Source organism: Limnobacter litoralis (genome assembly GCF_030160455.1).
Classification (GTDB): domain Bacteria; phylum Pseudomonadota; class Gammaproteobacteria; order Burkholderiales; family Burkholderiaceae_B; genus Limnobacter; species Limnobacter litoralis.
The window spans coordinates 166,510-212,630 of the sequence record NZ_BSOJ01000032.1; the positions used below are offsets into that span (position 1 = coordinate 166,510).

Genomic DNA, 46,121 nt, shown 5'->3' on the forward strand with positions numbered 1-46,121 from the left:
GCCCATGTGATTTTGCCCACCTCGGCGCCGCTGGAGCACGACCATTACGACCTGATTTTCAATGTGTTTGGTGTTCGCAACCAGGCCAAGTACAGCGAAGCCACCTTGCCACGCCCCAAAGACGTCAAGCACGACTGGGAATTGATGGGTGAGCTTGCCAGTTTGTACGCCAAGCGCACTGGGCAGGCTGTCAAGCCCATCCCACCGCCGCAAACCCTGCTCGATTTCGGCTTGCAAATGGGGCCTTACGGTGCCGCCTCTGAGCATCGGCTTTCTCTGGAAAAACTCAAGATGTATCCGGAGGGTGTTGACCTTGGTCCCTTGTCCCCCAGCTTTCCCGAGCGATTGATGACAGACACCAAGCGGATACAGGCTTGCCCAGCCGAGGTGCGCATGGCGGCGCTGCATTATTGCGCATCGCTGTTGGAACAACTGGAGGATGCAAAGCCCGAGCCGGGCTATTTGTTGTTCGGTCGAAGGCAGGTGCGCAGCAACAATTCATGGATGCACAACTACGAAAGGCTGGTAAAGGGGCAGGAACGATGCACTCTGCTGATTCACCCGGAAGACGCCAGGCGAGAGAATTTGACCGATGGGCAGCGCACCACACTGAAGGGCCGCGTGGGTGAAATTCAGGTTGACATTGAGGTGTCAGATGAAGTGATGCGCGGCACTTTGAGCCTGCCGCATGGCTGGGGGCACAACCGGCAGGGCATTCGGCAAAAAATAGCCCAGGCCCATCCGGGTGTCAGCGCCAATGACCTGACCGATGAACAATTGCTGGACGCTGTCTCCGGCAACGCCGCCATCAATGGCGTGCGCGTTCATTTTTAGCCCCTTCAGGTCTTACGGACAATCACGCTGCCAATCGAGTAACCTGCACCGAAGGAGCAGATTACGCCAACGTCGCCTTGCTGCAGGTCGGCGTTGTGGCGGTGAAAGGCGATGATTGAACCCGCAGACGCCGTGTTGGCAAATTCATCGAGAATGACCGGGGCTTTGTCGCTGGTCACCTCGTGTGCACCCAACAGCTTTTTGGCAATCAGCTGGTTCATGCTGAGGTTGGCCTGGTGCAGCCAGTAGCGGCGCACATCATTGGCTGAATTCAAACCGAGGCTTTCCAGGTGGGTGGCCATGTGCTCAGCCGCCATGGGGCAAACTTCCTTGAACACTTTGCGACCTTCCTGTTTGAACAGTTTGTCGCGCGCATCGGGGTCTGCGTCTTCCGAGCGGTTCATGAAGCCAAAGTTGTTGCGGATGTTGTTCGAAAACACGGTGGCCAGCTTGGTGCCCAGTACTTCCCAACTGCCAGGTTTGGCGTCTTCAAGTCTTTCAACCAGAATGGCCGTGCACACATCACCAAAGATGAAATGGCAGTCGCGGTCGCGCCAGGCGTGGTGTGCGGATGTAATTTCCGGATTGACCACCAGTACAGCCCTTGCACAGCCTGTGCGCACAGCATTCACTGCCTGTTCAATGCCGAATGTGGCGGATGAACAGGCCACGTTCATGTCATACCCAAAGCCCTTGATGCCCAGTGCTTCCTGAATTTCAATTGACATGGCCGGGTAGGCGCGCTGCATATTGGCTGCTGAGCAGATGACCGCATCAATGTCTTCCGGTTTTTTACCGGCTTTGTTCATGGCGTCCTGGCAGGCTTTGACCGAGATTTCAGCCATCAGCGACAATTCTTCATTGCTGCGCTCATGAAAGATCGGGTGCATTCTTTCCGGGTCCAGAATGCCGGTCTTTTCCAGTACGTAGCGTTGCTTGATGCCGGACGCCTGTTCAATAAAGCCCACACTGGATTCCGCCAGCGCAGTCAGTTCACCTTTGGCGATTGCGTCCGCATTGTGTTGGTTGTAACGCGCAACGTAGGTGTTGAATGACTCAACCAGTTCTTCGTTGGTGATGGTGAAAGGGGGAATGTACAGGCCAGTGGCACTGATGGCGACCTTGATCATGCTGTCTCGCTGTTGTTGTTCGGCGTTGTTCCAAATTATTGCACGCCTTGAACTGGGCTGTAACATCCAGACAGCAAAAAGCCCGGTTGCTCACCGGGCCTTGCTTCAATCCGCTGGGTGTATTCAGGCTTTGATCGCAGGGGTGCTGCGCTTTTGCTGAATGCGTTTAACCTGGTACACCGCAACAAGCATGGCTTGAGCCACAACCAGGGCCGCAGCCGCTAACAGATTGGGGCCTTCGTTGCCGGTGTAGTTGATGTATTCAACACCTGCGTTGGTCAGAAAGCCCAAAGTCATGATGGCCATGAACAACACGCCGGGGGTACGAACGATAGAGCGAATGATTGATTGCATGATATTTCCCTTCAGTCAGTTTTTGTGGGTTCGGATATTCTTGGTTCCGAATTACCTGGTGCATTCACGTTGTGTGTTTGCGTGAATTAATTGTGTACATTTGTGCACTGAAAGTCAAATTGTTTTCAAAAAATTGCTCGAATATTCGCTCTAAAAATTTTTAACCTTTTGTTTTAAAAAAGAAAAATTAAAATTAATTCCGGTGTGTTTCTGTTTCATTTTTTCTCAAAGTAGGGGTCAACTTAAAAAATCGGCCAATTGGCCGGCAATGCCGATCTTTTCAGCCAGCTTTTTCGCCTTGTCCCGATAGGCCTTGTTCACTTGGTCCGTCAGTTTGGCCATGCGTGCCTGTTCTTTCGCACTCATTTCAGCGGTAATCAACATGATTTCCTGAATGAATTCAGGCGTGGCGTAGGCTGCAGCAATCAACTCCAGCAGTTTTTCTTCGGTCAGCATGTTGGCCAGTTTGGCGATGCGGTCTTTGCGCTGGGCAAAACAGGACACATGCAGGTTGACCGCAGGGTCCTCAATCACTTCCATGATCTCGATGGTTTTCTTTTCCGGCATGAAGTCGGTGAAACCGCCCAGCACATGAAATTCACCATCGTGAATCAGTTTGACGGTGACTTTCTTGAGCAAGTCAACGGGCAGTTCTGCCAGCATTTGCTGCGCGCGTTCGGGTATCTGGTTGCGGGCCACGTCGGCCATGAACTCCGCGTCGAAGTGTTTGCACAAGCCGACTGCCTTGCTGATCGGCGTGAAGTAGGACATGTTGGCCGTAATGGCCGGGCCAAACACCTTGGTGCACAGTGTGGCGCTGATGCCATCGGGGGCCAACTTGCCCGCGCCTGCGATTCGTTCAAACACCGGGCCGAACTTGTTCAGCAGGCTGTTCTGAAAGGTGGTGCGCAGCTTCTGCAGGCTGACTGCATCCAGCTTGTCGAGGTAGGCCAGGTCAGCAGGCTCTTTGTGAAGGGCCTGGGCCAGGCGACGTAATTCAGTGTTTCTGTCCATGATTCAAAGCCCCAGTATTTTTTTGACGGCACCACGCAGCAGGCGTGGAATGTGTTCAAGCGCGTTGTCCATGCTTTCCTTCAGGAAGGCATCGTGCTTTTGATGGGCCTGTTCAAGATCTTGGGCAAGTTGCTTTTGCTGGGCAGCGGTCAAGGCTTCCAGTTCGGGCAGCGCATTGCCTACAATGGCTTGCAGGCTGGCGTCGAGTTTGGCCATGGTTGTCTCCTGTTTGTCATTGAAACATCATAAACGTTGTCGATGACTGTTCGTGCGGGTTTGCCTGCAAAACTCTGGAAGATGCGCTCTATACTTGGCTGATCTTGAAAAAGAACAACCCGGAGCAGTCCTCATGAGCAAAGTTCAGCCAATTCAAGGCAATCGCAGCCGCCAATACAAATATTACGATTTCATTCTGGCCGCCTTTGTGGTGGTGCTCTTGTGCTCAAACCTGATTGGCCCCGCCAAAATTGCGCAGCTTGATTTGCCCCTGGTTGGCAGCGTCACGTTTGGCGCGGGTGTGCTGTTTTTCCCCATTTCCTATTTGTACGGCGATATTTTGACGGAGGTGTATGGCTATGGGCTGGACCGCAGAGCTGTGTGGGCCGGGTTTGGCGGCTTGATTTTTGCTTCTTTCATGGCCTGGGTGGTGGTGCACTTGCCCGCCGCACCGTTTTGGCAGGACAGGCAAGCCGCCATTGAAAGCGTATTCGGCAACACCTGGCGCATTGTGCTGGCCTCGCTGGTGGCCTTCTGGAGTGGCAGCTTTGCCAACAGCTTTGTGCTGGCCAAAATGAAAATCCTGACGAAAGGCAAGCACCTGTGGACCCGCACCATTGGTTCAACCTTGGTGGGCGAACTGGTCGACTCCAGTCTGTTTTACACCATCGCCTTCTGGGGCATCATGACCAAAGAGCAGCTCATCACGGTTACGTTGACCCAATACGTGCTCAAAACCGGTTGGGAAGTGGTGGCCACTCCACTGACTTACTGGATCGTGGCCAGCCTGAAACGCGCTGAAAACGAAGACTATTACGACACAAACACCTCATTTAACCCCTTTACCCTGAAAGCCTGATGAATCAAATGCCCGGCAGCCAGCCTTCCATGGCGGCTTACCAACCCGTTCAAAAGCCGGTTTCCAGCTTCGTCAAGCTGCGTGGCTTGAACACCCATTTGCACACCTGGGGCGAGCCCGATTGGCCTTTGGTGCTGATGTTGCACGGCTGGATGGATGTCGGCGCCAGTTTTCAGTTTGTGGTGGACTGCATGGCCAACCAATGGCGCGTGGTTGCCCCTGATCTGCGCGGCTTTGGCCTGACAGACTGGCCCGTGGGCAAAGGCGATGGCACAGCCAGGTCGTACTGGTTTGGCGATTACCTGGCCGACCTGGATGCCTTGATTGATCATCTAAGCCCCACTCAGCCTGTCAACCTGGTGGGGCACAGCATGGGTGGCAACATCGTGATGCTGTACGCGGGTGTCAGGCCCCAGCGCATTCGCAGCCTTGTCAACCTGGAGGGTTTCGGTTTGCTGGACGCAAATCCCGCCAAGGCGGGCAAGCGTTACGCCCGCTGGCTGGATGAGCTGAAAGAGCCGCCCACACTGCGCACCTATGGCAGCCTTGAGGCCGTGGCGCAACGCCTCCAGAAAACCAATCCCAGATTAACCACCGACAAAGCCTTGTATCTGGCGGCGCACTGGGCTGAAAGCACCGAGAGCGGTTATCGCATTCTTGGCGATGCAGCGCACCGTATTTCAAACCCGATTGGCTATCGATTGAACGAGGCGCAGGCCATTTGGGTCAGTATTGAGGCGCCTGTTCTACACGTAGAGGCTGCGCAAACCGAGGCGGGCTTGTGGATGGCGCGTCAGGGTGAGCAGGCTGATTTCGATGCCCTGCGGACCCGGTTTGAATGCGTACCCGATTGGCGTTTTGCCCGCATTGACGATGCCGGCCATATGTTGCATCACGACCAACCGGCTGAACTGGCCCGGCTGATTGAATCTCATCTGGCAGAACACAGGTAAAAAAAAGCCGACCTTTTGAGGGGTCGGCTAAACCTTTCTCGCTTGCGGAGAAGAGGAGACATTGGTTGGAGAACTGTAACAGTCCTCGATGTCAGTATTTTGCGTCTGTCTAACCTTTTGTTCAAGCTGATTTGTAGGTGATTCCTACTAGTTTTGGAGTAATAAATGCCCCATGTCACCGTGGAATACAGTTCGAACCTGTCCACCCTGGATGTGCCCTGGGTGTTGTACAAACTCAATCAATGCCTGGTTGACCTAGACATCTTTCAAGAAAGTGACATCAAAACGCGCGCTTATCGCGCTGATCCATTTCTGATCGGCTTGCAAGACGAGGCAGTTGAGCACGCTTTTTTTGCCGTCCGGGTAGAAATGTTGAGTGGTCGCGAACGGGCCGTGAAGGTGCAGGTGGGGCAAGCTTTGCTGCGCACGCTGGAAGTGCTGCGCATCGGATTGCCCGAGGTTACGACCCAACTGACCGTGCAGGTTCAGGAAATTGAGCCTGAAATTTACTTCAAGAGCTACACCACTGGGGATTAGGGCTCTCTGCTACGCGCCCAAGTGCGGATAAATCTCCGCTTTCAAGTGATTGAACAGTCTGGCATCGTCCAGCAGCGCCATGTGCCCGCTGCGTTCAAGCAAGGTGTGTCGTGCGCCGTCCAGTTTGGCGGCCTTGGTGCGCAACAGCAAAGCGTCGGGTGTGGCTATGACGCTGGTCATTTTGTGGCGGTAAGCGCGATCCGCCTTGTTCAGTTCACTTAAAAAGCGGCTGCCCGGCAACATGTCTACGACGCAATCGCCAAGACCCAGGTGCGCCATGTGAGTGCCTTGGTGGGGTGTGGCCAGGGTAAACAGGTGCTGGACCTGTTGGCGCATTTGCCAGTGTTTGAGCATGGCCTGACGGCAAATCAAACCGCCCATGGAATGCCCCACCAAAAATACGGGTGAATTCTCACATTCTTCACGACTCAGGGTCAGGTTCATGAACGTGGCGAAATCGCTGGCCATTTCACGCACGCTGGCCAATGTGTAACGGGGTTTGTACAGGGCCAGGCGAACACCGCTCCACAGCAATTCCTCGTACAGCGTGGAAAAGCAACCGTGGTTTTCAAGGTAACCCGGCACGAGGAAAACAATCGGGAGTCGGTGATCCTGAAAGTTGGGGCTGAACTGGGGAATGGCGTTGGGTACGCGTTGGCGAAACAGGAAGCTCAAACCCAGCAGATAACCCTCTCGGGCGGCTGCCCGTGCATGCCCAACCAGACCTTCGGCGGGTTTGTGCAAAATGGGTGGCAATGCGGCCATGCTGTCTCCTGCTGCTTTTGATGCTTTTAAGTTACGCCAGCTGTTTCTTTTGTTTCATTTTGATTAACGGAAAAATTACGCGCAGATTGAGCTTTTGGGGGCGCGATTTCGTGGTTTTCAGCGTAAACCCCTACGGAATCGCCTAAGTTTCAGCTAAGTTTTTTAAAGAAGTGTCAAAAAGCCGACACAAGTCCCCATCCAGACCGTCAGACCCTCAGTAACACCCTGAGATGTACCTGCAGCACAACACACCAATCAAATACACAACAAGGACAGGCAGAGGTCATCATGGGGACACGCAACATTGCAGCGGTGCTGCTGGGCGCAGCGTTGGTCACACTGGGGGGGTGTTGGTCATCCGGCAACGATTCAGGAGGTGGCAGCGCATCCGTCAGCCCGTCTGGCAGTGGTGGTTCCACGGTCACCCCCTCTGAGGCAAATGGGCGGGTGTTTTTGATCAAACCAGGCCCCAACGCCACCACCGACATGGTCAAGGCCATGGTTCAACTCAAACCCAAGGACGTGCTGCGGTTCGACTGCGGGTTTTTCAACCTGACGACCGGCATTCAAATCACCGCCACAGAAGATGTCACGATCGAAGGCTGCGGCAAAGACAACACGTTCCTGTCCTTTCGGGACAGCAATTCCCAGGAAGGCTTTCTGGCGTCCAACGTGGTGGGCGTAACCCTGCAAGACCTCACGATTGGCGATTCTCCCGGTGACGCCATCAAGATGAAGGGCGTCAACCATGGCAACATTTTGCGCGCGCGGGCCATTTGGAGCAGTGGTCGCAAAACAGCGGCCGAGGTGCCCATCACCGCTCAAAACTTCAAACAACAGGTGAAGGTGGGTTGCACCGACCCTGCCCGACACGACCCCAACAACCCCAATCCACTGGAGACCGATCACAGTTCGCCCGATTACACCGTCAGCACCGCATCGGGCCGATATGGCATTTACCCGGTGCAGTCGCGCAACATCTTGGTGGAAGACACGGAATCAATCGGTGCATCGGATGCAGGCATTTACGTGGGCCAAACCAATATCGCCAAGATCCGCAAAAGCAGGGCGGCCTTTAACGTGTTCGGGTTTGAAATTGAAAACGTTCAGAATGGCGAATATTCAGAGAACGTGGCTGAATGCAATTCTGGTGGCTTTTTGGTGTACGACCTGGACAACCTGACGCAATACGGATCCAAGTCGCGGGTGTACAACAACATTGCACGCAACAACAACACGTACAACTTCGCGGTGCCCGGTTCAATCGTTTCCAACGTGCCACGCGGTTCGGGCCTGATCACGCTGGCCTACGACAAAATCGACATTTTCGGCAACACGTTTGAAAACAACGGCACAGCGGGCATCATTTTGACCAGCTATGACCTGTTGGGTGAAAACGGCGACCGTCGAATGGACGTGTATTCCGAAGCGGTGAATATTTACGGCAACACCTTTAAAAACAACGGCAATGACCTGCCTTCACCCGACTTTGCCACCATTGTGGCCACCCAGGGGTCCCAGATCAGCACGGCTTTTCCGGCGGTGGTAGGCATTAAAAATGCTGCGGCGGGTGGCGGTTACCGGGGTGCCCACATTGTGTGGGACGGCTACATGGACAGCCTGAACAAAGACTGTGCTGCCCCCACCGACAAGGACGGCAAACCGGTGCCGGTGGACGCTGAGGGCAAGCCCATTCAGGGCAACCAGTACCCCAACCCCAGTTGCCGGTACAACAAGTACAAGTTCGATACACAAGGCAAGCGGATTGTGCCCAAATGGTGGTTCAGTTGCATCAACCCCGACAACAATTTTTCATCGGACAGTCTCGCCTTCTCCAATTTCCATGGCACGCGCGGTCTGGATGCCGTGGTCAACCTCAATACCAATGACCCCACCAAAAACCTGTCGGTGGAATACATCAACAGCATTGCAAGCGGCATTCCGCTGCTGGCGGCCGATCTGGATGTCAGCAAGCACAACTGCATGGCGCGTTTTGGCGCGGGTTTGCCCCATTTGCCAGACTTCGCTTTTGAGCCCTACACACCCACAGGTGCCTACGCGCCAGAACCCGTGCAAGCCAGGGTGGATGCACTGTGCAACGCCCCGCAAAAAGCGGGTGAGGTCAACGAAGCCGCGTATGAGGTGAACTGTCCTGATTTGGCCCAGTACAACCTGTTTGCCGATGCCCAGGACCCACGAAGCATGCCCAATGGACAAGGCATGCCGTATGTGTTGAACACCAAGCTGTTCAGTGACTATGCGCTCAAGCACCGGGTGATGTTTATTCCGCGTGGCAAGAAGGCGGTGTTTCTGGCCGATGAAGACAAGCGCATCAACTCCACCATTGACTTCCCGGTGGGCACCATCATTGCCAAAACCTTTGCCTTCGTAGACCAGCCCAAGGGCACCGAAATGCCTTACGAAACCCGTTTGTTGATCAAACGTCAGCGTGAAGACGGTCAAAAATACTGGGAAGGGTTGGAGTACGTGTGGCAAACCGGTGAAGGCGGTGCCCGCAAAGCCCTGTTGACCCAATACGGGGGCACCGCAAGCGCCAGTTGGGACTATGTGGACAATGACACCGGTGTGCGTCACCAGGGCAGCACCAATGAATACCTGCTGCCCAATGCCAGCCAGTGTTCGGTTTGCCACAGCAACAACGATGTGGACCCGGGTACTGCGCCCATTGGCCCCAAACCACGTAACCTGAACCGGGCCTACCACACCGAGTCGCCTTTGGCTGTCGGCCAAAGTCAGCATGCAGTCAATGGCAAGAACCAGCTGAAATTCATGTGTGACAACGGGTTGATGACGGGCTGCCCAAGCAGCTTCAATCTGGATTCCCGTGGTGTGGCCACCAATGTTCGGCACAATCCGAGGTTCAACATGGCGGGTGACTCCGGTTTGCCTGCAAACTCAAAAGGGGACATTGAGGCCCGTGCCCGATCCTATCTGGAGGCCAATTGCGCCCACTGTCACAACGAAAACGGCCAGGCCTCCAACACCGGCTTTTATCTGGATGTGTTCCGCAGGGTTGACGGCAACATGGGTGTGTGCAAAAAGCCAACCGCCAGCGGCACAGAAGGGCGGGGCGGCCGAATTTACGACATCACGCCTGCGCACTCAGATCAGTCGATTTTGACTTATCGCATCGGGCCTGATGCCACAGCCATTGCGGCGCGCATGCCACAACTGGGTCGCAGTGTGGTGGACACCGAGGCGGTGGCATTGATCTCCAAATGGATCGACACCGTGGTGGACAACACCTACGACAACGCCGACGCTTGCCAGGCCAGCAACAATCAACAACAAGGCACCTCACTTCCTGTGGTGGGCACAGTGCCAATTCCGTAGCCTGAGTCTCTGTCAGAGGCTGCGTTTTCAGGGGGTGTTTCGCAAGGAACGTCCCCTTTTTCCATTTTGGGGCTGAAAGTTTTGTATCCTTGGGGCTATGGCTTTTTTACACGACCCCACCACACTGTTTCTTTTCAAGCTGTTGGCTACGCTGTTGCTGTTGGCCAGTGGCTTTTTCGTCAACCGGGCACTGTCTTGGTCATTGCGCAGGCTTCACCCCAATCGGCCAGACAAGGCCCGTTCGCAGCTGGTGTTTGTGAAAAACCTGGTGCGGCTGGTGGTGTTCGTGTGTCTGGTGATCGTGTGGGCCTCTCAGATTTCGGGGGCCCTGCTGTCGGTGGCTGCCATCGCCGGTGCGCTGATCATCACCGGCAAGGAGTTTGTTCTCAGTCTGTTTGGTTATGTGAACATTTCGTTGGCGAAACCCTTTCGCATTGGCGACTACATTGAAATTGGCGTGCAAAACGGGCGAGTGATTGACATCGACCTGCTGACCACCAAGTTGTTTGAAATTGGCCCCTCGGGCAAATACACCGGGCGGCGTCTGGCGGTGCCCAATTCGATGGTATTTACCCACACGGTGAAGCATTCTTCCATGTTGGGGCATTTCAGCCTGTATCAAATTGAAATCATCTTGCCGTTCACTGCAGACACCAAGCGGGCCGAGGAAGTGGCCTTGAAGGTGGCCAAGGCAGTGGCCGATGAATGGGTAGAGGCCGCAGACCGCTACTTCGACATGATCGAGGTGGCTGATTTTGTGGATTTGCCCAGCGCGCACCCTGCCGTGTTCTGGCAGGCCTACAACGAGTTGGCGCACAAAATGATTATTCGCATGGCCTGCCCACTCGACAAGCGGGGCGACGCCGAGCAGGCGGTTTATCGTGGCTTTTGGCAGGAATTCGGGCCCGTGCGCTAAAGCGATCTAATCGGGACGGGCTTATTGGCCCTTTTCGCGATATTTCATCAACTCGCGGGTCAGCCACGCATTGCTGGTCTGCTCGGGCTGGTTGGGGCACTTGACGGTGTACACCCGGCCGCTCAATTCGCTTTTGGTGGCGGCCAGTTTGATGAAGTCCTCTGTTGTCAGAATGTCGTCCCAGTAGTAATTCAACTTGCGTTCAATGTGCTTTCGCGCTTCCGGGCCTTTGTGCGCGCTTCCATTCCTGTTGTAGGTGCAGTCGCTTTGTTGAACAAAATCAAGAAGGTGGTTGATTTCAGCCTGGGTGGATTTGGCGGGCGATGCTTCTGCAGCCAGGGCTGTAAACACCATGAAAAGCCCCAGAATGGCGATCATCAAAAAGCGGGTAACGGCGTTGTTTTTCACATTCATGTCCTTTTTTTGCGAATGCACATTCTACTTTGTGCATTGACAGTGGGGTTATCCCCACTTACCTTTACATCAGTCAATGTTACATTTGAAATAACAAACAAACGTTTGACTGAATAAAAAAGCAGTCCACCTGCACCAAGCCCACCGTTGGAGAACACGACAGATGGTTAAAGAAGTCGCCGCCGCACAGACTGGCATGCATCAGCTTGAATTGGCCTTTCTGAAAGATGTTGGACCGAAATACCTCACCCTGGCCCGCGCGCCCCATGGACTGAAGATCCGCCAATGGAAAAGCCGTTCTACCGTGCCCCTGCTGAACAAGCTGCATGCCGGTTTTTCGGGTTTGAAGCGCAAGCAGGCCTTGGTGGATGATCATCGGCTGGTCTGGCTGGAAGGTGGTTTGCCCGAGGGCACGCCCGTTGTCCTGCTTCATGGTTTTGCATCCAACAAGGAAAACTGGCTGTCGCTGGTGCCTTTTTTGTTGCGCCACTATCGCGTGTTTGTGCTGGACCTGCCCGGCTGGGGTGAAAGCACCTTCAACGCCAACTTGCCTTACGGCCTCGACGACCAGGTGGCCCGTGTGGCCAGTTGGATGCAGGCACACGTGTCAGGCAAGGCGCATGTGGTTGGCAACTCCGTAGGGGGCATTGTGGCGGGCTTGTTGGCAGGCCGCCACCCCGAACTGACCAAAACCGTGTGTTTGATGAATCCGGCAGGGGCCAAGGGAAGCAACGCCACACGATTTGAAGATGGCTTGCGCAAAGGGCAAAACCCGATGATTGTCGAGAGCCTGGCCGGTGCCCACACCCTGCTGAGTCTCGCCATTCACAGCAAGCCGATTGCATTGGCCCTGGCCCCATTGATGGCGCAAGACCTGATCAACCGTCGGCACGTGAACCGCCACCTGTTTCATCAGATGTTTGTGAATGCCCCCGATGAAAGCAAGCGCGGCATGTGCAACATCGAGTCACCTGCCTTGATCATGTGGGGCAAAGAGGACAAGTTGGTGCATTACACCGGCGCGTTTCTGTATCAGGAAGTCATTCCCGGTTCAGAGCTTGTTTTGTTTGATCAGGTTGGCCACCTGCCCATGGTCGAGATCCCAATGAAAACCACCAAAACCCTCCAGAACTTCTGGAAATCGGTCGAATCCGAATAAACTTGGGTCAGGAATAACTGACAACAAGGGGTTTGCATGAAATTTCGTTCAGGAGCAGTGGCCGTATTGTGTCTGGCAGCATTGGCATTGACTGCGTGCAGCAAGAAACTGGAAGGCACCTACAAAGACGATTTGGGTTTGCAAAAGTACGAGTTCAAGTCGGATGGCAATGTGTACGTGTCTACCATGGGCATCACCAAAGAAAGCAAGTACACCGTTGAAGACAAAAAGGTGAAGATCAAAAACGGCGACGACGTCACCATTTATGACCTTCAGGACGACGGTACCATCAAAGGGCCCTTGGGCATGTTGCTCAAGCCCCAGCCCGGCAAATAATTACTTCTTTCTGGCGGCCGCCAGTTGCGCCTGCAAGGCATCAATGCGCTGGTGGTTGTCTTCTGAACCGATGTAAGTTCTGAACAGCCACTCCTGGGTGCGCATGGACGTGTCCAGGTCTTGGTTCAGCACCACATTTGACAGGCGTTTGGTTTCAGCCAGTGCGGCCCGGTCGTAGCCTGCCATGTCTTTTGCAATTTGCGCCACGCTGCTCAACAGTTCGCCTTCTGCAAACACTTTGCTGACATATCCCATGCGTTCGGCTTCAGCCGCGTCATAGATTCGGCCTGTCAGGGCCACTTCCTTGGCTCGGCCCAGGCCGATGATGCGCCACAGGGGGTCCATGATGGGGGTCAGTGACAGCACAATTTCACGCTGCCCGAACTTTGCGCGTGTGGAGGCATAGCGAATGTCACACATCATCGTCAGGTCGAAACCTCCGGCAATGGCTGCACCGCCAACCGCGCAAATCACGGGCTGTTCTGCAAACAGGATGGCGCGGTATGCCCTGTGAAACAGCGCGGTGTAGGCCTCGTTGCTGACTTTCTCCAGCTTTCGAATTTCATTGAGGTCAAAGCCAGCCGAAAAATAGCGCTCTCCACCGGTCAACACAATCACATTCACGTCCTGGCGATGCCCCAGGTTTTTGAACATGTTCTCAATTTCCAGCAGCACGTCGGGTGCCAGCGCGTTGCCTTTGTCCGGGCGATGAATGGTGACCGTGGCCACTTTGTGTTCAATGTGAAGCTGTAGGTACTGGAATTCCATGAAATGCTCTCTGTCTCTCATTGTTGTGATGGGGAAATCCCGAATTGCCTTGTAACGTTTTGTAACAACTTGTCGCGACGTTTGACCTGATTTACCACTTCTTTTCGTGGTTTTGAAAAACAGGGTCGGGTACACAATAACTCAAATGGGCTATCCCCTGATGCAGGTTGTGCGCCCAGACCCCGATCAAAATTCTGCGGAAAAAGACCCCATGGCAAATCAGGACAATTTAAAAGGGACCTTGGAAAAAATCGTACCACTGCTGGCCCTTGTGTTTTCTTTGGCACTGGCGTCTGCGGGTGCATTTGTCGGTCAGGCCTGGATTGGACTGGCCTTTGGCCTGGTGGCCGTGGTAATTGGTTTTGTGGCAGGGCGGCTTGGGCAGTCAAAGTCCGACCCCGTCGAGCAGACCCGGCAGGCCGAAGAAGACCTCCGCATAGAGCAACAAAACACCCATGATCAGCACGAGTTTCATGAACTCGGTGAGCGCTGGGTTCCGACATTGAGCAATCAGTTGAAAACGGCCAACCAGCAGATGGAGCAGGGCATCGTTCAATTGACCGATTCATTTGGTGAAATTCACCAAAAGCTGAATGAAACCGTAAAACTGGCCACCGAGGCTGCTGGCGTGTTGGGCCAGAGCACTGGCGGTGGCAGCGGTCTGTCTGAAAGTGTGCAGCACACTTTGACAGGCATGTTGAGCGACATCAAAAAGTCATTGGATGAAAAAGCCGTGATTTTTCAGGAAGTACGCGGATTTGTGACCTCCACCGATGAACTTGCCAAAATGGCCACTTCGGTAGAGGAACTGGCAGGCAAGACGAATTTGCTGGCCTTGAATGCGGCCATCGAAGCCGCTCGCGCAGGTGAGGAAGGCCGAGGCTTTTCAATCGTGGCCGATGAGGTGCGCAAACTGTCCATGTTGTCGGCAGACACAGGGTTGAAAATCCGCCAGCGTGTGGAGCAGATCGCTCAGGCTGCGCGCCGTGCAGGCGAGGGCGCCAAAAAAATGGAAGCGTCTGACCAGCACATGCTGGCAAGCGCCAATGAGGTGCTTCACGAGGTGGTCAGCCGCTTTGATGAAGTGACTGTGCCCTTGCATCACGCCAGTGAAAACATCATTCACAACACACGTCAGGTGTCATCCAGCCTGAACAGCGCAGTTGTGCATTTTCAGTTTCAAGATCGGGTGTCTCAAATTCTTGGGCATGTGGACGACAGTCTTCAAATGGTTCGGCAGCAGGTCAGCATGGGTTACAGCGGCCTGAATACGGCTGAGTTGATGCATGAACTTGAAAAGAATTACACCATGGCCGAAGAGCGCCACAATCACGGCGGCGCAGCCACAGCGGTGAAAAAGGCAGCAACCCCTGTGGCCAAGCCAGCAGACGACGACATTACATTTTTCTGAGAAAGAGTCGCTATGAGCAAGACTATTCTGATTGTGGACGATTCAACCTCCTTGAGGCAGGTGGTTTCGATGACCTTGAAAAGTCAGGGGTTTGATGTCGTCGAAGGCTGCGATGGCAAGGACGCGCTGACCAAGCTGGATGGCCGCAAAATCCATTTGATTGTGAGCGACTTGAACATGCCGAACATGGACGGCTTGAGCTTTGTTCGGGAAGTCAAAAAACTGCCGAACTACAAATTTGTACCCATCATCATGCTGACCACTGAGTCGGATGAAAAATTGAAATCCGAAGGCCAGCAGGCGGGGCTGAAAGCCTGGATGGTCAAGCCGTTCAAGCCCGAGCAAATGATTGCAGCAGTGAACAAGCTGGTTGCCTGATGCAACCCTTGAACCCTTTGAGGAGCTGAACATGGAGACCCTGAACGACACCGTGGCTGCAACGCAGGCCTATGCGCTGGAATGTCTCACAATTGCCGATTGTGGGCCCTTGTATGAGCGCATCAAGCAGGGTTTGGCACAGGGTGAATCCATCGTGCTGAACTTGAGTGATTGCCAGGAAGTGGACACCGCAGGTTTGCAATTTCTGGTGGCCATCCAAAATGACCCCGAAGTGAATTTGAAAGTGCATTGGACCAAACCCTCAGACACGGTGTCTCAAAAGGCGGCTCGCCTGGGCCTGACCTCGTGGATACACGCCGGCGCACTGGAGGTTTAAGCACATGGCTTTTGAATTTGATCTTGAATCGTCACGCGGTGTGTTTTACACCGAGGCCCGTCAGCTATTGGGTGAAGTGGAATCGTATGTGTTGCAGTTGGAACAAGACCCGCATGACACAGAAACGCTGAATGCCGCATTTCGCGCAGCACACACCATCAAGGGCAGTGCCGGGGTGTTTGGCTTGTCTGTGATTACGCATTTTGTACACGATCTTGAAACCGTGCTTGATCGGGTACGCAACGGTGAAATCGCCTTTGACGGGGCCATGAGCACGCTGGTGCTGGAGTGCCGAGACCACATTTCCAACCTAGTGGACGCCATTGAAGGGGGTGGAAACGCTGAACACGTCGGCGAGGATCTTGCACCTGTTCAATCGCAGTTGACCAAGCGCCTGCAATCCTATTTGCTGGACGCTGACCGGTCGTCTGATTCAGGCGGCGCAACCTTGCAAGATCAAGCGGCCAGCCCGGCTGTTGCCACCGATGCCTTGTGGCACATCTCCGTTCGCCTCGGAAAATCCACCCTGTGCGATGGCTTCGACCCTGCACCGATTTTTGGCTATTTGTCCACCTACGGTGCCATTGAGGCAATTATTCCCGTACTCGACAAGTTGCCCGCCTTTTCTGATCTGGATCCCGAAGGCTGTTACCTCGGCTTTGAACTGCGCTTTCGCACGGACAAAAGCAAGAAAGACATCGAAGAGGCCTTTGAGTTTCTGACGCAGGAAAGCCAACTGAGGATATTGCCTCACCAATGCAGCGTCGATGAATTTGACGCCCTGGTGGCCAGCTTGCCTGAAGAGGAGGGCCGAGCCCTGGAATTGCTGGAGCAGGCTGGTTTTACGCGGCCAGCTCCCCAGGTGCAGCTGGATCAATCCAGTGCCGTGGCAGAGCGACCTGCCGATGCCGTGGTCAATATTCCTGTTAGCCAGAAGAAGAAGGCCCCTGCAAAGGCATCTGCCTCTAGCCAGTTGATTCGTGTGCCTTCTGACAAGCTCGACGCTTTGATCAATCTGGTCGGTGAATTGGTGATTGCCAACGCCGGCACGGTTGAACAGGCCAAGCAAATGAACAACGTCAGCATGCTGGAGGCCACCAGTGCCGTGGCAGGGTTGATTGAAGAAATTCGCGATGGTGCGCTCGGTTTGCGCATGGTTCAAATTGGTGAAACCTTCCAGCGATTCCAGCGCGTGGTGCGCGACATCTCCATGGGCATGGGCAAGCAGATCAGCCTGGACATACGTGGTGAAGAAACCGAACTGGACAAAAGTGTGGTCGAAAAAATTGGCGACCCATTGATGCACCTGGTGCGCAATGCGCTGGATCACGGGCTTGAAACCCCTGCTGAGCGCGAAGCTGCCGGCAAGCCTTTGAATGGCCGACTCGGCCTGCACGCCTATCACGACAGCGGTCACATTGTGATTGAAGTGTCGGACGATGGCCGTGGCCTGGTGCGTGACAAAATTCTGAAGAAGGCCCTTGAAAAGGGCATCGTGACGCCGGAGCAAACGCTGAGCGATGCCGAGGTCAACATGCTGATTTTTGCCCCTGGGTTTTCGACGGCAGACCAGGTCACCGACATTTCGGGCCGCGGGGTAGGCATGGACGTGGTCAAACGCAACATTGAAGCGCTTCGTGGCTCTGTGCAGGTTCGTTCTGAGGCCGGCAAAGGCACCACGTTCGAAATTCGCCTGCCTTTGACACTGGCGATTATCGACGGCTTTACCATCGGCGTGGGCAATTCGGTTTATGTGATCCCGCTCGGCTTTGTGCGGGAGTGTCTGGAGTTGCCCAGCTCGGCCCTGGTTGAAGACGACCGCATGGACATTCACTACGATTTGCGCGGTGAGTTCCTGCCCTGTGTGCGCCTTCGCAAGGTGTTTGATGTCAAGGGTCCGCGACCCAAACGCGAGAACATCATCGTGGTCAGCTTTGGTGGCGTGAAGGCAGGCATTGTGACCGACCAACTGCACGGTGAAAGCCAGACCGTGATCAAGCCCCTAGGCACCCTGTTTGAACAGAACAAGGCCATCAGCGGCGCAACAATACTGGGCTCGGGCGATGTGGCATTGATCATCGACGTGCCCAAGCTGATCGGGGAAGTGGCCCACATCACCGCGCGCCAGAGCGACCGCTTGCGCCTTGTCAGCTGATCGAACTCAACGAATTTTTGAAGGAACACCACCATGGACGACTTGAACAAACAGATTGCCCGCAGCGCACAGGGAGATGCCGCATTGGACCAGTACCTGACTTTTCAGGTGAATCAGCAAAAACTGGCCGTGGACATTTTGCGCATCAAGGAAATCATTGAATTTGACCGCATCACCGTGGTGCCCATGATGCAGCAGTGCATTGACGGCGTCATCAACTTGCGCGGCTCCGTGGTGCCGGTGGTTAACTTGAGTGCGCGTTTTGGACAGGGCAAAACCCAGCCGGGCAGACGCACTTGCATTGTGATTCTGGAAAGCCAGTTGGCCGATGAAACGCAAGTGGTCGGCTTCTTGGTGGACGCTGTCAATGCTGTGGTCGATGTTCCTGTGGACCAGATTGCGCCACCTCCACAATTTGGCGCGGGCATCAAGACCGATTTTTTGCGCGGCATTGGCAAAGTGGACGACGAGTTTGTCATGCTGCTGAACGTGGAAAAGCTGCTGGACTTTCACATTCCTTCCGATCTGGAGGAGGCCGCTGCTGCAGCCCATGCCGCTGCGGCCGTCACAGCCGGTTCAGGCGCGGCTCAAACCCAGGTTGAAACGGCTGAATTCTAGCCCCTCGAACGGAATTAAGGCCGGGTGCGCAATTCGATCACCCGGTCGCGCAATGCTTCCATGTCGACGTCTGTTGCGTCAATTGCCGGGCCAATCTGAAGATCGATTGGTCGGCCCCATTCCTTTTCCTTGAAGCGCGTTTTGCGCGTAAACACCGAGCCCCACAAGCCACCCAAAGCCATGGGTATTACAGGCACCGGGCTGTGCTCCAGAATTTTCAGCAATCCGGGTTTGAATTCACCAATTTCACCGTCGCTGGTCAGTTTGCCTTCCGGAAAGAGGCACACCACCTCGCCGTCGTCCAGAGCGGCTTTGACCTGCCTGAACGCCGCTTCAAACACAGCAGGGTCTTCTTGCCGGCCGGCTATTGGAATGGCTTTGGCGGTGCGAAAAAACCAACCCAATGCCCTCATCTGGAAGATCTTGTAATACATGATGAAGCGCAGTGGCCGTCGAATGGCGGCAGCCAATACGACCGCATCGCTGAAGCCGATGTGGTTGCACACCACAATGCAAGGCCCTGTGTCGGGGATGTGTTGCAAACCCTTCACCTTGAAGCGGTACACCGTGTGAACCAGCGCCCACACAATAAAACGCCACAGAAACTCGGGCACCAAACTGTAGATGTAAGCCGCCACCACCAGGTTGAACAGGCCGGCAAACAGTACCAGCGCCGGGGTCTGAAAACCGAGGCCGTGACAAAGCAAGCCCAGGCCAGCAGCAAGCACCATGAAAATCGCGTTCAAAACATTGTTGGTGCCGATTACGCTGGCCACATGCGCCTTGTCGGCGCGGGTCTGGATCAAGGCGTACAAGGGGACAGTGTAAAAGCCGCCGAACAGACCTGCCAGTGCGAGATTGATCCCGAAACGGATGGCCTGTTCGTTGTGCCAGAAAGGCAAAGGTGTGTTGATGAGAACCTGATCAGGCAGGTGACGCCAGGCCAGCAATAAAAACAGGCTGAGCCCAGCAGAGCCCAGCGGTACCAGGCCAATTTCGACCTGTTTGCCCGACAGCTTTTCACTGAACAGGGAGCCCAGGCCCACTCCGACCGAAAAAAGGCCCATCAGCCAGGTCAGGCCAGCAGAATCGAGTCTGAGGTGATGTTGGGCAAGGTCAGGCAATTGTGCCAGCACCATGGCACCGATGAACCAGAACCAGCTGATGCCGAGAATGCTGAGCCAGACCGATCGGGTTTGACGGGCCTGTTTGAATCCTGTCACGTTGGATCGCCACAGGTTGTTCAGTTCAAAGCTGGAAGGGTGCTTGGTTGGAATGCCCGGAATCCAGAAAGTGACCCCCAACCCGATCAGCGCAACCAGGCAAGGAATGAGGGCCAACAGCAGGGTAGAGCCTTTGATTGAGACCAGCACGCCTGCGGTGAGTGTGCCCAGCAGGATCATGATGAATGTCACGCTTTCAATGAGGGCGTTGCCGGCCATGATCTCTGTTGTGGCCAGTGTGGCAGGGAGATACGCGTACTTCACTGGTCCGAAAAACGCCGATTGCGTGCCGATCAGGAAAACGCAGCCCATCAGCAGCCAGAAATTGGCTTGAACCAAACCATACGCCGCCAGCAGCATGATCAACAATTCGGTGGCTTTCAGAACTTGAATAAGACGCGCCTTGTTGAAATGGTCAGCCAGGTGCCCCCCAAGCCCGGAAAACAGTGCAAAGGGTGCGATGAAGAGACCAGAGGCCAGGTTCGTGACCGTGGCCAGGCTGAGTTGGGTGTCAAACCGGGCGGCTTGATAAGTGAATAGCAAGACCAGCAGTTGCTTGAAAAGATTGTCGTTGAATGCGCCCAGCGCCTGGGCAGTGAAGTAGGGTAGAAACTTGCGGGTGGTCAGCAGCATGCGGCGCAGTCGACAGCCAAAAGCCGCAGTTTAACTTCAATGTTGAATAGTTGTGAGTCACGCGCGGGTGGTATCACCCTTCGGGACTAGGATTTGACGCAGCGCTCAATCCGGATCTGAGACCGGTTCAGTGGTTTGCTCACGGCGTCTGGTGCCTGGTAGGTGCTGCATTGACCGATGAAACTGTACTGGGCCGTGTCCGAGTTGATGTTTTTATCGATCTGGACCACACCGAGAACCAGCACGAAAAAAGCGCCCATGAACCAGAACAATTTTTCGTTTCGACGGAAGAACGCGTTGATGTCAAACATTTCAAATAAATAAACAATATTCAGTTTTTGTAACTTTGCCCGCGCAATTTTTATCAATTGAAAACAAAAAGTCAAGTGAAATCAATTGCTTTGCCGGGTAATCGGGCCCACGTCAAGAATCGGCGATGCGTCCAGTGTGTCAGCACCCATCAGATGAGTGACTTTGCCCAGCGTTGCTGCAATCTGGTGTTGCTCCCATTCGGGCAGTTGGGCAAAGTTGTGTGCAAAACGCGCTTGAAGGCTCGAAGGCGCCGCTTTGGCCTCGTGTTCGCCTTTTTCCGTCAGGATGACTTCCAGTCGACGCCGATCCTCACTGCTGCGGCGCTTTTCAATCAGCCCACGCTGTTCCAGTTTTTGCAATATTACAGTCGAGGTGACAGGCGACAAGGTAAGTGCTTTTGCCAGATCGCCGGGTGAAATGCCAGGGTTGTCTGCAACCAGTTGCAGGGTCAACAATTCAGACGTGGCCATGTCTGCAAGCTTGGCCAATTCCTTGGCGCTTGCCTCTGTGGCGCGAATGATGCGTCGCAAAGAAACCAGGCTGTTTTCCAGCGTGTTTTTCATGAAAATTGCCTGCGGAAATGCGTTTATTTTCAAAAGAGCCACTATTGTAATGTGCCGCTGTGTATTGCAATTGTTACAGCCTCGCGATTTTGCACACTCTACAAACTATTTTTTCCGCAATTTGATTTAATTTACAAAGTAAACTATTATTGTGTTTGTCCTTTCATAAAACAGCGATTTTCAACGAATTTCGCTGCTTTTACGAAAGGGTGATCAAAAAAATACTTTTATAAATAAACTGTTTGTGCCGAAAGGCTTCAAGCGATCATCCACATGTCAATGCAGAACCTCGTTTTGCGTCAGCCCGTTTTGGCCGACGCCACGGCAGTGTTCGACCTGGTGTCAGAATGCAAGCCACTGGACCTCAATTCTCACTACTTGTATTTGTTGCAATGCAGTCATTTTGCTGACACTTGCGTACTTGCGGAGTTGGATGGGCAGCTTGTCGGTTGGGTGTCCGCTTATTGCCCGCCGGGCATGCCAGACGTTTTGTTTGTCTGGCAGGTGGCTGTGGGTCCAACGGCCCGTGGATCTGGCCTGGCCCGCAAAATGATTCAAGCCTTAATCGACAAAACACCGTCAGCCCGACAACTTCACACCTCCATCACGCCAGACAACAAGGCCTCTTGGGCACTGTTTGAGGGACTGTCGCGTCGCTGGAACGCCACGCTGACGCAGGCAGACTGGTTCGAAAAACACGCGCATTTTGGCGGACGCCACGACACCGAAGTTTTGGTGCGTATCGCGCTGCCAGCCACATTGCCTTGATGGCAATTCAACGATTTTTACACAAGGAGTTCTTAGCATGAGTCATGAAACCAAATCCGTCGATTTTCAGACCCTGAGCAAGATTCGAACATTTCAAAAGCACGAGTCTGAAGCGCGCAGCTATTGCCGTAGCTTCCCCGCCGTGTTCACCAAGGCCCGTGGCAGCTTCATGACGGACATGCACGGCCAGGAATATCTCGACTTTCTGTCGGGCGCAGGTTCATTGAATTATGGTCACAACGATCCGGAAATGAAGTCCGCACTGGTGGACTATCTGATGGAAGACGGCATTGGCCACAGCCTGGACATGCACAGCGCAGCCAAGGCGAAATTCATTGACGCGTTTAACCGCTACATCCTCAAACCGCGCGGTTTGCAATATCGAATCCAGTTCACCGGGCCCACAGGCACCAACTCAGTAGAGTCTGCCATCAAGCTGGCCCGCAAAATCACCGGTCGGAAGCAGGTGATTGCATTTACCAATGGCTTTCATGGTGTCACTCAAGGGGCGCTGGCTTGTACGGCCAACACGCACCACCGCAGCGCATCTGCCAGCACGCTGTGTGGCGTTGACCGCTACCCCTATGACGGCTACATGGGTGAGGGTGTAGACACCTCGGAATACCTCGAAAAAATGCTGACTGACAAGTCCAGTGGCCAAGACGCCCCTGCTGCCATTTTGGTCGAAGGTGTTCAGGGTGAAGGTGGTTTGAATGTGGCCTCCATGGCCTGGCTGAAAAACATCGCACGCATTGCCCGCAAGGCCGGCGCCATGTTGATTCTGGATGAAATTCAGGCGGGTGTGGGTCGTGCTGGTCAGTTTTTCAGTTTCGAGAATGCCGGCATCGAACCCGACCTGATTTGCCTGTCCAAATCCCTCTCCGGCATGGGCCTGCCCATGGCGGTCACACTGATTCGCCCTGATCTGGATTTCTGGAAGCCGGGCGAACACAACGGCACATTCCGCGGCAATTGCCACGCCTTCATCACCGCTGCCACGGCCATTGAAAAATACTGGTCCAACCCAGCGTTTGAGCGTGGCATCGCCAAACGCGCAGAAATCGTGACCGACGCCTTGCAAACCATTTTTGAGCGAAATGACAACGTGTCCATCGGTTTGAAAGGCCGCGGCATGATGCAGGGCATCGAAATGGCCAGCGGTGAGTTGGCCGACCAGGTGGTGGCTGAGTGTTTTAAAGAACACCTGATCATCGAAACGTGTGGCAACGAAGGGCAGGTCGTGAAGGTGTTTGCGGCATTGAACATTGAACTGGAAGACCTGCGCAATGGCTTGAACACGCTGGCCCGGGCTGTGGCCAAGGTGAGTGCGCAGGCCGACAAGGCTGAATTGAACAAGCAAGGAGTTAAAGCATGATTGTAAAAACACTGAAATCACTGACCAACACCGAGAAGCACATTCATTCCGAAGGCTGGGACAGCGTGCGACTGCTGCTGCGTGACGACAAAATGGGGTTTTCGTTTCACATCACCACCATTCTCGCCAACGCCGAGTTGCACATGCATTACAAAAACCATTTGGAGTGCGTGTATTGCATCAGCGGCAGCGGTGAAATTCTGGACAAAGCCACAGGGCAAACGCACCCCATTGCCCCAGGCACTATGTATGCCCTGAATTTGCACGATCAGCACTGTCTGAAGGCCTATGACGAACCCATGGTGATGGCCTGCGTGTTCAACCCACCCGTCACCGGTGCCGAAGTGCACGATGAAAGTGGTGCGTACCCAGCCATGGCGGAATAAACCCAAAACATTGAGGAGAAGGACAACCATGATTCTTTCAGCGGTTAGAGACCCTTACCCGACCAGAGACAAAAACGAAGGCGCCTTGGTGCGCCGGGTTGAGCCAGTGGTTCACAGCCCGTGGCATGACAATGCACCTTTGACCGAGGCGCAGCACCAACAATTCGAGCAACTCGGGTATTTGGTGTTAACAGACGTGTTTTCCAGTTTCGAACTGGACACACTGCGGGCAGAGGCCGAGCGCACCGCCCAGCAATGGAAAGCCCGCCCGGATTGTGAACGGGTTGTGCTAGAGCCTGATTCCGAGCAAATGCGCAGCCTGTTTGGTGTGCATCAGCATGAGGGTTTGTTGGGTGAAACAGCCAGCCAGCCACGCGTGCTGGAGGCGGTGGAGTATTTGCTCAATGACTCGGTGTACATTCACCAGTCACGCCTGAATTTCAAAAACCCGGTGTACGGCAGCGGCTTTGAGTGGCACAGCGACTTTGAGACCTGGCACGCCGAAGATGGTATGCCCGGCATGCGGGCAATCAGCGCCACGGTGCTGCTGACCGATGAGGTGTCTGCCGATGGTTCTCTGAAGTTCATCCCCGGCTCCCATCGCACCTTCGTGGCCTGTCCGGGTGAAACACCTGACACCGGACATCAGCAGGCCCTGCGCCGTCAAATGGCAGGCAAGCCGCCTTCACTGTTCCTCGATTTGCTGGAAGAGAATGGGGGCGTTCAGGAACTGGTTGCTCCAGCAGGTTCTGTCGTGCTGATGGACTGCAATCTGATGCACGGTGCCGGCAAAAACACCAGTGATTTTTTACGGGCCAACCTGTTTTATGTCTACAACGCGGTCAGCAATGCATTGTGTAAACCCTTTGCAGCCGATGCACCGCGCCCCGACTTCATTGCCAGCCGTGACATCAAGCCGCTGACTGCTTTAAGTGAGGTTTGAGTGAACGGCACCCTGGGATTGGCCATTGCATTTTTCGGGTGTCTGTTGGTGGTTTTGCTGATCGGCCTGAGTTCGTCGCGGCTTGCTCAGGATTCTGCAGCCGATTACTTTGTGGCCAGCCGCAGCATGCCGCCCTGGCTCGTGGGTCTTTCGGCTGTGGCCACCAACAACTCCGGGTACATGTTCATCGGCCTGATCGGTTACACCTACACGGTAGGCCTGCAGTCGATCTGGTTGATGGTGGGCTGGATCACTGGCGACTTGATTGCCTCCCTGATTGCACATGAACGTTTGCGTGATGAGGCCCATGCGCAGGACGCCAAGGGCATCATCAGCGTATTGACCCGTTGGGGTGGACAGAACCGACGCGCATGGCAGGTGGTGGCCAGCGTGGTCAGTGTGCTTTTCCTGTCGGTGTATTCGGCGTCGCAAATTGCAGCGGGCGGCAAGGCCTTGCAGGGTTTGCTCGACATTCCAAGCGTTTACGGCATGGTGATGGTGGCCGCAGTGGTACTGGCTTACAGCATTGCAGGGGGTATTCGCGCCTCCATCTGGACTGACGCCGCCCAGTCGGTTCTGATGGTCATTTCCATGCTGTTTTTGCTCGTTGCTGCGGTGGAGCATCTGGGCGGGCTGGGGCCTGTCATTGACCAGGCTCAGGCCATCGACGGATTCATGAGCCTGTCGCCCACCGGTCTGGATGTGCCTGGCTGGTATGGCATTGTGGCCTTCATTGTAGGCTGGATGTTTGCGGGCTCGGCGGCTTTGGGGCAGCCTCACATTGTGAGTCGCTTTTTGGCGCTGAAAGAGACCCGCCAGATGAACAGGGTGCGCATGTGGTACTACGCCTATTACATTCTGTTTTACAGTTTCGCCACCTGTGTCGGCTTGCTCAGTCGACTTTACTTCACCCACGGGGCCGATTTCGACGCTGAAATGGCATTGCCCGACATGGCCCGTGACCTGCTGCCTGGCTGGTTGGCCGGTTTGATGTTGGCGGGCATTTTTTCGGCCACCATGTCCACGGCGGATTCCTTGGTGCTGTCCTGCTCGTCAGCGCTAACCCAAGACTTGCCCAAGAAGCCGATTGAAACCAAAGGTTTGATTAAACTGGCCACCGCGTTCACGACTGTGCTTGCCCTTGTGATTGCGGTCAGCAGCAATCAAAGCGTGTTTTCGCTGGTGGTTTGGGCTTGGGGTACGCTGGGTGCGGCTTTTGTACCGGTAATGATGATGCAGATTATGGGTCGCCGTCTGTCAGCCATTCAAATGCTGGTGGTGTCTGTGCTCGGCGTTTTGGCCACCGTGGTCTGGAAGTTCCAGGGCTACCCCGGTTCGTTCTATGAAGGCGCCTTCGGCATGGTGGTTGGCTTGTCCACGGGCCTTGTTCTGAGTGGGTTTTCGCGACAGAACCACCTCAATGGGGGGGGTTAACTCGGGGAGGGTGTGTATATTAGAGTTTTGACCAGTAAACATTGAGGAAAGCCCGTCAACAGGGCTTTTCACGAAGGTGTGTGTGAATGTCCTGGATTCCAGTGGGGTTTGAACAGCCAATTCACAGTTTGGCGCAAGCTCAGGTTTCTGTCCTGATTTTCGGATTCTTTGCCGCCATGCTTTCTATGCTGGTTGGGGTTGAAATGCGGGTGGCGCAGACCAAGCGTCCGTCCAGCAAACCCTGGTTCTGGCGACGCTTCCCTTTGTCCGCCTGCTATCTGGTGTCCATGTGGTTTACTTCCGTGTTCACCAGCTTGGCCTTGCCTCTTGCAAAAATCAGCAGTTTCTCGGTCACTGCCTCGGTGATCACGTTCATTGTCTGGATCAGCGTCATCATGGGGCAAGACTATGTGGCGCAAAATCTAAAGCACAAGGCCGGTTTATTCCAGTTTTTGTATTCTGTGTTTGCGACGGTTTCTTTCTTTGGCGCCCATTCCTGTTTCCTCTTTTTACCCAGTTCCCTCAAGATCAAGGCGGTGTACTGGCCTGGGTTGGTCGTTTCGTTTCTGACGGTGTACCTGTTTATTGGTCTGTTAAGTAAATTTGCGCAACAAACCTCAGTGGGTAAAAGCAAGGCCGTCAGAGACCGGCTGATTTACATCACCAGCCTGGTGTTGATCAATCAGCTGATCGTGTTCAGTTTGATCGCCTTTGTCGAATTGAATACCTTCAGCAAGACGTTTTCACCGTTTTGGCTTGCGATGGATTGGGGCTCTTTTGAGGTCTTCGTCAGCGTGCTCGGGCTGATGATGATTATGGCTTTGATCTATCGCGTCTATCTGTCACTAGACGCTTCGATGGACGCGTTGCGCGCTGACAGTGAAAACCTGAAAAAAATGAACAGAATCGCCCTGCAAGAGGTGGCCAGTGCGTCTGACAGTCTGCGCGTAAAACAGGACAAAATTGCGCAATTGGAAAAGGTGATTGTGTCTGCAAAAACCGAGCACTTGCTGTCGGTGGAGGGGTTGCTGGCTGCACTTTCAACGCTAGAGGAGGGCATGTTTGAGTGGGATATCGAAGAAGACAGCATTGAGATGAGCAAACAGTGGGTGGCTCTGTTTGGTTTGCTGAATCCCGGCAGCACGCGCCAAAAGGTATCCGAATGGAAGTCGGGTTTTATTCCTGACGATCTTGCTTTGCTGGAGGAGGCCACTGAAAAGCTGTTGATGTCTGAAGACCAGGCGATTTCTTTGCAGGCGCGCTACAGAACGCCCACGGGAGCATTGTTGAAGCTCGAAATTCGAATGGCTTCGGTGCAGAATCCTTATGGCATGTCCAGCAGGGTGGTGGGGGTGTTTCACGACAGAACGGAAGAGATGGATCTCGAGTTGTCCATTCGTCAGGAGTTGAGTGAGGAATCCATTTTGTCGACGCGAAAGACCCAGTTCGTCAGTTATCTGGCGCATGAAATTCGCACGCCAATGACGATTATCACCTCGGCCAAAGCATTGCTGGAATCCACGCTCAAGCGTGATCCGGATGTGTCGGAAAGGGTTTTTCAATACATTGATCAAATTGGCACCGCTTTGGGCGCGCTCAGGGGCTTGGTGGATGAAACCTTGATGTTCATGGGTACTACCTATCCCAAAAGCCAGCTTTCCATCGAAAGGCTTGATTTGAACAGCTTGTTAAACCGGTTCTCAGAGGTGGAGCAAAAGCGGCGTTTCTTGGGCCGACCCATTCAGATCACTTGCGCAAATGACTTGGTAGACACTGGATTTTATTCAGATGAAACCATCATTTCGCAGGCCATTCGTCATCTTGCCAATTTTGCGATGGAACATGTGTCCGAACGCCCGGTTATCGAGGTGTCGCTTGAACAAGATGTACTGGCCCTGAGTTATCACATGAGTGCCTGGCCTCACTGGATGATCCGAACCGGTGAACTGGAGCCGATGACAGATCAGGAAGTGATGGTCCCATTCAGTGATGAGTATTTGCCTTTTTCATTGCTGATCACCAAACGGGTGATACGTCTGGTCAATGGACGGATTATGATCAAAAGCTTGAAAGGCAAGCATCGATTGATTGCAGAAATGCCTTCGCTGAGGGAGGGCTCATGGCTCGAATCATGATCGTAGAGGATGACTCCATTATTTTAAGTAACCTGTCACAGTTGCTTGGAATGACAGGGCTTGACGTACTCGAGGCTTCAGACGGACAGGAGGCATGGACCCTGCTGGAAGCGGGTCGAGGCAATTCGCGTCTCGTTCCCAACGTGATTTTGAGCGATTTGATGATGCCTAATTTGGATGGCTTTCAGTTGTTGAGCGCAGTCCGCGCTGATCGCGATTTCTCGCACATTCCGTTTGTCCTGCTAACGGCGAGAAGCGATTCAAGCGATGTGAAGACAGCCTTTGATCTCGGTGCAAGTGATTATCTGGTGAAGCCTTTCGAACTGGATGAGCTGATTTTGGTGGTCAAGCGTCAACTTGGCAATGCCGGTGTTGGCGTGGGTGCAGATGACCCATTGGGCCAGTCTCTGGAGGGACTCAGTTCCCTGTTTGATTGATTGCTTACTTGATGTTCAGTACCGATATTTCCAGAAGCCGGTTGATGGCGCCTTCAAATCCGTTGACGAAAAATGGCAGTGTAATCCAGAGTACCCACAAGCCTGCGGCAATTGTGATCGAAAAGCCGATTGACATCACGTTGAGTTGGGGTGCTGCCCGGGCCAGAATGCCCATGACCAGGTTGGCGATCAGCACTGCAGTCAGCACTGGCAGCGAAATTTGCAAGGCCAGCATAAACATGATGGACCCCGACGCTGCGATATTCTGGTAGTTGACCACGTCCACCACAGCGCTGATGGGAATCATCTCGAAGCTTTTGACCACGGCTGTGATGACCAGTAAATGCCCATCCAGCGCGAGAAAAACCAGCGACGCCAACATGCTGAGAAAACTGCCGATCAAGGGCGTTTGCCCCCCTCGCGCAGGATCGACAAACTGCGAGAATGCCAGCCCCATTTGAAGACCCAGAATGTCGCCTGCCATGTCGAAGGCGGAAAACACCAGTTGCATGGAAAAGCCCATGCTGACCCCGATCAGGATTTGTTGAAGCAGAATCCCCATGGCACCTGGGCTTTGAAGCGTGGGAGGTACAGGAATGACCGGCACGACCAACACGGTGATGGCAGCTGCAAGCGCAACGCGCACACGCCTCGGGATTGATCGGTTGTTGAACACGGGGGCCGTGGCCAGCATGGCCAGAATTCGGATGAATGGCCACACAAAAGTGGCCACCCAAAGTTCCAGCTGCGCGCCAGAAATAGGGATCATGGGCGCTGCACCTACCCGATGACGTTTGGAATGCTTGAAATAAGGCGTGTGGTGTAATCCACCAGAGTGGACAGCATCCACGGCCCGAGTAGCAGCAGGGTTCCAAAAATGGCCAGTACTTTCGGAATGAAGGACAGGGTCATTTCATTGATTTGCGTGGCGGCTTGCAAAATACTGATCAAAAGGCCCACGATCAGCGCCACCAGCAAAAGGGGGCCCGCAATCATGAGCATGACTTCAAGGCTGTCTTGTCCCAAGGTCAGTACGGTTTGGCTGTTCATGGTGTTGTCCTGTCAAATTGCGTAAGCGTCAGGTGGAGAAGCTGCTGACCAGTGAGCCAATCAGCAGGGTCCAGCCATCGACCAACACGAATAGCATGATCTTGAATGGCAGCGAGATCAACATCGGCGAGAGCATCATCATGCCCATGGACATGAGCACGCTAGACACGATCAGGTCGATGACCAGAAAGGGCAGGAAAATCATGAAACCGATTTGAAAGGCGGTTTTGAGCTCGCTGGTGACGAATGCAGGGATTACCACTCGCATGGGCAACTCAGCCGGCGTTTTAACGTCGGGCAGGTTGCTCAGGCGCATGAAGAGGGCCAGATCCGGTTCGCGGGTCTGCTTGAGCATGAACCCTTTCAAGGGCGCTGAGCCTTTGTCGATCATTTCCTGAAACTGGATTTTGTTTTGGCTGTATGGCAAATAGGCGTCGTCATAGACCTTTTGAAACACGGGCGCCATGATGAAGAATGTCAGAAAAAGACTTAAGCCGATGACCACTTGGTTGGGGGGTGAGTTTTGCGTACCCAGCGCCATGCGCAGCAGCGACAGCACAATGACGATGCGGGTGAAGCCCGTCATCATGAGCAACATGGCTGGCAGGAAACTCAGGAACGTAAAAAACAACAGCGTTTGAATGGGAACGCTGTAATTGACGGTGCCACCGGGCCCGGGCGTTGAGGTTAAACCGGGCAACATTTGCTGTGCGTGTGCACTGGTGGCCATCAGGCCTGCAACTGCAAGGGTGATAAGCCAGAAAATTGGCTTGCGTGTCATGATTTAACCTGTGGGCTCTTTATTCGTTCCAGTAGCTTAGCAAATGTGACAGCCGGGTTTGTGTTGTTGGTGTGTAAATCGAGGCTGTCTTTGGGCATGCTGTGCAGGGTGTTGATGCTGTGCGGTGTGATCCCGAGAACAAGCCAGGTGTCGCCCAGTTCAACCAGGGCGATTTTTTCCTTGGGACCGAGGTGTTGAACCGCGATGAATTTGTAAAACGATTGACGTTTGCCGGATGGAGTGACGCCGATGCGCTTTAAAGCCCAGGCCAGGCCGATAATCAGACAGAGAACGAGGAGTAAAGCCAGCGTGGTTTGAAGCAGGTGCCCGGAATAGCTGGTTGTGTCTGTTGCCAGCGGGGTGGTGGCTGCTTGCGCGAATGCCATTGCAGGCAGGGCACTGGCCATGAATAACAGGGTTGCTGAAAGCGACTTGCTGCGTGTGTTCTTGGCCATACCACCCATCGAGATGAAAAAGGTTATCGGTTCAGCTTTCTGAGCCGCTCGGAAGGTGTGATGATATCAGTCAGTCGAATGCCGAAACGGTCATTGACCACAACCACTTCACCTTGGGCAATCAGGTAGCCGTTGACAAGCACATCCATCGGTTCACCAGCCAAGCCATCGAGTTCAATAACCGAGCCCTGCGCCAGTTGCAGAATGTGCTTGATGGGTATCTTGGTCCTGCCTAGCTCCACAGTCAACTGCACCGGAATGTCCAGAATCATGTCAATGTCGTTCTGGGTGCCAGACGCAACACTGCCGGAAAAAGGTTGGAACAGTCCGCTGGCTGGTTTGGCCTGACTGGCTTGTGCAAACAAGTCGTCTGCGTCGCTGGCCGCACCGGTTTTGCCGGTTGTTTGTGCCTGTTCGGCCAGGGCGGCTGCCCAATCGTCTGCTGGATCTGTGGCGAGTTCTTCGTTGTGTTCAGACATGATGTGCTGTCCTCATGAGTTTGCGGCAGCGCCGCTGTGTTCGTCGGTGGCGTGCTTGTGCAGAAGCGCTTCCAGTGCTTTTTTGTCATCGGTGGCTTCACCGCCGCCCACGCTCAATACCTCTTCAACCCGAAGTGCGTATTGTCCGTCGCTGGTGCCGTAGCTGCAGTTAAACAGGGGCACTGCATCCACCTTGGCTTCAATGGTTTTTTCAATTTCAACGGGGATGACGTCACCCACTCGCAGTTCAAGAATGTCTTTGATGGTCAGGTTGGTTTGAGCCAACTCGGCGATCATTTCGACTTCGGCCAGTTGCACCTGCTTTTTCAGCATGGTGACCCAGCGTTTGTCGGGCTCGGCCTGATCGCCTTGCATGCTGGAGTACAGCAGGTCACGAATGGGTTCAAGCGTGGCGTAGGGAATGCAAATGTGCAGCGAGCCGCCACCGGCACCCATTTCGATCGAGAAGGTGCTGGTCACCACAATTTCAGAAGGTGTGGCTATGTTGGCAAACTGGGTGTGCATCTCAGAGCGCAGGTATTCCGGTTTCAGCGGAAACACTGGGGCCCAGGCCTTCACGAATTCTTGTTGAATGACTTCCAGCATGCGCGCAATGATGCGCTGTTCAGTGACGGTGAAGTCACGGCCTTCCACTCGGGTGTGAAAACGGCCGTCTCCACCAAACAGATTGTCAATGACAGCAAATACCAGGCTGGGGTCGAAAATGAACAGGGCATTGCCACGCAATGGGCGCATGGCCATGATGTTCAGGTTCGTTGGCACCACCAGGTTGCGAATGAATTCGTTGTACTTCAGCACTTTGACCGAACCGACCGAAATTTCGGGGCTGCGGCGCATGAAATTGAACAGGCCGATGCGGATCAGACGTGCAAAACGCTCGTTGATGATCTCCAGCGTTGGCATGCGGCCGCGTACGATCCTTTCCTGGGTGGCCAGGTTGTAAGGGCGCACGCCATCGTGGCTGTCCTGTGCTTCTTTGGTTTCTTCTTCGCCGTTTACGCCGCGTAGCAGTGCATCTACTTCGTCTTGTGAGAGAAAATCGCCTGGCATGGTGAAGTCCCCCCTTATTGAATCACGAAGCTGGAGAAGTGAACGTCGCGGATGCCTTTGCTGGCGTCCTTGTCTTCACGCTCTTTCAGGGTCACCCGGGCGAGATCGACCAATTCATCCATCAGCTTTTGTTTGCCTTCGATGTGGCTCAGATCGGCCACATTTTTGCTGGACAGCACCATCAAAATGCGACTGCGAATGATCGGGGTCAATTGCTTCATTTCTTCTGCGGCAGCAGCGTCCTTCACCTCGTAGGTGATGCCGACCTGCAGGTATCGGGAATTGTCGGGTTCAGCCAGGTTCACGACAAACGGGTCCATAACAACAAACACGGGGGGACCAGCGGGTTCTTTGGCTTTGTGCTCAGTGGCTTTGCCTTCTTCGCCTTTGTGGCCCAGCAGAAAAAAGGCTGCGCCTGCCCCGCCCAGGGCTAAAACAAGGACTGCGACCAGAATGATGATGAGCTTCTTTTTGCTCTTCTTCGGTGGCGCTTCGTCGGTGTTGCTGACTGCTGCAATCGGTGCGGCTTTCGCCATGGCTGACTCCCGGTTTAAAACACAAGCAATTTGTTATGAATTTCTTTTTTTCTATTGTTGCAAATGTTCAATTTTGTAAAGGCCTGAAAAGCCGTGAAGTTCGTAGCCAATTCGATCTTCAAGGCCTTGTGTGCGAGGCCTTTAGGCGAAAAGATCAAGCCCGTTGTTGCCGATTTTTGGCGCAACTGCCTTGGGTGCTGAATCCATGTCAGCGGACTCGCCATCGGACTGGCCCTGGCCTCCCTGTCTCTGCCCCTTTCCACCATTGGCCTGTTGTTGGCCCTGGGCCTGCTGTTGCAGGTTGGCAAAGGCATTTTGGGCGTCGGCTGCGCTGCCATGAATTTGAACCTGACCGAGTTGCAGGCCGCTCTGGGCCAGCGCTTCCTTCAGGCCGTGTACGGCTTGGGTCATTATGGCGGCGGATTGATCGTCCTGTGTGCGAATGACCAGGTGAATTTCCTGGCCTTTTTGCACCAGTCGCATGTTCATGGGGCCAAAGCTTTCAGGATTGACCCGGATGTCCACGGTGGACATGTTTTTGCCAAGCGTCCAGTTGACCTGTTGGGCCAGTTCTTTCACGAAACCAGGTTGATTGACCGGTGTTTTGATCAGTGCTTCACCGGCAAGACCGGTGCGGGTGGTGCCCAAGCCCATCAGCCCTGCAGCAGGATTGCCCGTGGCCGAAGCGGCGGCGCTTGCGCCGGTGGCCAGAATCTTGTCGCCTGCCTGAAGGCCTTTGACGTCCGCCTCGGTCCCTTGCCCTGTTTTGCTCATGGCTTGTGCCTGTTGGGCAACTTGCATCGCCTGCACGGCGGCACTTCGCACAATCTGCGTGGTATGGGTAGTATGCGTGTTGAGCGGCTGTTGGGCCGCACTTGTCGGCCCTTTCAGGTCCACGTCTGGGGCTGACTTGCTCTTGCTGAGTGGGTCAGCATCGTTTGAGCCGCCTGCAGCGGTGTCGGCCTTCAATGCCACTGCGTTTTGACCAAGTCCGTTGGTGGTGTCAGTCTGGGGCGTGGCTTGGTCTTGCAGGGTCTGTGTGGCTGCGCTGGCGACCACTGTGTTGGCGGTCTGCGTGCCAGTGTCTTTGACGTTGGCAGGCTCGCTGTCCTGCTGGTTGTCGCTGGCCTTGGCCTGGGTGTGGTCGTCGGTCTGCGCTGCGGTGCTGTCCTTGACCTTTTCGCCCTCGGCAGGTTTGTCTTTGTTGGCAGCGGTTTGCTCACTGCCCGATTTTTCAGTCTGGGTGTTGCTTGTGTCCGCCAGCTTGCTTTGAGCCGATTGCACAGGGAGGCTGCTCGTTGAGGCGTTTGCGCTTTGAGCAGGTGTTGCGGTCATCCAGCTGCGCTGGGCCCATACCGCGGCTTCGCTGGCTTGCTGTTGTCCGGCCAAAGCCAGGTTGTCGCTGTTGTTCTGGCTTTTTTTAATGCTGTTCTGATTCAAGGCTTCGCGCATTTCTTCCTGAATGGTTGAAAGCTTGGCCTGGGGCGTCAAGCTGGACAGGGCTGACGCAAACAGGTTGTCAAAGCCCCCCGCTTTGGAGTTGGACGACACCTTGGATTGTTGGGTGGCCTGCGCTGCCTGACTGGCGGCTGCATTATTTCTGGTCTGGATGGACTGGGCAGATGCGCTCATCGTGATTCTCCAGCAGTTTGCGTTCTGTAGATTCGGGCTGCAAATTCGTCGTTCATTTTCTGTTCGCGCTTGTTTTGAATGACGGCTTTTTTCTGGGCTTCCCGCTGCAGCAGCGTTTCATATTTCTTCTGCTCTGCGAGCACGTTTTGCCAGGTGGCCAGCTGCTTTTCAACGGCGGTTTGCAAGAAGCGGATTTCGTCGCTTTGTTGCTTCAGGGCGGTGTCAATTTTGCTGTTGTACAGCAGTTGACCTTGCAACTGCATACCCGTGATGCCCGTTTGCGAACGGTTCAGCAGTGCGGCCTGGCATTCGTCGCGGTAACTTTCAAGCATGGCCAGTTTGTCCTGGCTTTGTGCCAGTTGCTGGCGCGTGTTGGCCAGGGCTTTGGCGCATTCGTCGGCTTTTTCTTTGGCTTGTTCAACCAGAATTTGCAAAACGTTGCTCATAAAACCTCAAGTTAATGCTTGGTGCTGCCGTTAAAGTCATCGGGGAAAAGTGCTTTCAGGCCATCTATGGCCTCTTCAAAATGCGCACTCTCTAACATTGACTGCTGAAGCAGCTTTTCAATCTGTGGATAAAGGGCCAAAGCATGGTCCAATTGTGGGTCTGCCCCCGCCGCGTAAGCGCCCACGGTGATCAAGTCGCGATTTCGCTGCACCTTTGAGAAGCTGGCTTTCAGATGCCGGGCAGCATTCAGGTGTTGCGCCGATACAATGTTGTGCATGGCCCTTGAGATGGATTGCTCGATGTCAATGGCCGGGTAATGGCCTGATTCTGCGAGTGAACGCGACAGCACAATGTGACCGTCCAGAATGGCGCGCGCCGCGTCAGCAATCGGGTCCTGTTGATCGTCACCTTCAGTCAACACCGTGTAAAACGCCGTGATGGAGCCACCGCCTGGGCGACCATTGCCGGCGCGTTCAACCAGTGCGGGCAGTTTTGCAAACACGCTGGGCGGGTAACCCTTGGTGGCGGGTGGTTCTCCAATCGCCAGTGCGATTTCACGCTGGGCCATGGCGTAGCGGGTCAGTGAGTCCATGATCATCAGCACATTGTGGCCCTGGTCGCGGAAATGTTCAGCCACCACTTGGGTGTAGGCCGCACCCTGCATGCGAAGCAGGGGGCTGACGTCGGCGGGTGCTGCAATCACGACGCTGCGTTTGAGTCCTTCTTCGCCGAGGATCTGTTCAATGAATTCTTTCACTTCGCGACCGCGTTCACCGATAAGGCCCACCACCACACGGTCGGCTTTGGTGTAACGGGCCATCATGCCCAGCAGGACTGATTTACCCACGCCTGAACCCGCCATCAGACCGATCCGCTGACCACGCCCAACAGTAAGCAGGGCATTGATGGCTTTGACGCCGACATCCAGTGGTTCGTGAATGGGTTCGCGTTCCAGCGGATTGATGGGGCGTGCAGCCAGTGGGCAGCGCTTCTCGAATTTCAATTCACCCAGGTTGTCCAGCGGTTTGCCATTGCTGTCCACCACCCGGCCCAGCAGGCTGTCGCCCACGGGCAAGTGTTTGGTTTTGTCCTCTGGCCTGCGCCAGGGGTGGGCTTTTTGTCCCAGTTTGGGGGCTTGGGCTGGCGGTTCTTGCGGAATGACGCGCGCGCCTGGGGTCATGCCATGCACGTCGGTGGATGGCATCAAAAACAGCCGTTCACCACTGAATCCAACCACCTCGGCTTCCAGATCAGGGGTGCCTTTTTGCACCACTGTGCACACGCTGCCCACAGGCAGCTTCAGGCCCACCGCTTCCATCACCAGGCCGGCCACGCGAACCAGTTTGCCCGTTTGGGCCACCGGCTGGGCAAACTTGACGAGCGCCTGGCAATCATCCAGCCAATTCAGCAGATCGGTGCTCATGGGTTTAAACCTCGTCTGGGGAAAGGGGTTCGTGTTTGCCAAGCTGTTCGATGACGCGCAGCCAACGGGTTTGCATGCTGGCGTCTATTTCACCTTCTGGGTGGTGAAGAATGAACCCACCATTGAGTTGGCGCGGGTCTTCCATCAGCTTGATCTTGCCCAGTTCGCGAGTGTCGCCAATCTGGGCCTCAAGAACTTTCAAGGTCTCTGGGTGTGCGCTCAGTGACACTTCCTCCGCATTCAGTCGCATGGAGTGAATCATGTCTTCCAGCAAACGTGCGGCGTAATCGGGCTGCAGGGCCACGGTGTCGCCAACCACCTTTTTACTGACTTCAATTGCCAAGTCCAGCACCTTGTCGGCCAGGCTGGTCTTAAAGGCGTCAAACTGCTGTGTCAGAGATTCAGCCATGGCGACCAGTGCCTGCCTCTCTTGATGCGCCGCCTCCCAACCTGCCTCATAGCCCCGTTGCAGGCCTTTTTCTTCAGCCTCTCGCAGTGTTTTTTGTTCAAGCGCTTCAATGTTGGCTTCACGCTCGTCCAACTCACGCTTGCGATCGAGCAAAACCTGTTGCTCGGGGGTCAGCACCACTGGCTTGCGGTTTGGGTGATCGCCAAAATGGCCTGACAATTCCTGCAACAGGCGATCCACTTTGTTGTTGAACTCGGAACCGACCGGGTTGATTGACCAACTGGGCAAATCAGCCGCTGCCATGCCCCGAATGATCTTGGAATTAGACGAAGGCATCGTCGCCTCCGCTGCTCAACTGCACCTGACCCTCGTCGGCCAACCTGCGAACGGTCTTGAGAATTTCTTTCTGTGCTGCTTCAACCTCTGAAAGTCGAACAGGACCACGGGATTCCAGATCGTCGCGCAGTGCTTCTGAAGCGCGGGTGGCCATGTTTTTGAATACTTTCTCGCGAATGGATTCGTCTGCACCCTTGAGCGCGATTACCAGTTGATCGCTCTGCACCTCGCGCAGAATGGTCTGAATGCCGCGATCGTCGACGTCCAGCAGGTTGTCGAAGGTGAACATTTCGTCCTGGATACGCTGGCACAGGTCGTTGTCGTAATCACGAATGTTGTCGAGTACGTTTTTCTCGGAACTGGTGCCGACATAGTTCAGAATTTCTGCCGCTGCGCGCACGCCACCGAGGGTGGTTTTCTTCAGCTTTTCACCGGCAGTCAAAACTTTGGCCAATACGTCATTCAGCTCGATCAATGCATTGGGCTGAATGCCGTCGATGGTGGCTATTCGCAAAATGACGTCTGAACGCAGCCGCTCGACAAACAGGTTCAAAATGGCTGCAGCAAAATCGCGCTCCAAATGAACCAGGATGGTGGCAATAATCTGGGGGTGTTCGTTTTTGATGAGTTCAGCCACGGTGCCCGGGTCCATCCACTTCAGGCCTTCGATGCCAGAGGTGTCGCTGCCTTGCAAAATTCTGTCCAGCAAGAAGCCGGCTTTGTCGTCACCCAAGGCCTTGGTCAGTACGTTGCGGATGTAGGAATCGCTGTCCAGGCCAACCGTGCTTTGGGTTTCTGCTTCCAGTACCAGCTCTTCCGCGATCTTTTCGATGCGCTGGATGGGCACGTCTTTGGTTTTGGCCATCTGGGTGCCCAGTTTCTGAACTTCCTTGGGGCCCAGGTACTTGAAAACTTCAGCCGCCTCTTCTTCGCCCAGGCTAAGCATCAGGATTGCGCCTTTGGCGATGCCTTCTTCAGTGTCTGCCATGTCGTGTGCTTCCTTTGTCTCGTTTCGCCTTAGGCGCCTTGCTGGGCGTCACCATTGACCCAGTTTCTGACGATGTTGGCCACAATTTGTGGATGTTCTTTGGCCAGCCTGCGCAGGCGCTCCAGTTTTTCCTGTCGGTTCATACCGGGCACTGACCCTTCACGCTGAAGCTGCTCCAGCAGTTCCACGTCGTTGTTGGTGTCAGCCTGGTTGGTCAAGAGTGGGCGTGTCTGGCCGGGCAACAGTTCTGGGCCTTCGTTGAATGGCTCGACGGTCACGGGCTTGAACAGTGGCTTGAAGATGCCGAACACCAGAATGGCAGCCACCAGTGCAATGCCCAGCGGCATGCCCATGGTCTTCATCAAGTCCAGAGTTTCTGGTTGCTTCCACATCGGCATTTCAGGGGCAGCCACCGTGGTGAATTCCTGGTTGACCACGTTCACAGCGTCGCCGCGTTTGACATCAAAGCCGATGGCCTGTTTGACCAGTTCGTCGACCTGCTTGATCTCATCTGGTGTCAACGGCACATTGCGGGTGTCGCCCTTTTTGTCCTTGATGGTTTTGTAATTGACCACCACGGCAGCGGAAAGGCGTTTGATCTTGCCAACCTGGTCCTTCACAACCTGTGTGGTCTTGTCCACTTCATAATTGATCGTGGAGTCCTTTTGCATGCTGCCTGTTTTTTCGGTGCTGTTGGCACCGCCATTCTGGTTGTTCAGGTTGGCTTGCGGATTGGCCCCAATCGGTGCACTGGTGTTGCCGGGTGGCTGGTTGGACATCACGCCAGGTACGCCAGAGGGGTTGGTGCTTGTACCGTCACGCGTTTCACTGGTCTGCTGGCTGCGAATGGTGGCCTGCGTGGGGTCTGTGTTGGGTTTGTAAATTTCATCCGTGCGCTGAGACGCGGCATAATCCATGTCTGCGGTCACGGTGGCCCGAACGTTGTCTCGGCCAAACATGGGACTCAACAATTGCACGATGCGGTTGCTGAGGTTGCTTTCTACCTGACCTGTGTAAGCAAGTTGGGTCGGGTTCAGGCCATCCACGCTTTGACCTTGCTCGGTGAGCAGGCGGCCGGTTTGATCAACGATGCTGACCTGTTCAGGGCTCATGCCGGGTACGCTGGACGAGACCAAATGCACGATGCCCTGAATCTGGGCTTCGTTCAATTGGCGGCCGCCGTACACATTCAGCACGACGGACGCGCTGGGTTGTTGCCTTTCACGAATGAAAATGGACGGTTTGGGAATTGCCAGGTGCACGCGAGCGGCCTGAACAGCCGAGATGGATTCGATGGAGCGGATCAATTCGCCTTCCAGCGCGCGCTGGTAGTTCACCTGTTCCTGAAATTGGGTAGTGCCCAGTTTTTGATTGTCCAGTGCCTCAAAGCCGGTCACGCTGCCTTTGGGCAGACCCTTGCTGGCCAATTCCAGACGGGTTTCATACACCTTGTCAGACGGTACAAGAATGGCCGTGCCTGTGCTGTTGAACTGAAACGGAATTTTCATCTGGTTCAGGGTTTCAACAATCGCGCCGCCATCCTGGTCGTTCAGCCCGCTGAACAACACACGGTAGCTGGCTTGATTGGCCCACATGAACAGCGAGGTCAGTACGGCGATGAGGAAGGGGACCCCGACCATGATGCCGATCTTGTTCTTCTGGGGAAGTCGCTTGAAACGTGCAGCCAGGTTGCCGAAGGGGTTGCCTGCGCCTGTCGCATTCATCGTGCCTATTGTTTCAGCCATGTTGTCCGTCGCGTCTGTAAAAAGGTTTCTTGACGTTCACATTGTGCGGGCAGGGTGGGCAAGGCAATTTGATAAAAAGGAGGGTTAACGGCACTCATTTAAAAAACTTGAGGGTTTTGAAAAAACAAATACAGGGGTTTTTGCCCCCTGTTTCCGGGAATGAAACGCCAGGCTTGCTGTAAAAAGAGAGGGTACAGAAGTGTGGAGAACCGCGATGATCGATAAAACCGCAATGATTGCCAACGTGATGGCCACCCAACCTACAGGGAATGTGGGCGGTGCGGGTGCTGTCAACAAAGGTCAGGGGCCTGAGGGGTCGTTTACTGACGTGATCGGCAAGATGCTCGAAAACTCGAGCAAGGCGTCAGCCACGGCCGACGATTTTGCCCAACGCCTTCAAATGAATGACCCCAAGGTCAGTTTGGAGCAGACCGTTCTGGCCATGAATTCGGCCAGTCTGCAATTCACAGCGGTGGTGCAAACCCGCAACAAGGTGCTGCAGGCCTACAACGACATCATGAACATGCCTGTTTAATCAATCGAACTGGACGCTGCCCTTTGGCGGCGTTCGGTGGCCAGTAAGAAGCGCTGCAGACGTGCTTCGTCGTGATGATCTTTCAAGTGGATTTCGCAACCGTAGAAGTGCGAGTCTTCGGAGTCTGCGCTGGGTTTGATGTTTTTGACCACGATGTCCAGCAGCATGGTGTGGTCATTTTCCGGCAGTGACATTCTGACGTTTTCAAACACGTGGCCTGCCTTGTGGGCAAGCTGGTGGCCCCACACATTCAAACCACAACCCGCCAGACTGAAATCCAACAGTTCAAACCGTTGCTCAAGGGTGTCAATTTCAAGCTGCACCTGGGCGCGAAAAACCGCATCTGCATAGATGCGGAAATAATTGCGCCGCTGTATCCGGGTCATGCTGGGCGGAACGTTGATGCGCAAGCACGACACGCCCTCAAATTCTGCATTTTCCATCCCTTTGCCTTCAAATTGAACCTTGACCCCTTCCGGGAAAGCAACAATCCAATAGGGTGTCTGGCTGGTGCACTGATTCAAAAAGCGCTTTTCATAGGGCGTGCCCAGATAAATTTTGCCTTCGTCGAAACGCACATCCAGTATTTCTGTCACGAAGTAATCCGACACGCCTTTCAGAAACACGTAAAGCTCATTTTCCTCGCTGAGCATGGCTTTGCAAAGGCGTTGCACCACGGTCGGTGAGTGCACCGCAAATTCAGCCAGGGTGGCTTGATCCAGTTCGGGTTTGAGATTGTTTGAAGAATCCATCATTTTTTTGATTTTACGGTTGAATTGTTGACAGGTGCAGCGCCGGAAGTCTGCCTGTTTTCGACAGAATATACCCAGGCCAGCAATTCTGCGATGACCTGGTAAAGGCCGGGCGGGATCTGTTGATCCAGGTCGACACCCATCAGCAGAGAAACGAGTTCTCGACTTTCATGCACAAAAACGCCAGAGGCTTTTGCTCGTTCAATAATCTGGTCAGCAATGAGGCCTTTGCCCTTGGCAACCACCTTTGGCGCACCTGAATTCTCAAGGTAGGCCAAGGCCACTGCCTGCTGAGGGGACAGTTGTTCAGGGTTGCTCATGTGGATGCCTCATTGCTTCGGCTCATGATTTGACCATGTTCAAGTGTCAGGCCCTTGAGATTCAAGGCGTCCTGAAATTCACGCCAATGCGCATCAAGCGCCTGTTTGCTGGCAGGGTCCGCCTTCATGCTGACGTCACATCGAGACCCTAGCATGCGCACTCGAACCTCCAGTTCACCCAAATGGGCCATGTCCAGTTTCAGTCGCGCGACCCAAGGCCGAACGCCTTCTGCCTGCGCTGGATCATCCCGCTCGGGCGGGCTGTCGTCAGGCTGAATTTCAACCTGCACCGGGCGTTCCAGCAAGCCGTTTAAGGCCAGTGCGATGCGGTTTTGATCCAGTGTCGCCAGTTGGGTGGTGACCATCCTCACGGATTGGTTCAGTGCGTTGGGATCAATGTTTTTTTCAGAAATGACCTGCTGCGCGTCAAATTTGGCTTGGGGTTCCAGGGCCAGTTGCTCTTTGGTGCGCTGGCCGTTGGCCCATTCTTTCAGATGCGATTCGTAAAAAAGGCCGCTGTTTTCAATGGCCGAACTAACCTGCTTGGCCAGTGGGCCGCTGATGTCGCGAGTGAGTGTTCCCAGGTCGGCTTTGGACACAGCGGTGTTCGACTGGGCTGCGCTGTTGGCAGGGTCACGCGTTTGCCCATCCCTCAGATTGCGGGCGGTTTCTACCAGTTGTTCGACGCTGCGCAGCGTGTTGGCTGGCAATGGCGTGGTGCGGTCCGTCACTCGATCCAGAAATCCGATCAGGCGAGCGGAACTGGACAATTTGTCGACAAAGCTGGGTGAGTCGGCGTCGGGGTTGTCTTCCGGGCTTTCACCAACCAGCAAATTGCGGATGTCGGTCGTCTTTCGGGTTGAACCGGTCTCGCGCGTGTTTCCACTTTCTTTTTTTTCGTTCAGCGCGAAATTGACTGTGATCAATTCGCCAGCCGTCAGCATTTTGCCTGGGGGCAATTTGACCGGAATGTTGTTTCCAGCGTATTCCAGCACCGCTTCGCCGTCTGCCCCCCCTTTAACCACCTGGGCCAACACGGTTTGACCCGCAAGCTGCTGCGCCTGGGGCAGTGGCATTTGACGAGACAACACCGCCACGATGGGCGCGACTTCACCTTTGCTGGCGCTGACCCGGTCGCCCGGGTTGGATTGTAGAACGGAATTCAGTGAGGGCGGGTTGTTTTTGACTGGCGTTAATGACATGTCAGTAACCCGCCTCGAATGACAGCTGGCTTAGTTTACGCCGTAGGAGTTGCTCAACTTTTGCGTGTTGCTGGACGCGCGCAAGAACTCCTCAAGTTGGCGAAGACGGGGCTCTGTGATGTTGCGAATTTCCGCATCGTCAGCCAGAATTTTTTTCAGGTAGGCAATGTGTTCGATGCGCTCCTGTTCGTTCAGATCCGATTCCTTGACCTGTTTCAGAGTTTGTAAATCATGAATCAGGCGGGATACAACTTCCTCGGCAGCGCACAGCTCATCCCAACTTCCACGTTGGGCCGCGTTCAGCATGACTTCGCTTTGATTGGCGATCTTTGCATACAGCCCCATGATGTCCCGATTGTCCTTGATTTTCGAAGTCATTTAGCTTGTCCGGTTTAGGTTGCGTTTCCGATTTCACTCCAGGCACTGCGCAAATCTTCGAGCAGTGCAATGCAGTGGTCCATCTTCTGAACGTCGTTGTGCAGGTTTGAGAGGACAAGTTCTTTGCACATGTAGTCGTACAGCGACAAAAGCTGCTCGGCAAGCTGTCCGCCAGATTTGACGTCCACGGCCGCCGCCAGCCCATCACTGATGATTTTCATGGCTTTGGAAATGGAAATGCCTTTTTGCTCAAGGTCATTCATTTCCAGATAGATTTTCGCCTTGCGGATGGCCTGAATGGCACCGTCGTACAGCATGATGATCAAACCGTGCGGTGATGCGCTGTTGACTTCCGTTTCTAGCCCGACCTGGGCGTATGCTTTGGCGCCGTACATCATGGGTGCATTCACTCTCGTAATTCCTGTATTTGCCACCACTTCAGTTTATGCAAATACAGGTTTTTCTAAGCCAGCAAAAACAGGTTTTTTCTGGCACTGTTCAACCCTTGAGTTCAGGGTTGAAGGCGAATCGACCCTTTATTTGGTGTTGGCTGCCAGGGCTGAAAGCTGTTGAGTCAAGTAGGAGCTGGTCGCCTGCATGCTGGCCAACAGTGTGTCGAGCGAGTTGAATTGTTTACGGTAGTTGGCCTCAATGATGGTCAAACGATCACTCAGTTTGCTGGCGTCGTTGTTCAAGCTCTTGATCTTGGCATTCAGGCCATCTGTTCTGGACACCAAGGCACCGCCTGGGTTATTCAGAGATGTAATCCAATCGGACAAAGTGCTGGCCAAGCCCTTGTTGTAGGTGACCGTGCCAAGGCTTCCAGATGCACCGCTGGCAATGGTGACCGACAAGCCTTCGCTGGCGTCACCCGTGGCACCTGTCAGCACATTGCCGATGGCGTTTGCATTTACGCCATTAATGGTACCGACCACCGTGTTGGTGCCATTGTACGCGGTAGACACGTTGATTGCATACGTGCCGGTTCGGGTCAGGCTGGTGCCGCCGTTGAACCTCACGCGTGAATCGCTGCTGGAGCCTGTGTCTGCAAACACCTTTTCGACGATGCGGGGGTCTGTGGCAAGGGCAGAGTTCAATTTTGTGCTGTCTAGCGACATCACGCCGGTTTTGTCGAAATTGATGCCGATGTCTGCCAGGGTCAAACCATAGGTAGAGCCCGAGTTACGCAGTGTGTTCCTGAGGGTCAGTTCAAGCTGGCTGGGCGTGGTGTCGTTGACCAGCGTTGCGCCTTTTTGCTGCTGGTCAGTCAGGTTGCCCTGTATCTGATTGTAAGCAGCGATGAACTTGTTCAAGGTGCCTTGAAGCGCCGTGGAATCCAGACCGACATTGAGGGTCACCGGCGTTGTTGTGGTCGACAACAGGTTCAACGTCAATCCGCTGACCGCATCAGTTACATTGTTGGTCGGCTTTGTAATTGCGATGTTGTTCAAAGTGAACTGTGCGTCTTGCGCGCTGGCCAGTGAGGTCTGGTTTTTGCCTGAACCCGCCGCGGCGGTGGGGTCGTAGCTCAACATGGACAAACCTGACATGTCCGTGTTGGTGCCGTCATTGTCGACCACACCCACCTTGAATCCATTCACAGCGCCCGTGGTGTTGCTGGTCAAGACCAACCTGTTGCCAGTGCCGTCATTGATAATGCTGGCTGTTACGCCCGCGTTGGCATTGTTGATGGCGTCTTTGACGCCAGACAGGGTTTGGTTGCTGCTGTTGATCGTAATGCTGACCGGTGTAGCCGATGAGTTGGCCGTGAATGTATTGCCAGTGGCGTTGTAGCTGCCCAATGTGATGGTCAGCGTGCCTGTGCCGATGGCTGTGTCGGTTGTGGACACTGCGTTTGCAGCAATACTCTGCTTTTGCGCCAGTTGTTGCACTGTTAGTGAATATGAACCTTTGGCACTGGCTGATGTGGCACTGCCCGTGACCACGGATGAATTGCTGGAAGTGGCAGTCAGCGGGTAGATATTGCTCAGGTTTTTCAGCGTGTTGGTCGCAGTTTGCAGGCCATCAAATGAACTTTTGATGATGCCGTAAATGGAAAGCTTGGTTTGAGTTGTTTGGGTGTTGGTTTTGATGGTGTTCAGCGGAATCCTTTCCGCCGCCATCAATTTGCTGATGATGCCTTCAACGTCAAGACCAGAACCAATACCGGCCGATGTAATGGATGTCATAACCAATACTCCTCAATCTTCAAAAATAAGCCAATCAAGCTTTCTGGGACATCAACACGCCCTGCATTTTTTCAAGCTCTTTGGCCAGCTTGAGCATTTCAACAGAAGGGATCTGCTTGATCACCTGCTGCGTGTCCTGATCGATCACCTGCACCACTGTTTGGCCGTTGTCAGGGTCCACCTGAAATTTCAGGCTGGACTGACTGACCTCCAGCGCCTTGTTGGCCTTCCGGACAATGTCAGAGAGCTCCTTGGGGCTCAGCTTGGTGTCTTTGGTCACCGGTTCAGGCTTTACCACTTTTTGAGCGGGCTGCACCGGTGTTGCTGTGGATGCCGGGCTGGCCGCCAGATTCGCGATGTTTGAAATGCTCATTTTCGCCACCTTGCCATTTTATTTGCCTGTTTACAGGCCTCATGTCTTGATTAACGGCTGATTTGTATCGTTTCTTTAGCCTTCAATCCATGGTTGCACGTTAAGTCAAAAAGGCCTGCAGGTTTGTTACAACCCGCAGACCTTTTTTTACTGCTGTACTACGGGTCTGCTTAACGCAGCAGAGACAGCACACCGTTGGGCAGCTGGTTGGCCTGGGCCAACATGGCTGTACCAGCTTGTTGCAGAATCTGGCTGCGTGTCAGGTTGGCGGTTTCCTTGGCGAAGTCCGCGTCCATGATCCGG

At 54.3% G+C, this 46,121-nt stretch carries 52 protein-coding genes (1 of these 52 running past the window's edge); 21 read left to right on the forward strand and 31 right to left on the reverse strand.

Translation table 11 applies throughout. The features are described 5' to 3' along the window. Window positions 1-834: the end of a molybdopterin-dependent oxidoreductase gene (locus QQJ87_RS13830; RefSeq protein WP_284282456.1), read on the forward strand. 1,287 nt of this gene lie to the left of the window's left edge; only the last 834 of its 2,121 coding nucleotides appear in the window; the start codon falls outside the window, past its left edge; its stop codon occupies window positions 832-834. A gap of 5 nt (window positions 835-839) precedes the next feature. On the opposite strand, the gene QQJ87_RS13835 is transcribed toward QQJ87_RS13830, so the two are convergent. From QQJ87_RS13835 to QQJ87_RS13850, 4 genes are all read right to left on the reverse strand, one after another. Next, window positions 840-1,964: a beta-ketoacyl-ACP synthase III gene (locus QQJ87_RS13835; RefSeq protein ID WP_284282457.1), complete on the reverse strand. Its 1,125-nt coding sequence runs from the start codon at window positions 1,962-1,964 to the stop codon at window positions 840-842. Between the two features lie 123 nt (window positions 1,965-2,087). Beyond that, complete coding sequence (locus QQJ87_RS13840) at window positions 2,088-2,318, reverse strand: hypothetical protein (protein WP_284282458.1); 231 nt, start codon at window positions 2,316-2,318, stop codon at window positions 2,088-2,090. 237 nt (window positions 2,319-2,555) lie between these two features. Next, window positions 2,556-3,332, reverse strand: coding sequence for a hypothetical protein (locus QQJ87_RS13845; RefSeq protein ID WP_284282459.1), 777 nt, complete (start codon window positions 3,330-3,332; stop codon window positions 2,556-2,558). A 3-nt stretch (window positions 3,333-3,335) separates the two neighbouring features. Next, window positions 3,336-3,548 (reverse strand): hypothetical protein, encoded by a 213-nt coding sequence (locus tag QQJ87_RS13850; RefSeq protein WP_284282460.1) that lies wholly within the window; start codon window positions 3,546-3,548, stop codon window positions 3,336-3,338. A gap of 133 nt (window positions 3,549-3,681) precedes the next feature. On the opposite strand from QQJ87_RS13850, the gene QQJ87_RS13855 reads away from it, so the two are divergent. From QQJ87_RS13855 to QQJ87_RS13865, 3 genes are all read left to right on the forward strand, one after another. Beyond that, complete coding sequence (locus QQJ87_RS13855) at window positions 3,682-4,407, forward strand: queuosine precursor transporter (RefSeq protein ID WP_284282461.1); 726 nt, start codon at window positions 3,682-3,684, stop codon at window positions 4,405-4,407. An 8-nt stretch (window positions 4,408-4,415) separates the two neighbouring features. Next, window positions 4,416-5,360, forward strand: a complete 945-nt coding sequence (locus tag QQJ87_RS13860) for an alpha/beta fold hydrolase (RefSeq protein ID WP_431310107.1) — start codon at window positions 4,416-4,418, stop codon at window positions 5,358-5,360. 165 nt (window positions 5,361-5,525) lie between these two features. Beyond that, window positions 5,526-5,897 carry a 5-carboxymethyl-2-hydroxymuconate Delta-isomerase gene (locus QQJ87_RS13865; protein ID WP_284282463.1) on the forward strand — a complete coding sequence of 124 codons (372 nt, stop codon included), beginning with the start codon at window positions 5,526-5,528 and terminating at the stop codon, window positions 5,895-5,897. Window positions 5,898-5,906: 9 nt separating this feature from the next. Here the strand turns inward: QQJ87_RS13865 and QQJ87_RS13870 are convergent, their stop codons facing one another. Beyond that, window positions 5,907-6,662, reverse strand: a complete 756-nt coding sequence (locus tag QQJ87_RS13870; RefSeq protein ID WP_284282464.1) for an esterase/lipase family protein — start codon at window positions 6,660-6,662, stop codon at window positions 5,907-5,909. A gap of 288 nt (window positions 6,663-6,950) precedes the next feature. Here QQJ87_RS13870 and QQJ87_RS13875 point away from each other — a divergent pair, with 288 nt between their 5' ends. After that, the gene (locus QQJ87_RS13875; protein ID WP_284282466.1) at window positions 6,951-10,016 is read left to right on the forward strand and encodes a parallel beta-helix domain-containing protein; all 3,066 of its coding nucleotides are present in this window, start codon (window positions 6,951-6,953) and stop codon (window positions 10,014-10,016) included. A gap of 97 nt (window positions 10,017-10,113) precedes the next feature. Beyond that, on the forward strand, window positions 10,114-10,932 hold the full coding sequence (locus tag QQJ87_RS13880) for a mechanosensitive ion channel family protein (protein WP_284282467.1): 819 nt from the start codon (window positions 10,114-10,116) through the stop codon (window positions 10,930-10,932). A 21-nt stretch (window positions 10,933-10,953) separates the two neighbouring features. Here QQJ87_RS13880 and QQJ87_RS13885 read toward each other — a convergent pair whose 3' ends face one another. Further along, window positions 10,954-11,346 (reverse strand): DUF5329 family protein, encoded by a 393-nt coding sequence (locus tag QQJ87_RS13885; RefSeq protein WP_284282469.1) that lies wholly within the window; start codon window positions 11,344-11,346, stop codon window positions 10,954-10,956. Window positions 11,347-11,509: 163 nt separating this feature from the next. Between QQJ87_RS13885 and QQJ87_RS13890 the strand changes: the two genes are divergently transcribed. Both QQJ87_RS13890 and QQJ87_RS13895 read left to right on the forward strand, forming a co-directional pair. Next, window positions 11,510-12,505 carry an alpha/beta fold hydrolase gene (locus tag QQJ87_RS13890; protein WP_284282471.1) on the forward strand — a complete coding sequence of 332 codons (996 nt, stop codon included), beginning with the start codon at window positions 11,510-11,512 and terminating at the stop codon, window positions 12,503-12,505. 36 nt (window positions 12,506-12,541) lie between these two features. Next, window positions 12,542-12,841, forward strand: coding sequence for a hypothetical protein (locus QQJ87_RS13895; RefSeq protein ID WP_284282472.1), 300 nt, complete (start codon window positions 12,542-12,544; stop codon window positions 12,839-12,841). Here QQJ87_RS13895 and QQJ87_RS13900 read toward each other — a convergent pair whose 3' ends face one another. Then, window positions 12,842-13,609 (reverse strand): enoyl-CoA hydratase/isomerase family protein, encoded by a 768-nt coding sequence (locus tag QQJ87_RS13900; RefSeq protein WP_284282473.1) that lies wholly within the window; start codon window positions 13,607-13,609, stop codon window positions 12,842-12,844. A 211-nt stretch (window positions 13,610-13,820) separates the two neighbouring features. On the opposite strand from QQJ87_RS13900, the gene QQJ87_RS13905 reads away from it, so the two are divergent. From QQJ87_RS13905 to QQJ87_RS13925, 5 genes are read left to right on the forward strand one after another with little or no spacing between them, the layout of a single operon-like run. Continuing rightward, entirely contained in the window at window positions 13,821-15,020 is a 1,200-nt protein-coding gene (locus QQJ87_RS13905) for a methyl-accepting chemotaxis protein (RefSeq protein ID WP_284282474.1), read from the forward strand. A 12-nt stretch (window positions 15,021-15,032) separates the two neighbouring features. Then, window positions 15,033-15,398, forward strand: coding sequence for a response regulator (locus QQJ87_RS13910; protein ID WP_284282475.1), 366 nt, complete (start codon window positions 15,033-15,035; stop codon window positions 15,396-15,398). Window positions 15,399-15,429: 31 nt separating this feature from the next. Then, entirely contained in the window at window positions 15,430-15,735 is a 306-nt protein-coding gene (locus QQJ87_RS13915) for an STAS domain-containing protein (protein ID WP_284282476.1), read from the forward strand. A 4-nt stretch (window positions 15,736-15,739) separates the two neighbouring features. Then, complete coding sequence (locus tag QQJ87_RS13920; RefSeq protein WP_284282477.1) at window positions 15,740-17,890, forward strand: chemotaxis protein CheA; 2,151 nt, start codon at window positions 15,740-15,742, stop codon at window positions 17,888-17,890. A 33-nt stretch (window positions 17,891-17,923) separates the two neighbouring features. Continuing rightward, window positions 17,924-18,508 (forward strand): chemotaxis protein CheW, encoded by a 585-nt coding sequence (locus QQJ87_RS13925; protein ID WP_284282478.1) that lies wholly within the window; start codon window positions 17,924-17,926, stop codon window positions 18,506-18,508. 14 nt (window positions 18,509-18,522) lie between these two features. Here the strand turns inward: QQJ87_RS13925 and QQJ87_RS13930 are convergent, their stop codons facing one another. The 3 genes from QQJ87_RS13930 to QQJ87_RS13940 form a co-directional block, all read right to left on the reverse strand. Beyond that, on the reverse strand, window positions 18,523-20,364 hold the full coding sequence (locus QQJ87_RS13930) for an MFS transporter (protein ID WP_284282479.1): 1,842 nt from the start codon (window positions 20,362-20,364) through the stop codon (window positions 18,523-18,525). Window positions 20,365-20,450: 86 nt separating this feature from the next. Continuing rightward, window positions 20,451-20,675: a hypothetical protein gene (locus QQJ87_RS13935; RefSeq protein ID WP_284282480.1), complete on the reverse strand. Its 225-nt coding sequence runs from the start codon at window positions 20,673-20,675 to the stop codon at window positions 20,451-20,453. 81 nt (window positions 20,676-20,756) lie between these two features. Further along, complete coding sequence (locus QQJ87_RS13940; RefSeq protein ID WP_284282481.1) at window positions 20,757-21,239, reverse strand: MarR family winged helix-turn-helix transcriptional regulator; 483 nt, start codon at window positions 21,237-21,239, stop codon at window positions 20,757-20,759. Between the two features lie 273 nt (window positions 21,240-21,512). Here QQJ87_RS13940 and ectA point away from each other — a divergent pair, with 273 nt between their 5' ends. From ectA to QQJ87_RS13975, 7 genes are all read left to right on the forward strand, one after another. Further along, a complete protein-coding gene (gene ectA, locus QQJ87_RS13945) occupies window positions 21,513-22,007 on the forward strand; it encodes a diaminobutyrate acetyltransferase (RefSeq protein WP_284282482.1) in 495 nt (164 codons plus the stop codon). A 37-nt stretch (window positions 22,008-22,044) separates the two neighbouring features. Further along, on the forward strand, window positions 22,045-23,382 hold the full coding sequence (gene ectB / locus QQJ87_RS13950; RefSeq protein WP_284282483.1) for a diaminobutyrate--2-oxoglutarate transaminase: 1,338 nt from the start codon (window positions 22,045-22,047) through the stop codon (window positions 23,380-23,382). Further along, window positions 23,379-23,768: an ectoine synthase gene (locus tag QQJ87_RS13955; RefSeq protein ID WP_284282484.1), complete on the forward strand. Its 390-nt coding sequence runs from the start codon at window positions 23,379-23,381 to the stop codon at window positions 23,766-23,768. The genes ectB and QQJ87_RS13955 overlap by 4 nt, the downstream gene beginning before the upstream one ends. A gap of 28 nt (window positions 23,769-23,796) precedes the next feature. Beyond that, window positions 23,797-24,711 (forward strand): phytanoyl-CoA dioxygenase family protein, encoded by a 915-nt coding sequence (locus QQJ87_RS13960; RefSeq protein WP_284282485.1) that lies wholly within the window; start codon window positions 23,797-23,799, stop codon window positions 24,709-24,711. Then, window positions 24,712-26,145 (forward strand): sodium/proline symporter, encoded by a 1,434-nt coding sequence (locus tag QQJ87_RS13965; RefSeq protein WP_284282486.1) that lies wholly within the window; start codon window positions 24,712-24,714, stop codon window positions 26,143-26,145. It abuts the gene before it with no gap. A gap of 86 nt (window positions 26,146-26,231) precedes the next feature. Then, the gene (locus QQJ87_RS13970; protein ID WP_284282487.1) at window positions 26,232-28,280 is read left to right on the forward strand and encodes a histidine kinase dimerization/phospho-acceptor domain-containing protein; all 2,049 of its coding nucleotides are present in this window, start codon (window positions 26,232-26,234) and stop codon (window positions 28,278-28,280) included. After that, window positions 28,265-28,717 (forward strand): response regulator, encoded by a 453-nt coding sequence (locus QQJ87_RS13975; RefSeq protein ID WP_284282488.1) that lies wholly within the window; start codon window positions 28,265-28,267, stop codon window positions 28,715-28,717. The genes QQJ87_RS13970 and QQJ87_RS13975 overlap by 16 nt, the downstream gene beginning before the upstream one ends. A 4-nt stretch (window positions 28,718-28,721) precedes the next feature. Here QQJ87_RS13975 and fliR read toward each other — a convergent pair whose 3' ends face one another. From fliR to fliF, 13 genes are all read right to left on the reverse strand, one after another. Further along, entirely contained in the window at window positions 28,722-29,486 is a 765-nt protein-coding gene (gene fliR / locus QQJ87_RS13980) for a flagellar biosynthetic protein FliR (protein ID WP_284282489.1), read from the reverse strand. An 11-nt stretch (window positions 29,487-29,497) separates the two neighbouring features. Then, window positions 29,498-29,767, reverse strand: a complete 270-nt coding sequence (fliQ, locus tag QQJ87_RS13985; protein ID WP_284282490.1) for a flagellar biosynthesis protein FliQ — start codon at window positions 29,765-29,767, stop codon at window positions 29,498-29,500. Between the two features lie 28 nt (window positions 29,768-29,795). Continuing rightward, a complete protein-coding gene (gene fliP, locus QQJ87_RS13990; RefSeq protein ID WP_431310106.1) occupies window positions 29,796-30,548 on the reverse strand; it encodes a flagellar type III secretion system pore protein FliP in 753 nt (250 codons plus the stop codon). Further along, entirely contained in the window at window positions 30,545-31,003 is a 459-nt protein-coding gene (fliO, locus tag QQJ87_RS13995; RefSeq protein WP_284282491.1) for a flagellar biosynthetic protein FliO, read from the reverse strand. The genes fliP and fliO overlap by 4 nt, the downstream gene beginning before the upstream one ends. A gap of 23 nt (window positions 31,004-31,026) precedes the next feature. Beyond that, window positions 31,027-31,482 carry a flagellar motor switch protein FliN gene (gene fliN, locus QQJ87_RS14000; protein ID WP_284282492.1) on the reverse strand — a complete coding sequence of 152 codons (456 nt, stop codon included), beginning with the start codon at window positions 31,480-31,482 and terminating at the stop codon, window positions 31,027-31,029. Between the two features lie 12 nt (window positions 31,483-31,494). Further along, window positions 31,495-32,553, reverse strand: coding sequence for a flagellar motor switch protein FliM (gene fliM / locus QQJ87_RS14005; protein WP_284282494.1), 1,059 nt, complete (start codon window positions 32,551-32,553; stop codon window positions 31,495-31,497). 14 nt (window positions 32,554-32,567) lie between these two features. Beyond that, a complete protein-coding gene (gene fliL, locus QQJ87_RS14010; protein WP_284282496.1) occupies window positions 32,568-33,089 on the reverse strand; it encodes a flagellar basal body-associated protein FliL in 522 nt (173 codons plus the stop codon). A 141-nt stretch (window positions 33,090-33,230) separates the two neighbouring features. Beyond that, window positions 33,231-34,721, reverse strand: a complete 1,491-nt coding sequence (locus tag QQJ87_RS14015; protein ID WP_284282498.1) for a flagellar hook-length control protein FliK — start codon at window positions 34,719-34,721, stop codon at window positions 33,231-33,233. Continuing rightward, window positions 34,718-35,167, reverse strand: a complete 450-nt coding sequence (gene fliJ / locus QQJ87_RS14020) for a flagellar export protein FliJ (protein ID WP_284282500.1) — start codon at window positions 35,165-35,167, stop codon at window positions 34,718-34,720. Before fliJ ends, QQJ87_RS14015 begins: the two co-directional genes overlap by 4 nt. Window positions 35,168-35,178: 11 nt before the next feature. After that, on the reverse strand, window positions 35,179-36,591 hold the full coding sequence (gene fliI, locus QQJ87_RS14025) for a flagellar protein export ATPase FliI (RefSeq protein WP_284282502.1): 1,413 nt from the start codon (window positions 36,589-36,591) through the stop codon (window positions 35,179-35,181). A 4-nt stretch (window positions 36,592-36,595) separates the two neighbouring features. Then, window positions 36,596-37,336, reverse strand: a complete 741-nt coding sequence (locus QQJ87_RS14030; protein WP_284282505.1) for a FliH/SctL family protein — start codon at window positions 37,334-37,336, stop codon at window positions 36,596-36,598. Then, entirely contained in the window at window positions 37,323-38,324 is a 1,002-nt protein-coding gene (gene fliG / locus QQJ87_RS14035) for a flagellar motor switch protein FliG (protein ID WP_284282506.1), read from the reverse strand. Before fliG ends, QQJ87_RS14030 begins: the two co-directional genes overlap by 14 nt. A gap of 29 nt (window positions 38,325-38,353) precedes the next feature. After that, window positions 38,354-40,069 carry a flagellar basal-body MS-ring/collar protein FliF gene (gene fliF / locus QQJ87_RS14040; protein WP_284282509.1) on the reverse strand — a complete coding sequence of 572 codons (1,716 nt, stop codon included), beginning with the start codon at window positions 40,067-40,069 and terminating at the stop codon, window positions 38,354-38,356. Window positions 40,070-40,283: 214 nt separating this feature from the next. Here fliF and fliE point away from each other — a divergent pair, with 214 nt between their 5' ends. After that, window positions 40,284-40,604: a flagellar hook-basal body complex protein FliE gene (gene fliE / locus QQJ87_RS14045; RefSeq protein ID WP_284282511.1), complete on the forward strand. Its 321-nt coding sequence runs from the start codon at window positions 40,284-40,286 to the stop codon at window positions 40,602-40,604. Here fliE and QQJ87_RS14050 read toward each other — a convergent pair. The 8 genes from QQJ87_RS14050 to QQJ87_RS14085 form a co-directional block, all read right to left on the reverse strand. Beyond that, a complete protein-coding gene (locus QQJ87_RS14050; RefSeq protein ID WP_284282513.1) occupies window positions 40,601-41,359 on the reverse strand; it encodes a flagellar brake protein in 759 nt (252 codons plus the stop codon). The two genes, fliE and QQJ87_RS14050, sit on opposite strands and share 4 nt — an antisense overlap. Then, on the reverse strand, window positions 41,356-41,676 hold the full coding sequence (locus tag QQJ87_RS14055) for an EscU/YscU/HrcU family type III secretion system export apparatus switch protein (protein WP_284282514.1): 321 nt from the start codon (window positions 41,674-41,676) through the stop codon (window positions 41,356-41,358). The genes QQJ87_RS14050 and QQJ87_RS14055 overlap by 4 nt, the downstream gene beginning before the upstream one ends. Then, on the reverse strand, window positions 41,673-42,878 hold the full coding sequence (gene fliK, locus QQJ87_RS14060; RefSeq protein ID WP_284282515.1) for a flagellar hook-length control protein FliK: 1,206 nt from the start codon (window positions 42,876-42,878) through the stop codon (window positions 41,673-41,675). The genes QQJ87_RS14055 and fliK overlap by 4 nt, the downstream gene beginning before the upstream one ends. Window positions 42,879-42,908: 30 nt before the next feature. Beyond that, window positions 42,909-43,256: a flagellar protein FliT gene (locus tag QQJ87_RS14065; RefSeq protein WP_284282516.1), complete on the reverse strand. Its 348-nt coding sequence runs from the start codon at window positions 43,254-43,256 to the stop codon at window positions 42,909-42,911. Between the two features lie 14 nt (window positions 43,257-43,270). Beyond that, entirely contained in the window at window positions 43,271-43,666 is a 396-nt protein-coding gene (gene fliS / locus QQJ87_RS14070) for a flagellar export chaperone FliS (RefSeq protein ID WP_284282518.1), read from the reverse strand. Window positions 43,667-43,792: 126 nt separating this feature from the next. After that, window positions 43,793-45,445 carry a flagellar filament capping protein FliD gene (gene fliD, locus QQJ87_RS14075; RefSeq protein WP_284282519.1) on the reverse strand — a complete coding sequence of 551 codons (1,653 nt, stop codon included), beginning with the start codon at window positions 45,443-45,445 and terminating at the stop codon, window positions 43,793-43,795. A gap of 34 nt (window positions 45,446-45,479) precedes the next feature. After that, on the reverse strand, window positions 45,480-45,818 hold the full coding sequence (locus QQJ87_RS14080) for a flagellar protein FlaG (RefSeq protein ID WP_284282520.1): 339 nt from the start codon (window positions 45,816-45,818) through the stop codon (window positions 45,480-45,482). 170 nt (window positions 45,819-45,988) lie between these two features. Beyond that, on the reverse strand, window positions 45,989-46,121 hold a 133-nt coding region (locus QQJ87_RS14085; RefSeq protein WP_284282524.1), incomplete at its 5' end, for a flagellin.

Coding starts and splice junctions, on each gene's coding strand:
- QQJ87_RS13835 (WP_284282457.1), bottom strand. CDS start 1,964: ATGATCAAGGTCGCCATCAGTGCCACTGGCCTGTACATTCCCCCTTTC.
- QQJ87_RS13840 (WP_284282458.1), bottom strand. CDS start 2,318: ATGCAATCAATCATTCGCTCTATCGTTCGTACCCCCGGCGTGTTGTTC.
- QQJ87_RS13845 (WP_284282459.1), bottom strand. CDS start 3,332: ATGGACAGAAACACTGAATTACGTCGCCTGGCCCAGGCCCTTCACAAA.
- QQJ87_RS13850 (WP_284282460.1), bottom strand. CDS start 3,548: ATGGCCAAACTCGACGCCAGCCTGCAAGCCATTGTAGGCAATGCGCTG.
- QQJ87_RS13855 (WP_284282461.1), top strand. CDS start 3,682: ATGAGCAAAGTTCAGCCAATTCAAGGCAATCGCAGCCGCCAATACAAA.
- QQJ87_RS13860 (WP_431310107.1), top strand. CDS start 4,416: ATGCCCGGCAGCCAGCCTTCCATGGCGGCTTACCAACCCGTTCAAAAG.
- QQJ87_RS13865 (WP_284282463.1), top strand. CDS start 5,526: ATGCCCCATGTCACCGTGGAATACAGTTCGAACCTGTCCACCCTGGAT.
- QQJ87_RS13870 (WP_284282464.1), bottom strand. CDS start 6,662: ATGGCCGCATTGCCACCCATTTTGCACAAACCCGCCGAAGGTCTGGTT.
- QQJ87_RS13875 (WP_284282466.1), top strand. CDS start 6,951: ATGGGGACACGCAACATTGCAGCGGTGCTGCTGGGCGCAGCGTTGGTC.
- QQJ87_RS13880 (WP_284282467.1), top strand. CDS start 10,114: ATGGCTTTTTTACACGACCCCACCACACTGTTTCTTTTCAAGCTGTTG.
- QQJ87_RS13885 (WP_284282469.1), bottom strand. CDS start 11,346: ATGAATGTGAAAAACAACGCCGTTACCCGCTTTTTGATGATCGCCATT.
- QQJ87_RS13890 (WP_284282471.1), top strand. CDS start 11,510: ATGGTTAAAGAAGTCGCCGCCGCACAGACTGGCATGCATCAGCTTGAA.
- QQJ87_RS13895 (WP_284282472.1), top strand. CDS start 12,542: ATGAAATTTCGTTCAGGAGCAGTGGCCGTATTGTGTCTGGCAGCATTG.
- QQJ87_RS13900 (WP_284282473.1), bottom strand. CDS start 13,609: ATGGAATTCCAGTACCTACAGCTTCACATTGAACACAAAGTGGCCACG.
- QQJ87_RS13905 (WP_284282474.1), top strand. CDS start 13,821: ATGGCAAATCAGGACAATTTAAAAGGGACCTTGGAAAAAATCGTACCA.
- QQJ87_RS13910 (WP_284282475.1), top strand. CDS start 15,033: ATGAGCAAGACTATTCTGATTGTGGACGATTCAACCTCCTTGAGGCAG.
- QQJ87_RS13915 (WP_284282476.1), top strand. CDS start 15,430: ATGGAGACCCTGAACGACACCGTGGCTGCAACGCAGGCCTATGCGCTG.
- QQJ87_RS13920 (WP_284282477.1), top strand. CDS start 15,740: ATGGCTTTTGAATTTGATCTTGAATCGTCACGCGGTGTGTTTTACACC.
- QQJ87_RS13925 (WP_284282478.1), top strand. CDS start 17,924: ATGGACGACTTGAACAAACAGATTGCCCGCAGCGCACAGGGAGATGCC.
- QQJ87_RS13930 (WP_284282479.1), bottom strand. CDS start 20,364: ATGCTGCTGACCACCCGCAAGTTTCTACCCTACTTCACTGCCCAGGCG.
- QQJ87_RS13935 (WP_284282480.1), bottom strand. CDS start 20,675: ATGTTTGACATCAACGCGTTCTTCCGTCGAAACGAAAAATTGTTCTGG.
- QQJ87_RS13940 (WP_284282481.1), bottom strand. CDS start 21,239: ATGAAAAACACGCTGGAAAACAGCCTGGTTTCTTTGCGACGCATCATT.
- ectA (WP_284282482.1), top strand. CDS start 21,513: ATGTCAATGCAGAACCTCGTTTTGCGTCAGCCCGTTTTGGCCGACGCC.
- ectB (WP_284282483.1), top strand. CDS start 22,045: ATGAGTCATGAAACCAAATCCGTCGATTTTCAGACCCTGAGCAAGATT.
- QQJ87_RS13955 (WP_284282484.1), top strand. CDS start 23,379: ATGATTGTAAAAACACTGAAATCACTGACCAACACCGAGAAGCACATT.
- QQJ87_RS13960 (WP_284282485.1), top strand. CDS start 23,797: ATGATTCTTTCAGCGGTTAGAGACCCTTACCCGACCAGAGACAAAAAC.
- QQJ87_RS13970 (WP_284282487.1), top strand. CDS start 26,232: ATGTCCTGGATTCCAGTGGGGTTTGAACAGCCAATTCACAGTTTGGCG.
- QQJ87_RS13975 (WP_284282488.1), top strand. CDS start 28,265: ATGGCTCGAATCATGATCGTAGAGGATGACTCCATTATTTTAAGTAAC.
- fliR (WP_284282489.1), bottom strand. CDS start 29,486: ATGATCCCTATTTCTGGCGCGCAGCTGGAACTTTGGGTGGCCACTTTT.
- fliQ (WP_284282490.1), bottom strand. CDS start 29,767: ATGAACAGCCAAACCGTACTGACCTTGGGACAAGACAGCCTTGAAGTC.
- fliP (WP_431310106.1), bottom strand. CDS start 30,548: ATGACACGCAAGCCAATTTTCTGGCTTATCACCCTTGCAGTTGCAGGC.
- fliO (WP_284282491.1), bottom strand. CDS start 31,003: ATGGCCAAGAACACACGCAGCAAGTCGCTTTCAGCAACCCTGTTATTC.
- fliN (WP_284282492.1), bottom strand. CDS start 31,482: ATGTCTGAACACAACGAAGAACTCGCCACAGATCCAGCAGACGATTGG.
- fliM (WP_284282494.1), bottom strand. CDS start 32,553: ATGCCAGGCGATTTTCTCTCACAAGACGAAGTAGATGCACTGCTACGC.
- fliL (WP_284282496.1), bottom strand. CDS start 33,089: ATGGCGAAAGCCGCACCGATTGCAGCAGTCAGCAACACCGACGAAGCG.
- QQJ87_RS14015 (WP_284282498.1), bottom strand. CDS start 34,721: ATGAGCGCATCTGCCCAGTCCATCCAGACCAGAAATAATGCAGCCGCC.
- fliJ (WP_284282500.1), bottom strand. CDS start 35,167: ATGAGCAACGTTTTGCAAATTCTGGTTGAACAAGCCAAAGAAAAAGCC.
- fliI (WP_284282502.1), bottom strand. CDS start 36,591: ATGAGCACCGATCTGCTGAATTGGCTGGATGATTGCCAGGCGCTCGTC.
- QQJ87_RS14030 (WP_284282505.1), bottom strand. CDS start 37,336: ATGCCTTCGTCTAATTCCAAGATCATTCGGGGCATGGCAGCGGCTGAT.
- fliG (WP_284282506.1), bottom strand. CDS start 38,324: ATGGCAGACACTGAAGAAGGCATCGCCAAAGGCGCAATCCTGATGCTT.
- fliF (WP_284282509.1), bottom strand. CDS start 40,069: ATGGCTGAAACAATAGGCACGATGAATGCGACAGGCGCAGGCAACCCC.
- fliE (WP_284282511.1), top strand. CDS start 40,284: ATGATCGATAAAACCGCAATGATTGCCAACGTGATGGCCACCCAACCT.
- QQJ87_RS14050 (WP_284282513.1), bottom strand. CDS start 41,359: ATGATGGATTCTTCAAACAATCTCAAACCCGAACTGGATCAAGCCACC.
- QQJ87_RS14055 (WP_284282514.1), bottom strand. CDS start 41,676: ATGAGCAACCCTGAACAACTGTCCCCTCAGCAGGCAGTGGCCTTGGCC.
- fliK (WP_284282515.1), bottom strand. CDS start 42,878: ATGTCATTAACGCCAGTCAAAAACAACCCGCCCTCACTGAATTCCGTT.
- QQJ87_RS14065 (WP_284282516.1), bottom strand. CDS start 43,256: ATGACTTCGAAAATCAAGGACAATCGGGACATCATGGGGCTGTATGCA.
- fliD (WP_284282519.1), bottom strand. CDS start 45,445: ATGACATCCATTACATCGGCCGGTATTGGTTCTGGTCTTGACGTTGAA.
- QQJ87_RS14080 (WP_284282520.1), bottom strand. CDS start 45,818: ATGAGCATTTCAAACATCGCGAATCTGGCGGCCAGCCCGGCATCCACA.